Source organism: Asanoa sp. NPDC050611 (genome assembly GCF_040654855.1).
Lineage (GTDB): Bacteria > Actinomycetota > Actinomycetes > Mycobacteriales > Micromonosporaceae > Asanoa.
On sequence record NZ_JBFAIU010000017.1, the window covers coordinates 1 to 48,621 of the forward strand.

Annotated in this window: 49 protein-coding genes and 1 pseudogene; 25 read left to right on the forward strand and 25 right to left on the reverse strand. The window is 71.0% G+C overall.

Going from position 1 to position 48,621, the window contains the following annotated elements; genetic code table 11:
* Nucleotides 1–1,035: PLP-dependent aminotransferase family protein (locus AB0H87_RS04805; protein WP_360139672.1), on the reverse strand; the 1,035-nt coding region annotated here is incomplete at its 3' end.
* Between AB0H87_RS04805 and AB0H87_RS04810 the strand changes: the two genes are divergently transcribed.
* Both AB0H87_RS04810 and AB0H87_RS04815 read left to right on the forward strand, forming a co-directional pair.
* A complete protein-coding gene (locus AB0H87_RS04810) occupies nt 1,034–1,948 on the forward strand; it encodes a DMT family transporter (RefSeq protein WP_360139675.1) in 915 nt (304 codons plus the stop codon). The two genes, AB0H87_RS04805 and AB0H87_RS04810, sit on opposite strands and share 2 nt — an antisense overlap.
* Before the next feature lie 10 nt (nt 1,949–1,958).
* Nucleotides 1,959–2,498 carry a YciI family protein gene (locus AB0H87_RS04815; RefSeq protein ID WP_360139678.1) on the forward strand — a complete coding sequence of 180 codons (540 nt, stop codon included), beginning with the start codon at nt 1,959–1,961 and terminating at the stop codon, nt 2,496–2,498.
* Nucleotides 2,499–2,541: 43 nt separating this feature from the next.
* Here the strand turns inward: AB0H87_RS04815 and AB0H87_RS04820 are convergent, their stop codons facing one another.
* From AB0H87_RS04820 to AB0H87_RS04840, 5 genes are all read right to left on the reverse strand, one after another.
* Nucleotides 2,542–3,480, reverse strand: a complete 939-nt coding sequence (locus AB0H87_RS04820; protein WP_360139681.1) for an iron-siderophore ABC transporter substrate-binding protein — start codon at nt 3,478–3,480, stop codon at nt 2,542–2,544.
* Nucleotides 3,481–3,495: 15 nt separating this feature from the next.
* A complete protein-coding gene (locus AB0H87_RS04825) occupies nt 3,496–4,263 on the reverse strand; it encodes an ABC transporter ATP-binding protein (protein WP_360139684.1) in 768 nt (255 codons plus the stop codon).
* Complete coding sequence (locus tag AB0H87_RS04830; protein WP_360139687.1) at nt 4,260–5,267, reverse strand: iron ABC transporter permease; 1,008 nt, start codon at nt 5,265–5,267, stop codon at nt 4,260–4,262. The genes AB0H87_RS04825 and AB0H87_RS04830 overlap by 4 nt, the downstream gene beginning before the upstream one ends.
* Nucleotides 5,264–6,253 (reverse strand): iron ABC transporter permease, encoded by a 990-nt coding sequence (locus AB0H87_RS04835; RefSeq protein ID WP_360139691.1) that lies wholly within the window; start codon nt 6,251–6,253, stop codon nt 5,264–5,266. The genes AB0H87_RS04830 and AB0H87_RS04835 overlap by 4 nt, the downstream gene beginning before the upstream one ends.
* Nucleotides 6,254–6,342: 89 nt before the next feature.
* Nucleotides 6,343–8,388, reverse strand: coding sequence for a TIM-barrel domain-containing protein (locus AB0H87_RS04840; protein WP_360139694.1), 2,046 nt, complete (start codon nt 8,386–8,388; stop codon nt 6,343–6,345).
* Between AB0H87_RS04840 and AB0H87_RS04845 the strand changes: the two genes are divergently transcribed.
* Together AB0H87_RS04845 and AB0H87_RS04850 are read left to right on the forward strand one after the other, a co-directional pair.
* On the forward strand, nt 8,374–8,886 hold the full coding sequence (locus AB0H87_RS04845) for a winged helix-turn-helix domain-containing protein (RefSeq protein WP_360139697.1): 513 nt from the start codon (nt 8,374–8,376) through the stop codon (nt 8,884–8,886). The genes AB0H87_RS04840 and AB0H87_RS04845 overlap by 15 nt on opposite strands.
* Nucleotides 8,887–9,049: 163 nt before the next feature.
* Complete coding sequence (locus AB0H87_RS04850) at nt 9,050–11,788, forward strand: AAA family ATPase (RefSeq protein ID WP_360139700.1); 2,739 nt, start codon at nt 9,050–9,052, stop codon at nt 11,786–11,788.
* Here the strand turns inward: AB0H87_RS04850 and AB0H87_RS04855 are convergent.
* From AB0H87_RS04855 to AB0H87_RS04865, 3 genes are all read right to left on the reverse strand, one after another.
* Nucleotides 11,778–12,191: a hypothetical protein gene (locus AB0H87_RS04855; protein WP_360139703.1), complete on the reverse strand. Its 414-nt coding sequence runs from the start codon at nt 12,189–12,191 to the stop codon at nt 11,778–11,780. The two genes, AB0H87_RS04850 and AB0H87_RS04855, sit on opposite strands and share 11 nt — an antisense overlap.
* Nucleotides 12,188–12,577, reverse strand: coding sequence for a DoxX family protein (locus tag AB0H87_RS04860; RefSeq protein WP_360139706.1), 390 nt, complete (start codon nt 12,575–12,577; stop codon nt 12,188–12,190). The genes AB0H87_RS04855 and AB0H87_RS04860 overlap by 4 nt, the downstream gene beginning before the upstream one ends.
* 117 nt (nt 12,578–12,694) lie before the next feature.
* On the reverse strand, nt 12,695–13,501 hold the full coding sequence (locus AB0H87_RS04865; RefSeq protein WP_360139709.1) for an SDR family NAD(P)-dependent oxidoreductase: 807 nt from the start codon (nt 13,499–13,501) through the stop codon (nt 12,695–12,697).
* A 65-nt stretch (nt 13,502–13,566) separates the two neighbouring features.
* On the opposite strand from AB0H87_RS04865, the gene AB0H87_RS04870 reads away from it, so the two are divergent.
* Nucleotides 13,567–14,352, forward strand: coding sequence for a helix-turn-helix domain-containing protein (locus tag AB0H87_RS04870; protein WP_360139712.1), 786 nt, complete (start codon nt 13,567–13,569; stop codon nt 14,350–14,352).
* 64 nt (nt 14,353–14,416) lie between these two features.
* Here the strand turns inward: AB0H87_RS04870 and AB0H87_RS04875 are convergent, their stop codons facing one another.
* The gene (locus tag AB0H87_RS04875) at nt 14,417–14,893 is read right to left on the reverse strand and encodes a VOC family protein (RefSeq protein WP_360139715.1); all 477 of its coding nucleotides are present in this window, start codon (nt 14,891–14,893) and stop codon (nt 14,417–14,419) included.
* A 178-nt stretch (nt 14,894–15,071) separates the two neighbouring features.
* On the opposite strand from AB0H87_RS04875, the gene AB0H87_RS04880 reads away from it, so the two are divergent.
* Nucleotides 15,072–15,941: a helix-turn-helix transcriptional regulator gene (locus AB0H87_RS04880; RefSeq protein WP_360139718.1), complete on the forward strand. Its 870-nt coding sequence runs from the start codon at nt 15,072–15,074 to the stop codon at nt 15,939–15,941.
* A 58-nt stretch (nt 15,942–15,999) separates the two neighbouring features.
* On the opposite strand, the gene AB0H87_RS04885 is transcribed toward AB0H87_RS04880, so the two are convergent.
* A complete protein-coding gene (locus tag AB0H87_RS04885) occupies nt 16,000–16,770 on the reverse strand; it encodes an SDR family oxidoreductase (RefSeq protein ID WP_360139805.1) in 771 nt (256 codons plus the stop codon).
* A 41-nt stretch (nt 16,771–16,811) separates the two neighbouring features.
* Here AB0H87_RS04885 and AB0H87_RS04890 point away from each other — a divergent pair, with 41 nt between their 5' ends.
* Nucleotides 16,812–17,705: a helix-turn-helix transcriptional regulator gene (locus AB0H87_RS04890; protein ID WP_360139721.1), complete on the forward strand. Its 894-nt coding sequence runs from the start codon at nt 16,812–16,814 to the stop codon at nt 17,703–17,705.
* Here AB0H87_RS04890 and AB0H87_RS04895 read toward each other — a convergent pair.
* On the reverse strand, nt 17,702–18,571 hold the full coding sequence (locus AB0H87_RS04895) for an MBL fold metallo-hydrolase (protein WP_360139724.1): 870 nt from the start codon (nt 18,569–18,571) through the stop codon (nt 17,702–17,704). The genes AB0H87_RS04890 and AB0H87_RS04895 overlap by 4 nt on opposite strands.
* A gap of 181 nt (nt 18,572–18,752) precedes the next feature.
* Entirely contained in the window at nt 18,753–19,700 is a 948-nt protein-coding gene (locus AB0H87_RS04900) for an NAD(P)H-binding protein (RefSeq protein ID WP_360139727.1), read from the reverse strand.
* Nucleotides 19,701–19,799: 99 nt separating this feature from the next.
* On the opposite strand from AB0H87_RS04900, the gene AB0H87_RS04905 reads away from it, so the two are divergent.
* The 3 genes from AB0H87_RS04905 (at nt 19,800) to AB0H87_RS04915 (ending at nt 21,952) form a co-directional block, all read left to right on the forward strand.
* Complete coding sequence (locus tag AB0H87_RS04905) at nt 19,800–20,651, forward strand: LysR family transcriptional regulator (protein ID WP_360139730.1); 852 nt, start codon at nt 19,800–19,802, stop codon at nt 20,649–20,651.
* Nucleotides 20,652–21,118: 467 nt separating this feature from the next.
* Nucleotides 21,119–21,580, forward strand: a complete 462-nt coding sequence (locus tag AB0H87_RS04910) for a hypothetical protein (RefSeq protein ID WP_360139733.1) — start codon at nt 21,119–21,121, stop codon at nt 21,578–21,580.
* Nucleotides 21,581–21,808: 228 nt separating this feature from the next.
* Complete coding sequence (locus tag AB0H87_RS04915; protein ID WP_360139808.1) at nt 21,809–21,952, forward strand: helix-turn-helix domain-containing protein; 144 nt, start codon at nt 21,809–21,811, stop codon at nt 21,950–21,952.
* A gap of 626 nt (nt 21,953–22,578) precedes the next feature.
* Here AB0H87_RS04915 and AB0H87_RS04920 read toward each other — a convergent pair.
* Nucleotides 22,579–22,968: a VOC family protein gene (locus AB0H87_RS04920; RefSeq protein WP_360139736.1), complete on the reverse strand. Its 390-nt coding sequence runs from the start codon at nt 22,966–22,968 to the stop codon at nt 22,579–22,581.
* A gap of 443 nt (nt 22,969–23,411) precedes the next feature.
* Between AB0H87_RS04920 and AB0H87_RS04925 the strand changes: the two genes are divergently transcribed.
* The gene (locus AB0H87_RS04925; protein WP_360139739.1) at nt 23,412–23,897 is read left to right on the forward strand and encodes a hypothetical protein; all 486 of its coding nucleotides are present in this window, start codon (nt 23,412–23,414) and stop codon (nt 23,895–23,897) included.
* Nucleotides 23,898–24,215: 318 nt separating this feature from the next.
* Here the strand turns inward: AB0H87_RS04925 and AB0H87_RS04930 are convergent, their stop codons facing one another.
* Entirely contained in the window at nt 24,216–24,749 is a 534-nt protein-coding gene (locus AB0H87_RS04930; protein ID WP_360139742.1) for a CGNR zinc finger domain-containing protein, read from the reverse strand.
* 257 nt (nt 24,750–25,006) lie between these two features.
* Between AB0H87_RS04930 and AB0H87_RS04935 the strand changes: the two genes are divergently transcribed.
* Nucleotides 25,007–26,251, forward strand: a complete 1,245-nt coding sequence (locus AB0H87_RS04935; protein WP_360139745.1) for a PQQ-dependent sugar dehydrogenase — start codon at nt 25,007–25,009, stop codon at nt 26,249–26,251.
* Nucleotides 26,252–26,404: 153 nt separating this feature from the next.
* On the opposite strand, the gene AB0H87_RS04940 is transcribed toward AB0H87_RS04935, so the two are convergent.
* On the reverse strand, nt 26,405–27,514 hold the full coding sequence (locus AB0H87_RS04940; RefSeq protein ID WP_360139748.1) for a hypothetical protein: 1,110 nt from the start codon (nt 27,512–27,514) through the stop codon (nt 26,405–26,407).
* Nucleotides 27,515–27,622: 108 nt separating this feature from the next.
* On the opposite strand from AB0H87_RS04940, the gene AB0H87_RS04945 reads away from it, so the two are divergent.
* Together AB0H87_RS04945 and corA are read left to right on the forward strand one after the other, a co-directional pair.
* Nucleotides 27,623–27,760, forward strand: coding sequence for a hypothetical protein (locus AB0H87_RS04945; protein WP_360139751.1), 138 nt, complete (start codon nt 27,623–27,625; stop codon nt 27,758–27,760).
* Nucleotides 27,761–27,779: 19 nt separating this feature from the next.
* A complete protein-coding gene (gene corA / locus AB0H87_RS04950) occupies nt 27,780–28,865 on the forward strand; it encodes a magnesium/cobalt transporter CorA (RefSeq protein ID WP_360139754.1) in 1,086 nt (361 codons plus the stop codon).
* Here the strand turns inward: corA and AB0H87_RS04955 are convergent.
* The gene (locus tag AB0H87_RS04955; RefSeq protein WP_360139757.1) at nt 28,816–29,388 is read right to left on the reverse strand and encodes a TetR/AcrR family transcriptional regulator; all 573 of its coding nucleotides are present in this window, start codon (nt 29,386–29,388) and stop codon (nt 28,816–28,818) included. The genes corA and AB0H87_RS04955 overlap by 50 nt on opposite strands.
* 125 nt (nt 29,389–29,513) lie before the next feature.
* Between AB0H87_RS04955 and AB0H87_RS04960 the strand changes: the two genes are divergently transcribed.
* On the forward strand, nt 29,514–30,920 hold the full coding sequence (locus AB0H87_RS04960; protein WP_360139760.1) for an amidase: 1,407 nt from the start codon (nt 29,514–29,516) through the stop codon (nt 30,918–30,920).
* Nucleotides 30,921–30,948: 28 nt separating this feature from the next.
* Nucleotides 30,949–31,602: a tautomerase family protein gene (locus tag AB0H87_RS04965; protein ID WP_360139763.1), complete on the forward strand. Its 654-nt coding sequence runs from the start codon at nt 30,949–30,951 to the stop codon at nt 31,600–31,602.
* Nucleotides 31,603–31,647: 45 nt separating this feature from the next.
* Here the strand turns inward: AB0H87_RS04965 and AB0H87_RS04970 are convergent, their stop codons facing one another.
* The gene (locus AB0H87_RS04970) at nt 31,648–32,364 is read right to left on the reverse strand and encodes a type 1 glutamine amidotransferase domain-containing protein (protein WP_360139766.1); all 717 of its coding nucleotides are present in this window, start codon (nt 32,362–32,364) and stop codon (nt 31,648–31,650) included.
* A gap of 29 nt (nt 32,365–32,393) precedes the next feature.
* Nucleotides 32,394–32,834 (reverse strand): MarR family transcriptional regulator, encoded by a 441-nt coding sequence (locus AB0H87_RS04975; RefSeq protein ID WP_360139769.1) that lies wholly within the window; start codon nt 32,832–32,834, stop codon nt 32,394–32,396.
* A 167-nt stretch (nt 32,835–33,001) separates the two neighbouring features.
* Here AB0H87_RS04975 and AB0H87_RS04980 point away from each other — a divergent pair, with 167 nt between their 5' ends.
* Both AB0H87_RS04980 and AB0H87_RS04985 read left to right on the forward strand, forming a co-directional pair.
* Nucleotides 33,002–33,640 carry a hypothetical protein gene (locus tag AB0H87_RS04980; RefSeq protein WP_360139772.1) on the forward strand — a complete coding sequence of 213 codons (639 nt, stop codon included), beginning with the start codon at nt 33,002–33,004 and terminating at the stop codon, nt 33,638–33,640.
* A 10-nt stretch (nt 33,641–33,650) separates the two neighbouring features.
* Entirely contained in the window at nt 33,651–34,940 is a 1,290-nt protein-coding gene (locus AB0H87_RS04985; RefSeq protein ID WP_360139775.1) for an inositol-3-phosphate synthase, read from the forward strand.
* Between the two features lie 3 nt (nt 34,941–34,943).
* On the opposite strand, the gene AB0H87_RS04990 is transcribed toward AB0H87_RS04985, so the two are convergent.
* A complete protein-coding gene (locus tag AB0H87_RS04990) occupies nt 34,944–35,723 on the reverse strand; it encodes an ABC transporter permease (protein ID WP_360139778.1) in 780 nt (259 codons plus the stop codon).
* Entirely contained in the window at nt 35,716–36,726 is a 1,011-nt protein-coding gene (locus AB0H87_RS04995; RefSeq protein WP_360139781.1) for an ABC transporter substrate-binding protein, read from the reverse strand. The genes AB0H87_RS04990 and AB0H87_RS04995 overlap by 8 nt, the downstream gene beginning before the upstream one ends.
* A 166-nt stretch (nt 36,727–36,892) precedes the next feature.
* Between AB0H87_RS04995 and AB0H87_RS05000 the strand changes: the two genes are divergently transcribed.
* Together AB0H87_RS05000 and AB0H87_RS05005 are read left to right on the forward strand one after the other, a co-directional pair.
* A complete protein-coding gene (locus tag AB0H87_RS05000) occupies nt 36,893–37,807 on the forward strand; it encodes an LLM class F420-dependent oxidoreductase (RefSeq protein WP_360139784.1) in 915 nt (304 codons plus the stop codon).
* Between the two features lie 64 nt (nt 37,808–37,871).
* On the forward strand, nt 37,872–38,489 hold the full coding sequence (locus tag AB0H87_RS05005) for a hypothetical protein (protein ID WP_360139787.1): 618 nt from the start codon (nt 37,872–37,874) through the stop codon (nt 38,487–38,489).
* A 9-nt stretch (nt 38,490–38,498) separates the two neighbouring features.
* On the opposite strand, the gene AB0H87_RS05010 is transcribed toward AB0H87_RS05005, so the two are convergent.
* The 4 genes from AB0H87_RS05010 to AB0H87_RS05025 form a co-directional block, all read right to left on the reverse strand.
* Nucleotides 38,499–39,305: an arylamine N-acetyltransferase gene (locus tag AB0H87_RS05010; RefSeq protein WP_360139790.1), complete on the reverse strand. Its 807-nt coding sequence runs from the start codon at nt 39,303–39,305 to the stop codon at nt 38,499–38,501.
* A gap of 83 nt (nt 39,306–39,388) precedes the next feature.
* Entirely contained in the window at nt 39,389–40,582 is a 1,194-nt protein-coding gene (locus AB0H87_RS05015) for a ferritin-like domain-containing protein (RefSeq protein ID WP_360139793.1), read from the reverse strand.
* Nucleotides 40,579–41,430, reverse strand: coding sequence for a PhnD/SsuA/transferrin family substrate-binding protein (locus AB0H87_RS05020; RefSeq protein WP_360139796.1), 852 nt, complete (start codon nt 41,428–41,430; stop codon nt 40,579–40,581). Before AB0H87_RS05020 ends, AB0H87_RS05015 begins: the two co-directional genes overlap by 4 nt.
* Nucleotides 41,430–42,260, reverse strand: a complete 831-nt coding sequence (locus AB0H87_RS05025) for an acyl-CoA dehydrogenase (protein WP_360139811.1) — start codon at nt 42,258–42,260, stop codon at nt 41,430–41,432. The genes AB0H87_RS05020 and AB0H87_RS05025 overlap by 1 nt, the downstream gene beginning before the upstream one ends.
* Before the next feature lie 26 nt (nt 42,261–42,286).
* Between AB0H87_RS05025 and AB0H87_RS05030 the strand changes: the two are divergent.
* The 5 genes and pseudogenes from AB0H87_RS05030 to AB0H87_RS05050 form a co-directional block, all read left to right on the forward strand.
* Nucleotides 42,287–44,005 (forward strand): annotated as a pseudogene (locus tag AB0H87_RS05030) (glutamate synthase-related protein); the annotation flags it as partial.
* The gene (locus tag AB0H87_RS05035) at nt 43,941–45,395 is read left to right on the forward strand and encodes a glutamate synthase subunit beta (RefSeq protein WP_360139814.1); all 1,455 of its coding nucleotides are present in this window, start codon (nt 43,941–43,943) and stop codon (nt 45,393–45,395) included. The pseudogene AB0H87_RS05030 and the gene AB0H87_RS05035, both read left to right, overlap by 65 nt.
* Before the next feature lie 163 nt (nt 45,396–45,558).
* Nucleotides 45,559–47,010, forward strand: a complete 1,452-nt coding sequence (gene pyk, locus AB0H87_RS05040; protein WP_360139799.1) for a pyruvate kinase — start codon at nt 45,559–45,561, stop codon at nt 47,008–47,010.
* Between the two features lie 11 nt (nt 47,011–47,021).
* On the forward strand, nt 47,022–47,894 hold the full coding sequence (locus tag AB0H87_RS05045; protein WP_360139817.1) for an acyl-CoA thioesterase II: 873 nt from the start codon (nt 47,022–47,024) through the stop codon (nt 47,892–47,894).
* A gap of 36 nt (nt 47,895–47,930) precedes the next feature.
* Entirely contained in the window at nt 47,931–48,401 is a 471-nt protein-coding gene (locus AB0H87_RS05050) for an Rrf2 family transcriptional regulator (protein WP_360139802.1), read from the forward strand.
* The last annotated feature ends 220 nt before the right edge of the window (nt 48,402–48,621 follow it).

Here is a 48,621-nt window from a genome sequence, read left to right on the forward strand (position 1 = left end):
GGGGAAGCGGACCTTCGTCGACGGCACCGTGAAAACGGCGGACGGCGCAACGCTGACGATCGGGAGCCTGACGCCGATTCGCGCCAACCTCAGCCCGGGCGAGGCCGGCTTGGTCAGCGAGCGGAGGTAGACGACGTGCCCGTCCGGGTCGTCGGCCGCCAGCGGTGGCGGGGGAGAGCCGTCGATCGCGAGGTCACGGGCGAAGTCGTCCTCGATCAGGAACGCTCCCGCGTCGTGCACGGCCGCGGCGACCGCCGTGCGCCGTTCCGCCGCCAGCGTCGCGCCGTGCGGGTTGGCGTAGAGCGGCTGGCAGTAGAACAGCCGCGCGCCGGTGCGGGCGAACGCGGCGGCGAGCTGGTCGGGGCGGACCCCGTCACCGTCGACGGGCACCGGCACGACCCGCAGGCCGGCCGCGTCGGCGGCGGCCAGGGCGCCCAGGTAGGTCGGCGACTCGACGAGCACCGTGTCGCCCGGCGAGCTCAGCGCGCGCAGGGCCGTCGACAGCGCCGCCTGCCCGCCGGGGCAGATCACCAGGTCGTCGGCGCGCAGGCCGGTGCCGGCCTCGCGGGCGAACCAGGCGCGCAGGTCCGGATGGCCCTCGGCCGGCCCGCGCTGCCACGCCGCGGGCTGCCGCGCGGCCCGGGCGAGCGCGCTGCCGAGCGCCGCGACCGGCTGCAGCTCCGGGTCCAGGTAGCCGCCCGAGAGCGGGATCGCGCCCGCCGGCGGTAACGCCAGTAGCGCCTGCATCTCGGCCTCGCCCGGCCGGCGCGGGCCGAGCGCGACGGTCTGCCACGACAGGTCCGGCGCCCGCACCGGTTCGCGCCCGGCCGCGGCCACGAAGGTCCCCTTGCCGGGCCGCGTCTCGATCGCGCCCTGGGCCACGAGCTGCCGGACCGCCTCGGCGACGGTGACGGGGGAGGCCTGGTGCCGGGCGGTCAGCTCGCGCACCGACGGCAGGCGGGTCCCGGGCTCCGCGGCCGCGACCAGGGTCCGGAGATCTTGGATAACGCGGCCGGCTGCGTTACCGTCATTCATGAGTGAACAGAGTAGCGCTACTGCGGTCCGGCCGGTAACGGTCGACGCGGCGGGCTTCGTCCTCGGCGCCCTCGGCGTCCTGGCGTTCAGCATGTCGCTGCCGACCACCCGGGTCGCCGTGCAGGAGCTCGACCCGTGGTTCGTCGCGTTCGGCCGGGCCGTCGGCGCGGCGCTGCTCGCCTGGGTCTACCTGCGGGCCACCCGGGCACCCCGGCCGACCCGCGACCAGTGGCGGCGGCTCGCGGTGGTCGCGCTCGGCGTCGTCGTCGGCTTCCCGCTGTTCAGCTCTCTCGCCCTGACCACGCAGACCTCCGCGCACGGCGCCGTGGTCATCGCCCTGCTGCCCGCGATGACCGCCGTGTTCGCGGTGCTCCGGGCCGGCGAGCGCCCGCCGCGGCTGTTCTGGGTCGCGGCCGGCGGCGGACTGCTCGCGGTGCTCACGTTCCTGGGGGCCAGCGGGGCCGTCCGCGGCGCGCTCTCGTGGGCCGACCTCTACCTGCTGATCGCGGTCGTGCTCTGCGGGCTCGGGTACGCCGAGGGCGGCGTGCTGGCCCGCGAGCTGGGCGGTGCCCGCACGATCTGCTGGGCGCTGCTGGTGGCGCTGCCCGTCACCGTGCCGGTCACGCTGGCCGCGGCGGTCGCGGACCCACCGCGGGCGGACGGCCACGCGTGGGTGTCGTTCGCCTACCTGGCCGTGGTGTCCATGTTCCTGGGGTTCTTCGCCTGGTACGCGGGCCTGGCCCGGGGTGGCATCGCCCGCGTCGGCCAGATCCAGCTCGCCCAGCCGGTGATCACGCTGGTCTGGTCGGCCCTGCTGCTCGGCGAGACCGTCACGCCGTCGGCGATCCTCGCGGCCCTGGTCGTGCTGGCCTGCGTCGTGCTGACCCAGCGCACCCGCGCCGCCGCGAGATAGCGTCACGGCCGTGGAGTTCCTGTGTTACCACCGCGACCGGCCCGGCTCGCTGGCCCTGCGCCAGGCGCTGACCGAGGCACACTGGTCCTACATGGACGGATTCGAGCGGGAGCTGGTCGCCCGCGGGCCGACGTTCGACGGCGACGTGCTCACCGGCAGCGTGCACATCGTCGACCTGCCCGACCCCGCCGCCGCCCGGGCGTTCGCCTTCGACGAGCCCAACTACCAGGCCGGCGCGTACCGCGACGTGCTGATCCGCCGGTGGCGCAACACCCTGGGCCGCACCATGTGGGAGTTCCCCGGCGGGCGCGCGGGCGGCAACCGCTGGCTGGTGCTGGGGCTCGGCGCGGGGGAGCCCGTCGACGTCACCCCGCCGCCCGGCGACGATCTCATCGCGTACGGGCCGCTGCTCTCCGACGACGGTGTCGCCTGGCTCGGCACGGCGGCCCTGGTGCGGGCGCCCGACGCGGCCACGGCCCGCGCCGTCCTCACCGCGGACCGGTACGCCGCCGTCGAGGTGCACGAGTGGGAGTTCGGCGGGCGCCGCTGAACGACGCAGGCGCGCGGGGGTTCACCCGCGCGCCTGCGAACGGTCAGCCGGCCAGGTGGCTCTCCAGGTCGTCCAGGATCTTGTCGGCGGCGGTCACGCCGATGCCGGTCATCCAGGTCTCCGGGTCCACGTCCCAGGCCTTGCCGGCCTTGACCGCGCCCAGGTCCTTCCAGAGCCGGCCGTCGGTGACCTTCTTCTGCTGCGCCTGCGCGGTGGGGCCCTGCGCGGTCACGAACATGACGTCACCGTCGAGGTCGGCGATGCGCTCCGGGCTGATCTTGTCGAACCGCTTGTCGTCCTTGTCCTTCAGCAGCTGCCGCTCGGGGCGGCCCAGGCCGACGTCGCCGAGGACGATGCCGGAGAAGCCGTCCGGGCCGTACACCCGGATCTCGGCCGGCATGAACCGCACGACCGACACCTTGAGCGACGCCGCGTCCGGGATCTTCGCGCCCAGCTCCTTGGCCCGCTTCTCGTAGCCGGCGAGCAGGTCCTTGGCCTTCTGCTCCTGGCCGAGCGCCTTGCCGTCGAGGAGGAAGTTGTCCTTCCAGGTGATGCCGACCCGGTCCGTGAACACGGTCGGCGCGATCGCGGACAGCTCGTCGTAGAACTTCTCCTGGCGGAACTTGCTGCCGAGGATCAGGTCCGGCTGCAGGGCGGCGATCGCCTCCAGGTCGGGCTCGGAGATCTCGCCGACGTCCTTCATGGCGGACAGGTCGCCGAGGTACGCCGGTGGCTTGTCGTACTCCGGCAGCTGCGTCGCGCCGATGGGCGTGATGCCGAGGCTGATCGCGGTGTCGATCTTGTCCGTGTCGAGGACGACGACCTTCTTCGGGTGCAGCGGGACCGTGCTCGTGCCCATCGCGTGGGTGATCTGCTGCGTGCCGGCGTCGTCGGCGGCCGGCGCCACCGGGTCGCTGGAGCAGGCGGTCAGCGCCGCGGCGGCCAGCGCCAGGCCGGCGAGCAGGGTTGCGGTTCTACGCATCAGACTTTCCTTCGATCAGGTGTGCAGGACGAGCGGTGCGTCGCTCACGGGGCAGGGCACGACCACGCAGTCGAGCCCGAAGACGTCGCGGACCAGGTCGGCGGTGACCACCTCGCGGGGTGGCCCGGCCGCGACCACGGTGCCGTCGCGCATCGCGACGAGGTGGTCCGCGTGGCGGGCGGCCTGGTTGAGGTCGTGCAGGACCGCGACGACGGTGCGGCCGCCGTCGCGCATCCGGCCCAGCAGGTTGAGCACCTCGACCTGGTGCGCGAGGTCGAGGAACGTGGTCGGCTCGTCGAGCAGCAGCGTGCCGGTCTGCTGCGCGAGCGCCATGGCGATCCAGACCCGCTGGCGCTGGCCGCCGGAGAGCTGGTCGACGGGCCGGTCGGCCAGCTCCGCGACGCCGGCCTGGGTCATCGCCTCGCGGACGGCGGCCGTGTCCCGCTCCGACCACTGCTGCCACCAGCGCTGGTGCGGCTGGCGGCCGCGGCCGACGAGGTCCTCGACGGTGACGCCCTCGGGCACGAGCGGGCTCTGCGGCAGCACGCCGAGCCGGCGGGCCACCTCGCGGGTGGGCAGGGAGGTGATGTCGGTGCCGTCCAGCAGCACGGTGCCGGCCCGGGCGGGCAGCAGGCGGGCGAGCGTACGCAGCAGTGTGGACTTGCCGCAGGCGTTCGGGCCGACGATCACGGTGAACGCGCCGTCCGGCAGCTCCACGTCGAGCCCGCGCAAGACCGCGCGGTCCTGGTAGCCCGCGGCGAGGTCCTGGGCGGTCAGCTTCACGACTTCCTCCGGACGAGCAGGAACAGCAGGTACGGGCCGCCGATCGCGGCCGTGACCACGCCCGCCGGCAGTTGTGTCGGTGCGAACAGCAGCCGGCCGACCAGGTCGGCGAGCACGACGAGCAGCGCGCCGGTGAGCCCGGCCGCCACCAGCGGCGGGCGCTCGGCGCGGACCAGCCGCCGGGCCACCTGCGGTGCGACCAGCGCGACGAAGTCGACGGCGCCGACCTGGGCCGTCACCATCGCGGCGAGCAGCACGCCGGCGGCGGCCAGGCCGACCCGCCGCGCCACGGGCCGGGTGCCGAGCCCGCGCGCGGTGTCGTCGTCGAACGAGCTGGTGCGCAGCGCCCAGCCCGCCCAGAACAGCACGGGCAGCAGCACGACGAGGGTGCCGGTCAGCCAGGCGGTCTCCGTCCAGCCGCGGCCGGCCAGTGTGCCGACGAGCCAGATGTGCGCGCGCTGGCCGTCGATCGGCTCCGCGGTGAGCATGACGATCTCGGTGAGCGCCCGCAGCGCGATCGCGACCGCGACCCCGGCGAGCACGAACCGTTTCGCGGCCAGGCCGTGGCGGGCGCCGAGGGCGAGCACCGCGGCGGCGGCGAGCAGGCCGCCGGCCAGAGCCGAGGGCGCGATCACCGCGGCCGCCGCACCGCTGGTCAGGGCGATCGTCGCGGCCAGGCCGGCGCCCTGGGTGATGCCGATGATGTCGGGGCTGGCCAGGGAGTTGCGGGCGACGCTCTGGATCAGCGCGCCGGCCACGCCGAACAGCACGCCGACGGCGACCGCGAGCACGGCGCGGGGGAGCCGGAGCCGTTGCACCACGACGTCGTACGGCGTCCCCGCGCCGGACAGCGACCGCAGCACGTCACCTGGCGCGACGTAGGGCCTGCCCAGCGAGACGGCGAGCAGCAGCGCGACGACGAGCAGTGCCAGCAGCACGAGCGAGACGGCGACGGCCCGGCGCTTGACGAGGAACGAGGCGTTCCCGGCGCGGACGACGGTCATGCCGACACCACCTTGGCCCGGTTGACCAGTACGGCGAGCAGGGGTGCGCCGATCAGGGCCGTGACGATGCCCGCGGACACCTCGCCCGGCAGCGCGACGACGCGGCCGATCACGTCGGCGGCCAGCAGCAGGGTCGGGCCCAGCAGCACCGACGTGGCGAGCACCCACCGCTGGTCGGTGCCGACGAGGTAGCGGGCCAGGTGCGGCACGGCCAGCCCGACGAACGCGATCGGCCCGGCCGCCGCGACGCCGGCGCCGGTCAGCAGCACCGCCGCGAGGCCACCGCCGAGCCTGGTCAGCCCGACCCGGGTGCCCAGGCCACGGGCGACGTCGTCACCGAGGGCGAGCGAGTCGAGCCCGCGCGCCACCACCGCGGCGAGCACGAGGCCGGTCAGCAGGAACGGCAGCACCTGCAGGGCCACCGTCGAGTCGCGGCCGGTCAGCCCGCCGACCACCCAGAACCGGAACTCCTCGAAGGTACGGGTGTCGGCGCTGAGCAGGCCCGCGGTGATCGCGCCGAGGCTGGCGTCCAGCGCGGCGCCGACCAGGGCCAGGGTGACCGGGGAGGCGCCGTCGCGGGTGCGCGCGGCGACGCCGAAGACCAGCAGGCCCGCGCCGAGAGCGCCGAGGATGCCGAACCAGACGTAGCCGGCCAGCGAGCCGATGCCGAACAGGGTGATGGCCACGACGACACCGAGCGAGGCGCCGGCGCTGATACCGAGGATCCGTGGCTCGGCGAGCGGGTTGCGGGTCAGTGCCTGCAGCAGCACGCCGGCGGCGGCGAGCGCGGCGCCGACGGTGAGGCCGAGCAGCGTGCGCGGCACCCGCAGCTCCCGGACGATGCTGGCCGCCGTGCCGCCGTCGTTGCTCAGCAGCCCGTGCCAGACCTGCGCCGGGGTCAGCGGGTTGCTGCCCACCGCGAGGCTGGCCAGCACGGCCAGGACGAGCACAGCCGCCCCCGCCAGCAGCACCAAACGTCGACGCACCCGAGTCCTTAGCTAAGCCTGCCCTAACCGCGAAGGGCACTGTAATAGCCGGACTCGCGTCCTGTCTCGACGGGTGATCTAGCGCACGTCTAGAAGACGTCGGCGAGACCGGGCCAGGCCGACGCTCGGCAATAGACCGGGATCAGCTCGATCGGGGTCTCCCGCCGGTGTTCCGCGCCGCCGGTGCACGCCGAACCGGTCCACACGTCGACCCAGTCGCCGGCCGGCAGGTAGGTGGACCAGTCGGTCGCGCCCGGCGAGGTGACCGGGTGGACGAGCAGGTCGGCGCCGAGCAGCCACTGCCGCGGCCGGGTCCACACCAGCGGGTCCGCGGGCGTGTCGAAGAAGAGCGGGCGCATCAGGGGCCGGTCGGTGGCGATCGTCGCGGCCGCCTCCCGCGCCAGGTAGTCGACCAGGCGTTCGCGCAGGTGCGCGTACCGCCGGAAGACCGGCACGACCCGGTCGTCGCCCGAGGTCTCCGCGACGTGCCAGGGCGTGCGGTCCCGCAGCGGAAGCCGGTGGTGGTTGAACTCCGAGTGGTACTGCATGATCGGCATGAACGTGGCCGCCGCGGCGGCACGCAGGTAGAGCTCGGCGTCGGGCACGGGCCCGGAGAAGCCGGCGAGGTCCCAGCCCCAGTAGACGATGCCGCAGGCGGCCGCGGTCAGCCCCGCGGTCACCGAGTTGCGGAACGCCTCCCACGTCGAGTCCTCGTCGCCGGCCCAGAACACGCCGTGCGCCTGCGAGCCGGTGAACCCGCTGCGGGAGAACGTGACCGGCGCCTTGCCGTGCGCGCGGAGCAGGTCGCCGAACGCCCGGGCGTAGTGCACCGGGTACCGGTTGTTGCCCTCGTCGCCGCGGCTGCCGTCGCCGTACCGCAGGTCGTGTCCCCACGCGTGCTCGCCGCCGTCGGTCTTGAAACCGTCGACGTCCCAGTCGCGGACCAGGTACGCGCGCTTCGCGGTCCACCATTCCCGGGTCGCGGGCACCGACAGGTCCGGCAGCAGCGACTTCGGGAACCACCAGCCGCGGTTGAGGTACGGCGAGCCGTCCGCCTCCCGCACCGCGTGCCCGCCGTCGACCATGGCGGCACCCTCGGCGAGCACCTGCGCGTGCAGCCCCGGCTCGGACTCCGCGGTCTTCAGCAACGGGATCTGCCAGAGCAGCACCTTGATGTCGCGGTCGTGCAGCTCCCTCACCATTCCGGCCGGGTCGGGCCACGCGCCGTCGGCCGGGTAGGTGAAGTCGGCGTCCTTGAACGGCGACCCGTCGGCGCGCGGCGCGTACGCGGCGTCCCGCGGGATCATGATGCCTTCCTCGTCGCTCCACGCCTCGATGACGACGGCGCCGACCGGGATGTCGAGATCGCGGTGCCGGTCCATCCGGTCCAGCACGATCCGCTGCGTGTTCCACTCGTTGCCCGACGCCCAGAGCCGGAACACCCACGCGGGCAGCTCCTCGGCCCGGCCCGCCTCGTCGAGGAACGCGCCGAGCACCTGGGTCGGGGTGCCGGCGTAGACGCCGAGGTCGACGCTCTCGGCCGCGGTGCCGCCGAGGGCCACCTCCACGACGAGCCTGTCGGCGCCGACGTCGTACCAGGTGCGCCGGCTCGTCCGCACGTGGAAGCCCCAGGCGTTGCCGTCCGCCCCGACCACATGGGCGAAGGGCATCGGCAGGTACGTGCGGCCGTGCGCGCCCTGCGCCTTGTACTGCTCGAAGACCACCGCGTCGAGCCGCCGTCCGGCCTGGTCGAGGTGGTCGAACCGCTCGCCGAAGCCGACGACGTGGTCGCCGGGGCGCAGGGCGAGCGCGAACCGCGCGCGGTGCACGCCGTCGGCGCTGACCAGCCACTCCACCGAGCCGTCGACGAGGTGGTCGCCGCCGCCGGTCAGCGTGACGTCGAAGCCGGGCGTCGCGGTCCACGCGGCCGGCGCGACCCGGAACCAGCCGGTCGTCTGCGCGCGCCCGTCGCCGGTCGTCGCGGTGAACCGGTAGGCGTAACCCGCGGGGTCGGTCAGCGGCGGGGACTCGACGGCCCAGCCGCCCTCGCCGCCCAGCGCCTTGACGCCGATGTCGCCTACCGCGTCGGCAGGCTGACCCGGGGTGGCATCGCGGACCTCATGCAAGATCTGCACCCGTCGATCGAGCTGAACGAGCACGCGATCCGCATCGCCAGCCGCGCCGAGGGCGAAATCGATGGCGGCGGTCTGACGCTGGTGCCGTGCGTTTTCATCTGGCCGCATCTCTGGATCGAGCTCGGCCTTGCCGGTGATCCGAGCCTGACATACGCCGCCCGCGGCGTCGGGTCGCTCTGGCAGCAGGACGACAGCGCCACCGCCGAGGAGGATGATGACGCGCTCGGCGCGCTCCTCGGCCGCACCCGCGCCGAAATTCTGGTCACTCTCCGTCTGCCCCGGTCAACGACTGATCTTGCCCGCACGATCGGCCTGAGCCCACCCACCGTCAGCTCCCACCTTGCGATCCTGCGTCGAGGCGGACTGGTCACCTGCTGGCGCAGCGGACGGCGGGTCCTCTACCAACGCACCGGGCTGGGCTCCACCGTCGTCGCGGCGTGCGGCCGCGACAAAGCCCGCCGCGCCGGCGTTCGTACCGAATCCGCGGCGAACGGATGACCGCATCGGCCTGATTTTGCGGACTCGGGACTCCCGTCGCAGGTGACCCCCGAGTCATGGTGCGCCGAATCTTCCAAGGCTCGACGGCAGCGAGACTCCGATGACGGGCACGTCCACCATCCACAAACAACGCTGCTGCGATGTCCATTGCTACTGTTCACCTGTGATCCTCGGGCGGGCGGAGGAAATGGCCCGGCTGGAGCGGCTGCTGGCCGACGCCCGCGCCGGATGCGGTGGTGCCCTGGTTGTCCGCGGCGAGGCCGGGATCGGCAAGTCGGCACTCCTGAACCGGGTCGCCGCGACGGCGACGGACATGTCGGTGCTGCGCGGTGTGGGCATCGAGTCGGAGATCGAGGTGCCGTTCGCGGGTCTGCACCTGCTGTTCCACGCCTACCTGGACCGGGTGGACGCGCTTCCCGTGCCACAGGCGGCGGCGCTGCGGAGCGCTATGGGCCTGACCGCGGCCGGCGGCGGGGAGCGGTTCCTGGTCGGCGCGGCCACGCTGTCGCTGCTGTCCGAGCTGGCCGGCGATCGACCGATGCTGTGCATCGTCGACGACGCGCAATGGTTCGACCAGGCCTCCGCGGACGCGTTGCTGTTCGCGGCCCGGCGGCTACGGCGCGAGCCGGTGGCCGTGCTCTTTGCGGTACGCGAGGAGGCGGGGCGCTTCGCGTCCCTGAGCCTCGACGTGCTGGCGTTGCCGCCGCTCGACCGGGCCAGCGCCGGCTCGCTTCTCGACGAGCGGGCAAAGGTTCTGGCCCCGCCGACGCGGGCCCGCATCGTGGCCGAGGCGGGCGGCAACCCACTCGCGATCCTCGAGTTCGCGGCCGCCCTCGTCGACTGGAAGGGCAGCGGGCGTGCGTTGTCGACGCCGGTCGAGCCGCTGCCGGTGACCCGACAGGTGCAGGAGGCATTCCAGTCCCGCATCGGCGATCTGCCAGAGGCGACGCAGCGTTTGCTGGTGGTGGCGGCCGCGGACGACACGGCCGACCTCACCGTGGTGGTGCGGGCGGGCGAACGGCTCGGCCTGTCCGCGACCGACCTGGAGCCGGCGGAGCGCGCCCGGCTGGTCGAGCTGACCGCCGACTCGATGAGCTTCCGGCATCCGCTCGTCCGGTCCGCGGCCTACCGGGGCGCGACCCGCGGCTGGCTCGTCGCCGCGCACAAGGCGTTGGCCGCGACCCTGGACGGCCCCGCGTCCGCCGACCGCCGCGCGTGGCATCTGGCCGCCGCGACGACCGGACCCGACGAGGCGGTGGCCGCCGATCTCGAAGGCGCCGCGCGGCGGGCCGCACAGCGGGGCGGATCGGCGGCCGTGGCGGCCGCGCTGGAGCGGGCGGCCGCCCTCAGCGGCGACCCGGACCGCAAGGCCCGGCGGCTGGTCGGCGCGGCACGGGCGGCGTACGACGCCGGCTATCTCGACCGGGCGGCCAGTTTGTCGGCGGCCGGCGTCGATCTCGCTGTCGACCGGTCGACGCGGGCGCAGGCCGCGTGGATCCAGGCGCAGGTCGCTTACGAGCGCGACTCCCCGGTCGCGGCGGCGGCGCTGATGGTGCGGGGCGCCTCGCCCATCGTCGCATCCCATCCGGCGCAGGCGGTGTCGATCCTCACCGACGCCGTCGGGTGTGCCAAGGACGCCGGCGCGCTCGATCTGATCCGCGAGTCCGCGGACCTGCTGGGTGCCGTGACGCTCGAGCCCGGCTCCGCACTGCGGCCCGTGATCGACGGGATGGTCGGCCTGCGGCTTCTCCTCGACGGTCGCACGAAGGACGCCGTCACCGGCATGCGGGCGCTGGTCGACGCCGCGCGACGCGGTCAGGTCAACGGGTTCGTGGAACGGGTGCTCGCCGGGTACGTCGCGCTGATCGTCGCGGACGACGAGCCCGCCACGGAGGTGCTGGAGGCCCTTGCCGCCGATACGCGCCGGCAGGGCGCGTTGGGCTGGCTGCCGTACGCCCAGGAGCCGCTCGCGATATCGCTGGTGCTGCGCGGCCGGTTCCGAGAGGCTGAGACTGTCGTGGCCGAGGCCCTCGACGTGTCGACCGACCTCGGCCAGGACACGCAGGCCGTCATCCTTTCCGCCATCCCGGCCTGGTTGGCGGCGGTCGCGGGTGACGCGGTCGCGTGCGAGGCCATGGCGGGCCGGATGCGGCACGCCGCGTCCCGGCATCCCACCAACGCCGCCCTCGCCACCTGGGCGCTGGGTCTGCTCGACCTCGGCCGTGGGCGCTTCGCCGCGGCAGCGCAGCATCTCGAGGCGGTCTGCGCCGGTCCGGCCCGACACGACTTCCTGCTGCGAGCGATCCCTGACCAGGTCGAGGCGGCCGTACGCGGCGGGGATCCCGCGCGGGCGACCCGGTTCCTGCCCGCACTGCGCGACTGGGCGGAGCACGCCGATCAGCCGCACGCGGCAGCGCTGGTGCGGCGCTGCGATGCCCTGTGCGCGGCCGGCGGCGAACCTGAAGCCCACTACGACGCCGCCCTCGCGCTGATATCCGAAGCCGGCCGGCCGTACGACCATGCCCGCACCGCTCTGCTCTTCGGCGAGTGGCTGCGCCGGCAGCGCCGGCGGACCGAGGCGCACACCTACCTGGCCCGCGCCCTGTCCGGCTTCGAGTCGCTGGGCGCCGAGGCATGGGCCGCCCGGGCCCGCTCCGAGCTGGCCGCGCTCGGCGACCGGCCGGTGGCCCGGCCGCACGACCGCGATCCGCTGGCCCGGCTGACCCCGCAGGAACGCCAGGTGGTGCTGCTGGCGGCGGCCGGGCTGAGCAACCGCGACATCGCCGCCCGGCTGTTCCTCAGCCCCCGCACCATCGGCTACCATCTATACCGCGCCTATCCCAAGCTCGGCGTCACCAGGCGCACCGACCTGGCGGACCGGTTTTCGCGCGCTACACCTTGACCATCGTCGACGCGTACCCGCCGCCAGGCCAAACCCACCGGCCGATGTTGACGGTGAAGTCGGCGTTGAACACCCCTTCGAACTTGGCCGGCGAGGTGCGGTCACCGAACCAGATCGTGAGGGTGTCACCAGCCACCTCGTACGTGTACTCGAGGATCTCGCCGGACCGGCCGAAGAAGTGCGACCGCAGCGTGCCGGTGTCGGTGTCGAAACCGATGTACTCGACACCTTTACTGGCGGTGTTGCCGTCGTCGGCGAGGTCGACGTCCTGGATCAGGAAGCGGCCGCCCGCCATCCACCGGTAGGTGACGTGCCCCTGCCCACCGCCGTCCGTTCCGGACACCCGCCAGCTGCCGACGAGGACGTCCAAGCTCCGGAGGGCCTGGTCCCGGTCGGTGCTCATCGCCGCCCCCGGATCTCGGACCGGCGTGCGTACGCGACGATGGCCGCCACCAGCAGCAGGACGAGGGGGAGCCACGGTGCGACGCCGATCGCGACGTTGGTGACCGTCGCGCCGACCAGCAGCGCGCTCACGCCGAGCGCGGCGAGCCCGCAGAGTCGGGGGATCAGCAGACCGACGGCGCCGGCCAACTCGACCAGGCCGACCGCGTAGCGGAACCACTGGCCGGAACCGATGTCGGTGAACAGGTCGACCATGGCGGCGTCGCCGATCAGCTTGAGGACCCCACCGACAGCGAGCTGGAGGGCAAGCACGGCTTGCGCCACCCAGAGAGCGACGGCGACCGACCGGCGGTTGGCCGGCAGCACGGCGGTGCGACTGTTGCTCATGACGAATCTCCTCTGTGACGGTTGATCGATCGTCGAGAGGACGCTATGACTGGGGTAATCGGTACCCGCATCGGTCGCGATACCTGATCGCGGCAGCACCAGCGCCGCGCCGGGGCCTTAGGCGGCTTCGGCCAGGTCCCGCCAGCGATGCCAGGTCGCCAGCCGTTCCTGGTAGACGCGTTCGGCGATGGGGTATGGGTAGTCGCCGAGAAACAGCCGCAGCGGGGGTTCGGGAAGGTCGGCCAGGTCGAGGATGACCTTCGCGGTGATGGACGGGTCGCGCGGTGAGCGTGCCGTGGCGCCGGCGCGGCGTGCCTCGCGGATCGGCTCGTATGCCGCGATCGGGATGGTGTGCACGGCCGACTCGCCGGCCCAGTCGGTGCCGTACGGTCCCGGTTCGACGATTGTCACCTTGATGCCGAGCGGGCCGACCTCTTGGGCGAGTGCCTCGCTCATCCCTTCCAGCCCCCATTTCGAGGCGTTGTAGAGGCCGAGCGTCGGGAAGGCGGCGACGCCGCCGATGCTGGAAATCTGTACGAGGTGTCCGTGGCCCTGCGCCCGCATGATTGGCAGGGCGGCCTGGGTAACCCACAGCGGGCCGAGCAGGTTGGTCTCGATCTGGGCGCGGGCCTGCCGCTCGGTGGTCTCTTCGAGCATGCCGAACAAGCCGTAGCCGGCGTTGTTGACGACGACATCGAGACCGCCGAACGTCTCCGCGGCGTGAGTCACCGCGGCGAACACCTGGGTGCGGTTGGTCACGTCGACGGTGAGAGGCAGGAGGCGGCCGGGGTACGTTTCGGCGAGTTCACGGAGCGTGTCGGGGCGGCGTGCGGTCGCGGCGACGCGGTCGCCTCGTTCCAGGGCCGCCGCCGCCCAGATGCGCCCGAACCCGCGCGACGCCCCGGTGATGAACCATCTCTTCATGGCTTCGACCCTGCTCTGGTGGGCGACGCGCAGCCAGCACCCTGACAGGGATACGTTGGACCGATATGAACGGCCACAACCTTCTGGGCGAGTTCCTCCAGGCGCGGCGGGCAAGGGTGCGGCCCGGCGACGTCGGCATCTCAGCGTACGGGCGGCGCCGGGTCGCCGGACTGCGCCGCGATGAGCTGGCCAGGCTGGCGGGTGTCTCTGTGCAGTACCTGACCCGGCTGGAACAGGGCGTCGATCGGCACCCGTCCCGGCAGGTTCTCGACGCGTTGGCGAACGCGCTGGGTCTCGATTCCGATGCTGTCGCGTACCTGCGCGCGCTGGCCGAACCAAGCCCGGTCGGGCCACGCGCGGGTGGCGGGCACGCCGAAGTGCAGCACCTCCTCGATGCCTGGGGCGGCACGCCGGCGTACGTCCGGGACCGCCGGTTCGACGTGCTCATGGCCAACAAAGCGGCCATGATGCTCGCACCGATGTACCACCCCGGCCGCAACCTGGTTCGCGACATGTTCCTCGACCCCGCCGCCCGCGTGTTGTTCCCCGACTGGCCGCAGATCGCGGAGCAGACGGTCGCGGCCCTGCGGGCCACAGCTGATCCCCGCGATCGCAGAACCGCCGCTCTCGTCGCCGAGTTGCGCTCCGACGCGGACTTTCGCGGACTGTTGGCCCGGCACGACGTACGCCCGACCCGTGACGAGATCAAGCGGTTCCACCACCCCGAGGTCGGCCCGCTCACCCTGCGTCGCCAAACCCTCGTCATCGGCGGCGACGCCGATCAAACGATCATCGTCTACCACGCTGAGCCGGGTAGTCGTTCCGCGGACGCACTGACACGGCTTCTCTGACCCGGAGAAGGTACTCCCGTCCAGCCATTCCAGCTTCTGTTGCTGCGGTTGGATCCGTCCTGGGTCAGCCCTGGAGCGTGGCGAGGAGGGTCTCAGCGGGGCCCGTTCGTTCGGCGAGTTCGACGATGAGCCCCTCGGGGCCGCGGACGTAGCAGAGCCGGAAGAACGGACCGTAGTCCGCGACTCCACCGATGGTGGGGATGCCCTTGCCCCGCAGGGTCGCGAGCAGTCCGTCCAGGTCCTCGACTCGGAAGGCGATGTGCCGGATGCCCAAACGATTGGCCGCCGACTCCTCTGGGCCCTGCTCGGCGGCAGGCGCGTGGAACTTGACCAGCTCGAGCGTGCCGGTGCCGTCGACGGTGCGGACGAAGGCGACGTCGGAACGGGCTCCGCGCAGACCGGTAACGTTGTCAACCCATTCGCCCTGGATTGACCTCGCTTCTGCCTCACGCTTGAGGCCGAGGTCGACGAAGAACTGCGCGACCGCTTCGAGGTCGTCCACGATGACCCCGATGTGCTCGATTCCCTTGACGTACGTCATGACTGCTCCTTCTCGTTGACTTTGGCTTGTGGTCCGCTGGGGCGGTCGGCTCTTCAGCCCGGATGGCTCAGCTCGCCCGCCCCAGGTACGACACCAGCCTCGCGCCCGGCACGGGCGGTAACCAGGCAAGAACCTTCTCTGTCACGCAGCGGATTGCCGTGCTCAGTACCATGCGGATGTGTCGACAGAGGTCCACTCGCTCGGCGGGCTGATCCGTGCGTGGCGTGAGCGGCGGCTTCCGTCGGATGTGGGGCTGCCGTCGTACGGGCGTCGCCGCACCAAGGGGCTGCGCCGCGAGGAGGTGGCGCAGATAGCCGGTGTGAGCGCCGACTACGTCATCCGGTTGGAGCAGGGTCGGTGGCTGACGCCGTCGGCGCAGGTCGTCGCCTCCCTGGCCCGCGCGCTCCAGCTCGACCGCACCGAGACGGAGCTGCTCTATCGGGCCGCCGGTCTGGCGCCGCCCGGTCCCGGGACGATCTCGCGACACATCCCGCCTGGTGTGCAGCGGATGCTGAACCGGATGGCGGACTTGCCCCTCGGCGTGTTCGCGGCCGACTGGACGCTGCTGACGTCGACACCCTTGTGGGACTCGCTTTTCGTGCGGCCGCCGGCGACGGAGGTCCCGGGGCAGAACCTCGTGATCGACACGTTCGTGAACATGACCTCGATGATGGTGGCCGACCCGCATGGCGGCGCGGAGGCCTTCGAACGTGCGCTCGTGGCGGACCTGCGCCGCACGACGGCGTACGCAGGGGACGACCCTGGCTTCGCGTCGCTGATCGCCACACTCCGCGAACAGAGTCCGCGATTCGCCGCGCTATGGGACGAGGGCAGGGCCGCTGCGCACCAGAGCCTCGTCCAGACGGTCCACCATCCGGTTGTCGGAGAGGTCACGATCGACTGCGACACCCTGGCCGTCCCCGACTCCGACCTGCGGATCATCGTCTGCACCGCCGCAGCGGGCAGCCGCGCCACGGAGAAGCTCGCGCGCCTGCGTGGCAGCGACCAGATCGGCGGACGGCCTGTGCCATCGCCGGACTGGACGTGACTGGCTGACCTCCTACGCAAACGCGCTTACGCCTTCCTACGGATGTGGTGTGTGCTGCTCAGCGTTGTCGGGTCGGCCGTACGACGATCTCGTTCACGTCGACGTCGGCCGGCTGGGCGAGGGCGTATGAGACGGCTCGAGCGATGACGTCCGGTCCGATGGCGTGGGCACGGTAGGTCCGCATCGCCTCCGCCGCGCCGGACTCGGTGATGGAGTTGGCGAGTTCGGAGACGACCACCCCGGGCGAGATGGTCGTGATCCGTATCGCCGGATCGGACTCCTGACGCAGGCCCTCGGTGATCGCCCAGGCAGCGTACTTGGTGCCCGAGTAGACGGCACCGGTTGGCACGACCTGGTGCGCTCCGATGCTCGCGATGGTGACGAAGTGACCTCTACCTTGGGCGGTGAAGTGTGGCAGGGTTGCCGCGATGCCGTACAGCAGACCGCGGACGTTGACGTCGATCATTTGATCCCACTCGTCGACAAGCAGGGAGTCGAGCCGGGACAGCGGCATGATCCCGGCATTGTTGACGAAGACATCGACCCGTCCGGCCCGCTCGACGGCGCCCTCGACGAAGGCGTTGACGTCCGCTCGGTCGGTCACGTCGAGCCGAACGGGATGGAAAGTGCCGCCGGATCGGCTGGCCGACTCCGCGGTTCGCCCAGCGATGGACTGCAGACGCTCAATTCGTCGCCCACCGGCGACCACATGGTGTCCCTCGCGGGCCAGGCGGCGCGCGACGGCCTCCCCGATCCCGCTGCTGGCACCGGTGATCAGCACCACCTTGCGGTCGGTCTCGTCGCTGATCTCTGGCTGATTCGAATGCATGACCACCACGCTCACCCAGTTGACCCGGCGCAGGGAGGGCCGTGTTCTCCTGGGAGTGCCGCACCCAGGAACGGCGCGGATTGCGCGCCTATGATGCGGGGATGGCTCGGTCCGAACTCGGCGCGTACCTCAGCGTTCGGCGCGCGCAGGTAAGTCCGGGCGAAGCGAACCTGCCCAGCACCGGATATCGCCGCGTTGCCGGCCTACGACGCGAGGAAGTAGCCATGCTGGCCGGGGTCAGCGTGGACTACTACGTCCGTCTCGAACAGGGACGTGAACGTACGCCCTCCGCGCAGGTGGTCGACGCGCTGGCCGTTGCCTTGCGGCTCGGCGAGGACGACCGTCAGCACCTTTTCCGCGTGGCCGGGCTCAGTCCGCGGAGCCGGGCTGCGGCAGTCAGCGACCACGTCGACCCGAACCTGCTTCAACTCATGACCGCATGGCCAGACAACCCGGCGATCGCCTACAACCGGGCCTTCGACGTGCTGGCGTCCAACCCGATCGCGGACGCGCTATTCCACTCCTGGGCACACTCGCGGAACTTGATGCACGTCGTTTTCACCGACCCGGCCGCGCGTACCTTCTACCAGGATTGGCACGACGTCGCGCGTAACTCGGTAGCAGGCTTCCGGCTGGGCTACGGAAAGTCTCCCGACGACCCACGGATCCAACACGTGCTCACCGAACTGCTCGCCGGCAGCCCCGAGTTCGCTCAGCTGTGGACCTGTCATGACGCACGCGGCAAGGCTCTTGGGCGTAAGCGCTTCCACCATCCCGATGTCGGGACGTTGACGTTGACCATGCAGACCTTCGAGGTCAGGTCCAGCCCGGGGCAAGAGCTCGTCATCTATCACGCCGAACCGGCATCGGCGAGCAGCGAAGCCCTTGCCCTGCTCGGCTCGCTGGCCGCCAGTTCCTCGCCTCGACAAAGTTAGTGGCGGTCTGGCGGCCCCGAGAAAGCAGAACGCTTGGCGGCCTCGGCGGAGTGCCAGAGGACGGCCCGGTTGATCCGGTCCGGATACCGCTCGATCATCATGTTGTAGAGCTCGCGGGCGTCGTCGCTGTTGCGGTCGGCTGCCTCCCAGTCCCGCAGATACTGCCGGGTCGCCTCGATGTTGTCCGGTCCGTCGGCCGCGCCGTCGCGCTTGTGGCCGGCGACCACTGCGTCCGGGTGCAGGTCGGCGATCGTGTCCAGGGCGTCGAACCACTCCGCGAGCCCGTCGGCGCCGGCCTCGGAGAGATAGAGGTGCACGTCGTTGTAGACGCTGTCGCCGGCCGCGACCAGCCCGATCGAGGGCGCGTGCAGCGCGGTCGTGTGGTCGGTGTCGGAGTGCCCGAGCGGCACCACGACCAATTCCTCGCCCTCCAGTTCGAGGGTGTCGCCCGACAGCCGGTCGGCCACGACCGGGTCGCCGATCTGGTCGGGGAACGCCGCCCGCCAGAAGGGGTCCAGCCAGTTCGGCCCGACCTGTTGTTTCATCGCGTCGACCACCTCGGGCACGGCCACCAGCCGGGCGTCCGGGAACCGCTGGAGCACCTTGGCGGCCCCGAAGAAGTGGTCGCCGTGCCCGTGCGTGATGTAGATCGTGGTCAGGTGCTTGCCGGACGACTCGACCCAGTCGGCGAGGGCCTGGCCCTCTCGATCGGTCATCAGCGCGTCGACCAGGACTGCGTCGCGTTCGCCGTGAATGAGCGTGACCGCCGTCGGCGACCACATCTCGCGCTTCTCGCCGACCGGCAGGTCCGCGGAACCCACCGGCTTCTCGGGCGCGACATACGTCTCGTACGCAAGTGTTGCCATAACGACTCCCAAGTGTCTTCGGGAACTCTCCTCACGCTCGCACCTATCACCGGGGGTCGTGGCGGAACGGACTGTCTCAGGGAACACGGGAGTCACGGCGGTCATGAAAGGGGTCCGTTGCTGGCGCGCACTGCGTCTCTTACCCACGCGGCTCGCTGCGCGATGGTGAGATCGCGTCGCGTTATCGCCGTTCCCAGGCGAGGTCGGCAGTGCCAACTCGCCGCCTCCGCCCAGTCCTTGCCGTCAGGCGTGGAGGGCCGGCTCGAGTACCTGTATGCACCACTGGCGGAACGTGGTCGGCGTGCTGGATTCCGGTGTACGGGTAACACCCTTTGTCCAAACCGTGGTCCTTGGCCAGTGCCATGTCGAGCATGCTCTGCGCCATCGGCTCGGACATGCCGGCTTTCATGAGGTTCGCCTTGTACGCCTCGCCTGGGACCTGCTGGTAACGCACCGGGCGGCCGAGCACCTCGGAGATGATCGCCGCCATCTGGTCGTAGGTCAGGTCTGCCGGGCCGAGCACCGGCACCTCCGCGAAGCCGGTCCAGGTGTCGTCGCGTAGCAGCCGGGCGGCAACAGCGGCGACGTCGCGGGTGGCGACTGCCGGCGTGGGCAGATCGGGCGAAGACGGGCCGTAGAGGACGCCCTGCGCCATGATCGCGCCGACCTGCCGGCGCGTGTTGTCCATGAACGACGGCATCGTCAGTGCCCGATACGGCACGCCGGTCGCGGCGATCAGGTCGTCCATGGCCAGCGTCGCGGTGACGTGACCGGCGTGGCCGGCTACCGGGGTGCCGCGGCCCAGCGCCGAGACGCCGACCACCCGCCCGACGCCCTGGGCTGTGAACGCCTCGATCGCCGGGCCCGCGAAGCCTGAATAGGCCACGTCGACCGTCTCCGCGCGCGGGTTGGCCGGCACGAGCCAGAACACGGCGTCGGCGCCGGCGAACGCCGCGGCCACCACAGCGGGGTCGGCGTGGGAGCCTCGTACCACCTCGACCCGCTCGTCGACGCCCGGCGCGAGCCGGGCCGGATCCCGGACCACGACCCGAACCGCGGCGCCGGCATCGAGCAGTTCCTGCACTACCCGACCGCCGATGTTGCCGGTGGGAGCGGTAACCACAATCATCTGTTGTCCTCGTCCGATCGTGAAATGACGCGTTCCAGTAGACGCGGGTCCGGCTCCCAACAGAAAGATCGATTCCGTCTGAATTGATACTCTCAGGGTATGAGTGAGCTGGAGACGCGACAGCTGCGCTACTTCGTGGCCGTGGCCGAAGAGCGGCACTTCGGGCGGGCCGCCGCCCGCCTCGCCATGGCGCAGCCGCCGCTGTCCCGCGCGATCCGCGACCTGGAGCGCCAGCTCGGCGTGCGGCTACTGATCCGCACCACGCGCCAGGTCACGCTCACACCGGCCGGGGAGACCCTGCTCGCCGACGCCCGAGTGGCGCTGGACGCCGTCGCCGCAGCCGGACACCGGGCCCGCCGCGCCGGACAACAGGTGCCGACGCTGCGACTGGCACTCAAGGCCGACTACGACGCCGGACTCCTACCGAAGATCCTGGACGCCTACGACACCCTGCCGGTGGAGCTACTCCTCGGCGGTCCCGGCGAGCAGGTACGAGCACTGCACGACGGACGAGCGGACGTCGCGCTGTTGCCGACACCGTTCGACCCGCAAGGAGTCGACACAGAATCGCTGCTGACCGGCCCGGGCATGGTGGCGCTACCAGCGGCCGACCCGCTGGCCGCACGGACAGTCGTGCGGCTACCCGAACTGGCCGGGCGCCGACTCCCGGACGGCACACCGGCCGAACAAGGCCGCACACAGATGCCGTCATCCAGCTCCCGACGCACTTTGGACCTCTCACAGATCTTCAATCTGGTCGAGGTAGGCACCATCGTCTGGTTCCTCCCGCAGTGGGTCGCCCAACGCTTCCCCCGACCGAACATCGCCTACCGACCCGTGGAAGGACTCGAACCGGTGACACTCACGGTGGCCTGGCCCACCGGATCGCGGTCACCCGCCGTAGCAGCCTTCGTCCGAACCGCCACCAAGATCGCCCAGGCCGCGGTATGAAGCGCGGAGAGCCGTTGGCAACCAATGCGTCGCTAGCTTGTCGTTCGTCGTCGGGACCGGCATCCTCGCTGACTGAACGCTCGATACGGCTGTGCAACCCAATGACGACGCGGCCGCGTTTCGATTAGCACCCCACCCGCGTCGCGCCGGTACCGCTGGTCGCTCTTCGATCGCTGTCTTGACCGATGGTTCTCGGTGAAGCGAAATTCGTCCGAGCAGAGGCCATGCTCCATCGGGCCGCGCCAGTGTCAGGTGGTGGTGACGACGGCATCGGGCGTCGTCGGACCCGCTCCAGCAGCTCTGCGGTGGCGGCCCACATTCGCCGCTCCCGGTCGCCGTCGACGGCGACCGGCTGCACGTGGTCAGCTTCGTCTTCACCACGAACGCGCCGTCCCGCAAGTGGGCTCTTTTCTCGCCCACTGCTACCGCCTCCAGCAACGGCCTCGGGCCGCAGCTAGGGTGATCTGGTGGATCGGGACGTGTTCGCCGCACGGTTCATCGCCGCTGCTGAGCGGGCACGGGATTTTGCGAGTGGCATGGTCTCGGAGACGTTGCCCGAGGCGATGACGTTTCGGCTTCTGCTCAACCAGTCCAACGACGATATCCAGCCGTTGCGCCCGGGCGAGGTGGTGTTCCCGCGGGACAGACGCCGCCGTCGGGCCCGTGCGTTGCTCTCCGCTGATGCGCGGACTGTGGTCGACGAACTCTGGCGCGATGGGCGGGTCCCCGAGTGGGTCGACCTCGCCGTGGCCGATGTGCGACCGACTTCCACCGTTCTGGAGACGCTGTGTTGTGGTCGTTTCACCGACGACGAGTCGTTGCTGTACCACCATGCGGAGGGTCGGCCCCCGTTCCATGTGACCAGTCCGGTCCTTCCACCCGGTTATGACGGAGGCCGGTTCAGTCTTCATTGGATGCGCCGCCGCTGAGGAAGCGTCACCCGTCCTGATCAGCCGGACGGCATACTCCGTGCCGCTGTTTGCGAGTCGCGCCGTGACACCACCTCACCGTCAAGTCCCTGCCGCACAGCCTCGCCGGGGATCCGAGCCTGACATTCGCTGCCCGCGGCGTCGGCTCGCTGGCACCAAGACGACAGCGACAGCGCCGACGAGGATGACGATGCGCTCGGCGCATTCCTAGGCCGCACCCGCGCCGAAATTCGCCTCTCAACGACTGATCTGTCCCGGACGATCGGCCTGAGCCCACCCACCGTCAGCTCCCACCTTGGGATCTTGCGTCGAGGCGGACCGGTCACCTGCTGGCGCAGCGGGCGGCGGGTCCTTTACCAACGCACAGGCTAGGCTCCGCCGTCGTCGCGGCGTACGGCTACGACAAATCCGGTCGCGCCGGCGACGTACCGAATCCGCGTCGAACGGATGACCGCATCGGCCTGTTTTCGCGGAGCGGGATTCCGGTGGCACGTGACCCCCCAACACAACGGTGCTGCGATCCGGGCGGGCACTCGCCACCGGAGTCCGTAAGCGTTGCCGTCCGGTGCACTGTGGATGGTCACAGCGGAGCAGGGCGGTGAGGGCGACGAAGACCGCTCCGACGCCCGCACCACACACCCCCCGCCAACCCGTCCACGGACGGCACCGTAGCGGGCACGGTTGGCCATCACCGTGGCCATGGGTGAACCGTGCTTTGCCGCCGGATCGCCGCTGCTTCCGAAGCACGCCGTGGTCCAAGAAAGGGTTGGGTTCAGCGCCGCTCTACAAGACGCCGGTACCTCGGCACACCCCCAGACCATCATCGCCGCTACCCGGTACCCAATGGGGTCACGCGCACCGGAAAGCTCCGCCTCAACCTCAACGCACGTAGACCCCAGCAGCGGCGCTAACTGACCGACTTCTGCCGCGGGAGCCGCCCTCGTGACGGGCCCGCCGACGGGCACGGTTGCCTTCGCTGGGAGTGTTGGTCATCGTTGTCACTCCTGGCTTGCAACGACGACCTTCCACAGGTATCCGTCGGGGTCGGCAAAGTAGCCGAAGTAGCCGCCCCACTGCGCTTGCTGTGCCGGCCGCATGATGGTGCCGCCGGCCTTCTCGGCCCGGCCAAGGACCTCGTCAACTTCCTGCTCTGCGGCGACGAAGTAGTTGAACGTGAACCCGGCGAACCCGCTGCCTTGCGCCTCAACCCCGGCGTCATGGGCCAAGGCCCGGCGCGGGTATAGCGACAGGCCGGATGAACCCTTCCCCAGGCTGAATGCCACGTACTGGGGCTGGTCCTGCACAACCTGGCAGCCAAGGCCGTCGCCGTAAAACCGCTTGGCACGGTTCAGATCCTCGACTGCGAGCGTGATCGCATCTACCTTCATGACTTCCTTCCTCCGTGAGTGAGCGTTGTGCTGCTGTCCGTTTAATCCCTACGCCACCACCGTACACACGTCTTAGACATTAGTGCAAGATGACTGTCTAAGAAGTTTGTGCGATGCGCACGACCGAATGAGCCATGGCCGGCGACGGCGACTCCGCCGCGATCTTGGGACAGTGCCATCGCATGCGCGCGGTTCAACCGTCCGATATGGACGGCCTAGTACGAGCATGTCGGTCAGATCGACCACGCGGATCAGCTCTGCGCACCGACTCCCCAGCGTTGCGCGCGAAGCGAGCTGGCCGGGCTCTTCGACGCTCGCAGGGAACGAGGGCGCCGGTTGCACGGAGCGGCGCCCTGCTGATCGGGCGGGGCTTACCGGGCGCTCGTGGGCGTGGCCGCCCTTGCGGTGACGAGGCGGTTCGACCTAGCGACAGGAAGTGGGCGGTGTTCGAGCCCGCTGCTTGCCTGTCGGCCAAGCGATGGTGGGCGCGAGGCTGCTTCGACGTTCTCGACAGCTGCGTCTGGTATCTCCTCAACCCGCTGCCGCGGCTCGGGTACCTCGCCGCCGCGATGGTGCTCGGCTGGGCCGCCGCGGCGGCACTGGGGCTGACGCGTTCGTGGGCGGTCGGTCTTCTCGGCCCCTTCGCCGCCGGGGCACTGATACTGCCGGCTGTCTACGCGGTGACGACACACTGGCTGCTGCCGACCCTGCTGGCGCTGCCGGCGTACGCGGCGCTCGCGGTGCTGACGCGCACCGAGTCCCACTGGCCACTGCGGACAGTCGCCATCGCCGCGACAGTCGTGGGCCTCGTGGCGCCGCTGGTGGCCGGCAACCAGCGGAGCGAACGCGACGCCCAGCAGGAGCGCGTCGACTCCTTCACCGATCGACGATCCCCTTGCTGGTGCCGACGCTGCCCGGATTCGACCTGACGGGTGCGAGCATGGCCCCGGACGAGTTGACGCTGACGCTGGCCGGCGAAGGGCACGGCACCGAGCCCGCCGCGACCACGATCGAGGCCAATGTGGCCCGGACGGCGGGCTCGATCCGACCCTGCGACACGGCCGGGCGGCCGATCGTGGTCTCGTGGTGCGACGAGCTAGTCCGTTGGGTCGTCGCGAGCGACCAGAACCGCTACCTCGTCATCGTGCACGGCGACGCCGCGCTCATCGTCGGCGCCGACGTGCGCAAGGTGCCGGTGGAACAGCTCAATCAGGCCGGCGTACGTCGACGAGCTCCTCGCCCCTGGGCTAGCCCACCCGCTGCCGGGCGTAGCGCGTGCGATGGCGACGTACCGCGTCGCGGTTGGCGCAGCGCGGTGAGCAGTAGCGCTGTCGGCCCGCCCGCGACACGTCGGCATAGATCGTCTCGCAACCGTCGCCGGCGCACCGGCCCAGCCGGTCCATGCCCCGCTGCGTCAGGTGCAGCGCTGTGCCGACGCTGACGAGGGCACGCAGCACCGCCGACAGCGGCACCCCGTCGTCGCGGTAGTGCAGGTGCCAGTCCTCGTTGCTGTGTCTGCTCAGCCGCGGGTAGGTCGCCGCGGCGGCGAGCATCTGGTTGAGCGCAGAGGCGCGCGCGTCGGATGACGGGGCGTCCACGACCGACCGCCACTCCTCGATGAGGGCGATCACGTCGGCCAGGTCCGACTCCCGGACCGGCATGTCCATCACCAGCCCGGCCGACGCGCAGCGCGTCGTCAGCTCCGCCAGCGAGCGCGGTGGAGCGTTGGCCAGGTCGGCGGCGAGCTGTACCGGGTCGGTGCCGTAAGGGTTGAGATGCACAATGCCATTACAGCAGAGTGGCGTCATGAGCGAAAGCGACGGCCATGTCTGGCAGACCCGGTCCCACCACCGGACGAGCGAAGGAACCCTGTACTACGAGTCGTGCCCGTGCGGCCGGTGGCGGATGCGGTTGGGACCGCGACCGTTGGCACTGCCAGCCGGCCGCGCCACGGTTGGGGGTTGATATCGCTGATGGTCGATGTATTGTGGGAACGCTCCCATACCGCGTCCGCCACTCTGCTTCGAGGAGCCGCCCCATGTCGCGACGGCACCGTCGCCCGGCCACCATGCTGGCCGGCCTGCTCGTTCTCGTCCTGTCCGCGTCCCTGTTGCCCTGGCTGTCGGCGGCCGGCACCGCCGCGGCCGGCAGATCCCACACCCGCGCGGTGCCACTGTCTGAGCTGACCGTGGTATCCGAACAGGTGGCCTTCGGTCTGCAGCGTCCGATCGCGATCACCGGGCTGCCGGACGGCCGGATGCTGATCGCGGAGAAGGCCGGCACCGTCCGCTCCTACCACCCCGACACCGGCCTGGCGGCCGAACCCGTGCTCGACCTGACCGCCCGGATCGACACGTCGGACAACGAGCGCGGCCTGCTCGGCATCACGCCCGCGCCCAACTTCGCGCGGACCGGGATGCTCTACGTGGCCTACACGAGCCTGCCGGCCGGCACGCTGACCCTGGCGCGCGTGCGCCTCGGCGCTCCTGAGCGGCTGCAGGTGCTGCTCACCCAGGAGCACTCCGAGTACGGCAACCACAACGGCGGACAGGTGGCGTTCGGCCGCGACGGCTACCTCTACTGGTCCCTCGGCGACGGCGGCCACGCGAACGACCCGTTCAAGGCCGGTCAGAACCTGGGCACGCTGCTCGGCAAGATCGTGCGGATCGACGTCAACCGCACCTGCGGGGCGAAGCCGTACTGCGTGCCGTTCGACAATCCGTTCGTCCGCACGGCGGGCGCGCGGCCGGAGATCTGGCTCTACGGGCTGCGCAACCCGTGGCGGTTCTCCGTCGACCCGGTCGACGGCTCGCTGTGGATCGGCGACGTCGGCCAGGGCCTGGTCGAGGAGGTCAACCACATCCGCCCGTCACAGCGCGGAGCTAACCTCGGCTGGTCCTGCCGCGAAGGCACCCCGGTCTTCGACCCGCAGCAATGCCGGGCGGGCGGGCGCTACACCGACCCGGTCTTCGAGTACCAACACTTCGGTACGGACGGCTGCGCGGTGACCGGCGGCGTCGTGTATCGAGGATCACGGACCCCCGAGGCGTGGGGCACCTACGTCGCGAGCGACTACTGCTCGACCGTCGTGTACGCCGTGCGTCCCAGGCCCGAGGGCGGCTACGAGTCCGCCACGATCGGCAACTTCCCCACCCAGCCGACCGCGATCGCCACGGACGTGCACGGCGAGCTGTACGTCCTCAGCGACCTCCCGGGCTGGCTGAACCGCGTGCGGTTCGAGCGGGTCCAGCCAACTCCTCCCGGCGGTGCGACGAACCGCTGACCCGGAGCGAATCCCGCAATGGGGACGGCCGCATCCGCGCGGCCGTCCCCGACTCACTCGGGGAAGGTGGGGGCGGGAACGCCGTCGAGGACCACGACGGGAAAAACCCGGCCGGTGTTCTTCCCGTACGCGTTGTCGCCCCCGGCGACCGGGTCAGGCGAGGAAGCGGGAACGCAGGGCCGGCTCGAGTTCGTCCTTGCGGTCGTCGAACGTGGCTTCCGCGTGCGTGAAGGCCTCGACGACCGCCTGCAGCGGGTCGCTCTCCGTCGCGCCGAAGAGGGCGGGCACGGCGAACGAAGGACGGTGGATCGGGTACGGCCGGCGGGAACCCGCCTGCCACGAAGCCATGACGACGGTGCCGGTCAGGACGGACGGGCTGGGGTGGAGGTAGGCGAAGGCCGACTCCATGTCCGTGAACGGCGGCGGCAGCGGAGCGCCGCTCTCCAAGGCGTCGAGGGCCGCGGCGGCGCGGGGGTCGCTCGTCATGCCCGCGACCTCGAAGGCCTGGCGGGCCAGCCAGTTGGCCACCTGCCGCTGGGTCGCGGGTGGCAGGACGGCCAGCTCGTCGAGCAGGTCACGGTGGGCGCGAGCCATGTTCCGGACGTTGCCCGTCAGCTCGCGCAGCCGGGGCGAGGGTGGGCGGCCGCCCCATTGGCGGCGTTCGGACTCCGCCGCCCGTTGGGCCTGCTGTTCCGCGGCCTTGCGTTCCGCGGCGGCGCGGGCCTCGGCTCGCTCCTCGGCAGTGGGCGGCGGTGGGGTCCTGCGGGCTACCTCATGCCAGTATGCGGCCTGCCTGCTCGTCTGTTTCAGGATCCGGTCGGCGGCGGGCGGCGACGGCCAGAACTCCAGCAGGTAGCTGTCCACGACGGGCTCGCCGTCCATCCGGGTGTCCTTGTCGGCCGCCTCGTCCATGCCCCGGGCGCAGAACCGGACACGTAGACTGTGGACGGACGGCAGGCGCACTGGATGCGCGTCTTCGAAGGCGGTCAGCCACAGGTCGGTCGACGGCGGCGCGAAGGAGACCTCCACGATCTCCTCCCACGCGTCGTCGACCGGCGGCTCGGCGTCGTGCCACGTCACCGTGAACGGGACGGTGCCGGTGTGCAGGCCGGTCACCATCGCCAGCGCGCCCGGCTCGGCCGCCCCGCACAGGCCGTTGTGCTGGCCGCCGGACGCACGGGAGACGTCGGGGCCGCCACCCTCCTCGGTCAGGTTGACGAACCGGTAATGGACGTGGATCTCACCGTCGAAGAGAACAGTCACGCGGGCATGATGCCCGATCGCCACGCCGACGGCGACCACGGCGGACGCTTCCGCCGGCGGCTAGGCTCAGCGACTGCGGCCCTGCTGAGAAATGGGAGGCACAGGACGGTGAGTGGTCCCGAGCGAAGACCGCTGCGCCGGTGGATGCCGATCGTGCTGCTCGTGGCGTTCAGCGTCTGGATCGTGTTCCTCGTCGTCCTCATCGCCGTCGATCCCGCCGGTAGCGGGGGCCACCCGTTCAACTGACCAGCGGAAGGCGGCCGCCATGGCCAACTCCGGGAGGCGGCGGCCGAGGTTCGTGGGCCGCCCGCGCGACCGGTCGCGGATCGCGTCCTCGGGTGCCGAGCCGACCCGCGGTCGCGTCGTCGACAGCGCCCTCTACGTGAACGGCGTTCGCCAGCCGGGCGACCGGTCGTACGCCGAGCTCTACGCGGACGCGCGCAGCACCCCGGGTGCCTTCGTCTGGATCGGACTGCACGAGCCGGGCGAAGAGCTCCTCGTCGAGATCGCCGACGTCTTCGGCCTGCACCCGCTCGCCGTCGAGGACGCCCTCAGCGCGCAGCAGCGGCCCAAGCTCGAGCGCTACGAGGACATCACGTTCCTGGTCGTCCGCGCCGCCGGTTACGTCGAGCACAGCGAGATCACCGCCACCAGCGAGATCATCCACACCGGCGAGGTACGGCTGTTCGTCCACGACGACTTCGTCATCTCGGTCCGGCAGGGCACCGTCGGCGAGCTTTCCTCGGTGCGGGCCGAGTTGGAGGACGACCGGGAGTTGCTGGCCGAGGGCCCGTGGTCCGTCGTACACGCCATCTTCGACCGGGTCGTCGACGTCTATCTCGAGATCACCGCGTCGATGCAGGCCGACGTCGACACGATGGAGTCGTTGGTGTTCCAGCGTTCGGGCGAGGCCGGCGTCGAGCACATCTACCAGCTCAAGCGGGAGCTGATGGAGTTCAAGCAGGCGGCGGTGCCGTTGCAGCGGCCCCTGGCGATGATCCTCGACGGCCGCACGGTCAATCTGTCCAAGGAGCTGCGCCGTTACTTCCGTGACGTCGCCGACCACCTGACCCGCGTCGCGGACCAGGTGGGCACCTACGACGACGTGCTCAACACGCTGGTCCAGGCCCGCCTGACCCAGGTCACCGTCGCCCAGAACAACGACATGCGCAAGATCGCGGCGTGGGCGGCGATCGCCGCGGTGCAGACCGCCATCGCCGGCATCTACGGAATGAACTTCACCTTCATGCCGGAACTGCATTGGCGGTACGGCTACCCCGGCGTCCTGACCGTCATGCTCATCACGGCAGTGGTGCTGTACCGGTATCTGCGCAAGGCGGGCTGGCTGTAGTGGTCAAGGAAGCCAACGCCTCGGCCAGGATGCGGTCGCTGAGTTCGGTGCCGGCGGTCGCCCGGGCGAGGATCAGCGCGCCCACGGCCGTGCTCACCGCGGCCGTACTGCCGAGCTTGTCGGCGTAGTACGCGACCCCTGCGGCGTATGTGGCGGTGAGGTCCGGGTCGGTGCCGGGCATGTCGCGCGCGAAGCCGGCGATCGGGCAGCCGTCGCCGGGCGAGTCGCGGTGGTCCGGGGAGAGGTAGTGGTCCAGAAAGCTCTCGCGGGCACGCTCGTCGCCGGGCTCACCTATCTTGGCCAGGCGCTCGCGGACCTCGGCCACGCCCTGCGCCAGCGCCTCCACGGCCAGGGCGTCCTTCGACGTGAACTGTTTGTAGAAGCCACCATGCGTAAGCCCCGCCCCAGCCATCACATCCGCGACGCTCACCTGGGCGATGCCGCGCTCCCGGAACAGCCGGGTGGCGGTCTCGACGACGCGTTGGCGGTTCTCTCGGGCCTGTGCCTGCGACACCCTGCTCATAGCTTCCAGCATAGATGACGGATCTCATGTAACCGCTTGCGGGCCTAAAATGATGCTTGTAATCTAAGCCATATACGGATCTTGAAACGCCGCCGTGTCGCGACGGTCTGCGAGAGGAGTCCATCATGGCCACCGAGCTCAACCACTTCGACGCGACTGAGATCGCCGAGTTGATCCGCACCAGGAAGGCATCCTCCGTCGAGGTGGTGCGGGCGCACCTGGACCGCATCGCGGCCGTCGACGCGAAGACCAACGCGGTCGTCACGCTCGCCGACGACGCGCTGGACGCCGCGAAGAAGGCCGACGAGAAGCTCGCGGCCGGCGCGGAGGTGGGACCGCTGCACGGCGTGCCCTTCACGGCCAAGGACTCGTTCGACACCGCCGGCGTCGCGACCCAGCGCGGTTCGCCGATCTTCGCGGGGCGTGTCCCGGACACGGACGCGACCAGCGTCGCCCGCATGAAGGCCGCCGGCGCGATCCTGCTGGCGAAGACCAACCTGCCGGAGTTCTCGTACTGGATCGAGTCCGACAACCTCCTGACCGGCAGGACCAACAACCCCTGGGACCTCGACCGTTCGCCCGGCGGTTCTAGCGGTGGCGAGTCCGCGGCGATCGCGGCGGGGATGTCGCCGCTCGGGCTCGGCAGCGACCTGTCCATCTCGCTGCGCGGTCCGGCCGCCGACACCGGCATCGTGGCGCTCAAGGCCACGCACGGGCGCGTGCCGATGACGGGGATCTGGCCGCGGGAGCCGCGCCGTGACTGGCATGCCGGTCCGATGGCCCGCTCCATCCGCGATCTCGCGCTGGCGTACACCCTGCTGATCGGTCCCGACGGTGCCGACGGCTTCGCCGACGTGCCGCGCGAGTTCGACGCCGGCCTGCGCGCGTCACCGGAGCGGCCCGTCCGCGTCGGCTGGCTCGTCGACTCGGGCCTCGGTCCTGTCGACGCCGACGTCGCGGCCACAGTGGAGGCTGCCGCCGACGCCCTGCGCGGAGCGGGCGTTGAGGTGGAAGCCGTGCACATCCCGGCCCTGGAACGCGACAACCCGCTCGACATCTTCAGCCGGCAGCACGTCATGGAGATGAAGCCGCCGGTCCAGGAGGTCACCGCCGGTCACGAGGACGAGATGTTCGCCTACTCCAAGACGTTGCTCGGCTCGCCCGACACGCCTGTGGCGGACTACGTCCAGGCCGAGGAGGGCGTCGAGCGGCTGCGGGACGGTTTCACGGAATACTTCCAGCGGTACGACCTGCTGCTGCTCCCCGTGACGACGATTGCCGCGCACGCGCACGGGCTCGCGAAGTTCACCCTCGACGGCCAGACGGTGGACGCCTTCCACGTCAGCTCGACGACCGTCCCGTTCAACCTGACCGGGCTCCCGGCCCTGTCGATGCGGTTCGGCACGAGCCACGACGGCATGCCGATCGGCGTGCAGCTGGTGGCCAACTGGCACGCGGAGTCGACGATCCTGCACATCGCCTCGCTGTTGGAGACGCGCAGCCCGGTGCGCGACCTGCACCCCGCCATCTGAGACCTGCCGAAACCCGGAGGGGGCACCCATGTCCTTTGTCGACACCGCACGCTCCGCTGACTGGATCGTGGTCGCGGTCAACGACAGCGTGGATCGTCCTGAGCGGACGAAGCACACGCTCTACAAGGCAGTGGTACGCGGGCTCGAAGAACGTGCGGGCATCCGCCCGTCCGACGTCTTCGTCATGCTGACCGTGACACCGCCGGCCGATTTCTCGTTCGCCGACGGGGTGGTCGGCACCGAGGTCGAGGCCGCGGAGCCGCTCGACGGGGCGGCGACGGGCACGCGTGACGCGTACACCGAGGCAGAAATGGCGCACGCCGTCAGGCGGTTGTTCCAGAACCAGGACCGCGGCAGCATCCTGCCGATGCTGAGTGACGACGTCGTCCTCAGGCTGCCGGCGACACTCCCCTACGGCGGCGAGTTCACCGGCCGGGCGGTCTTCGACGAGTTCTTCTCCAAGAGCCCGGGCGGCGGTGCCGTCTGGGAGACGTTCGACGTCGTCGTCGACGACGTCATCGCCTCCGACGACCACGTCATCGCCCGGCTCACCAACACGGCCGTGCCCAGGGCGACCGGCAAGGCCGTGGTCTTCCAGAACCTCTGGTTCTTCGGGGTCGCGGGCGGCCGCATCGTCAGTGCCCAGCTCTACGCCGACACCGCGGTCGTGACCAGGGCCTGAGGGGGGACCCGCGCCGGCCCGGGTCGGGGCCGGCGCGGGTCGCTCTCAGCTCACCCGCGCGGCGAGCGCCTCGAGGATGGCGTGCGCGGCGGCGGCGCCCGAGGCCGGGTTCTGGCCGGTGATCAGGTTGTCGTCGACGACGACGTGCGACCCCCAGGCCGGACCTGACTCGTAGCGCGCTCCGGCGGCGCGCAGCCGGTTCTCCAGCAGCCACGGCGCGTTGTCCGCCAGGCCGGCCTGCCGCTCCTCGTCGTCGCTGAAGGCGGTCAGCTTGCGTCCCTTGAACAGCCAACTGCCGTCCGGGTGTCCGGCGGACAGAAAGCTGGCCTGGCCGTGGCAGAGGGAGGCCACGACCTTGGTCGGATCGGGCAGCAGCCGTTCCAGGACGCGGGCGACATCGGGGTTGACGGCAAGGTCCTGCATCGGGCCGTGACCGCCGGGGATCAGCACCGCGTCGAAGTCCGCCGGGTCGACGTCCTCCAGGCGGGAAGGTGCGGCCAGCAGGTCCTTGGTCTTCTCCAGATAGGCGGCGACCTCGGCGGCCTTCTCCGCATCGCCGAAGTTGGCCTCGACGGTCAGGCTGTTGGCGTCGACCACCGGCGTCCGGCCGCCCGGCGTGGCGATGGTGATCTCCAGCCCGGCCTCGCTGAGGATCCGGTGCGGCACCGTGAACTCCTCACCCCAGAACCCGGTCGGATGCTGTGTCCCGTCGAGCTGGGTCCAGACGCGCGCCCCGCTGAGCACGATCAGTACAGATGACAATGGTGTTTCCTTCCGAACGTACGATCCGGTCACGGTGTCGTGAGCCGGTCGTCCTGTGCGATGTCGAGCAACTGCGTGCGGAGCCCGTCGGCCACCGGTGCCCCGAGCGCCGTGGCGACCTGGTGCTGAGCCGATCGCCACAGCGGCGTTGCGCGCTCGTACCGTCGCCGCCCCTCGTCGGTCAGCGTGACGAGCACACTGCGCCGATCCGCGGCGGATTTCTCCAGCCGGATCAGCCCGTCGCGCTCCAGCGGCCGCAGTGAGTGACCGGCCCCTGAGCGGTCCAGCACCAGCGCGCGGGCCAACTCGTTGATCGTCAGCCCCTCGCCGTGGGCAAGCTGGCGGAGGATGGCGTACTGCGTCGACCGCAGGCCCGCCGGTTCCAACGCGTCGTCGTACAGGACGGTCAGGCGCCGCGACGCCTTGCGTAGCGCCGTGGCGTAGCACTCGGGCGTCTCCGATGGCTCCACGCAGGAAGCCAACCGCCACCCGACCGCCGGCATGCCGGCAGTTAGGGGCATGTGCCCCTGATCACGCGAGGTTTGTAGACCATGGTTGACAAACCTCGCTCGCTCCGACACTTTGTAGATGAGGTTCTACGAACCCCGGTGAGAGGGGCAGGGCGATGGTGAGAGAGATGCTCAGCGTGGCCGACATCGCGGCGATGTTCGACGTCGAGGCGAAGACGGTCAGCATGTGGCGGTTGCGGTACCCGGAGTTTCCCGAGCCGGACGTCCTGGTCGGCGGCATGGCGGGCTGGGATCCCGACCGGGCCGAGGAGATCCGTGTCTGGGAGAGCCGGCGACCCGGGCAGGGCCGGCGCGCCCTCCTGGCCGAGCATGTCGAGGAAGTGCTGCGCCGGACGTTCGTCTTCAGGTTCATGCGGCCTGACGACTTCGCCTGGGCGCCGATCGACTTTCCCGGCATCGCGTACGAGGACGGGCGCCTCGCCGACGGCATGCAGGCCAAGGCGGCCGAGCACCTGATCGGCGCCCTCCGCGAACAGGGCTACGAAATCGTGTTCCAGGACCCGGCCACGGACGTGACCCAGGCGGTGCAACGCGTCCTCTGGGACCGCTGGACCCCGGCGGAGGTCGGCGAGCGCGAGTTCATCGGCCAGCTCTTCGACGAATACGGCCGGATCTATCGCGGCTGTACGGCGTTCGACGCAGCCTCCTACACCTTGCGGCGGCTCGCGGCACTCGGCGGCGAGCTTCGCCCCTTGCGCGAGACACCAACCGTTCGGAAGCCGAAGCAGCCCCAGCATCCTCGATGATCGGAGACCCGTGGAGACATCCAAGCAGCACATCGAGCCCCCCGCCGGCAGGTTGGGCGTCCTGACCGTAGGGCTCGGCGCCGTGGCGTCGACCTTCATCGCCGGCGTCGAGCTGATCCGCCGCGGCCTCGCCGAGCCCGTCGGCTCGCTCTCGCAGCTGGGCACCATCAGCCTCGGCGGGGACGGCTCGCGGCCCATCCGCGACACCGTGCCCCTGGCCGGCCTCGACCAGCTGGTCTTCGGCGCCTGGGATCCGATCTCGGACACGGCCTACGACGCCGCACTCAAGTGCGGTGTGCTCGACCGGCACGCCCACATCGAACCGATCGCGACCGCGCTGAAAGAGATCGAGCCCATGCCGGCCATCTTCGCGCAGCAGTACGTGCGGCGGCTCGACGGCACCAACGTCAAGCCCGCGGGGACCAGGCGCGAGCTTGCCGAGGCCATCCGCAAGGACATCCGCGACTTCAAGGCGGCGCACTCCTGCGACCGGCTGGTGGTGATCTGGTGCGCGTCCACCGAGGTCTACATCGAGCCCGGTCCGGCACACGATGACCTGGCGGCGTTCGAAGCCGCGATGGACGCGGACGACGAGACCGTGCCGCCCTCGATGCTCTACGCGTACGCGGCGCTCAAGGAGGGTGTGCCTTTCGTCAACGGTGCGCCCAATCTCACCGTCGACGTGCCGGCGATGACGGAGCTCGCGCACACGACCGGCGTCCCGATCGCGGGCAAGGACTTCAAGACGGGCCAGACGCTCCTGAAGACCGTGCTCGCGCCGATGGTGAAGGCCCGCATGCTCGGGCTCGCGGGCTGGTACTCGACCAACATCCTCGGCAACCGCGACGGTGAGGTGCTGGACGACCCGGACAGCTTCCGCACCAAGGAGAAGTCCAAGCTCGGCGTGCTGGAGCACATCCTGGAGCCGGACCTGTTCCCCGGGCTCTACGGCGACTTCCACCACAAGGTGCGCATCAACTACTACCCGCCGCGCGGTGACCAGAAGGAGGGCTGGGACAACATCGACATCGTCGGGTGGCTGGGCTATCCGATGCAGATCAAGGTCGACTTCCTGTGCCGCGACTCGATCCTGGCCGCGCCTCTGGTGCTCGACCTGGTGCTCTTCACGGACCTGGCCCAGCGGGCGGGGCTTGCGGGCGTGCAGGAGTGGCTGTCGTTCTACTTCAAGGACCCGCAGGACGCCACCGAGCACGACCTGTTCGTCCAGCGAACGATGCTGGAGAACACCCTCCGCCGGCTGACGGGCAAGCAGCAGATCGCCGGCGTGATGCCGGGGTAGGTGTCAGCGCTGCGACGTGGTCGCCCGCACCCACGGCAGCAACAGCCGCTCGATCAGCACGAGCACGTAGTAGAGCACGATGCTGAGCACCGCCAGCAGGCTGATCGCGGCGAAGGCGGTCGCGGTGTCGCCCTGACCGCCGGTCTGGACGATGATCATGCCGAGGCCGCTCTCGCCGTACTGCATCTCGCCGACCACAACGCCGATGACCGCGAGCGGCATCGCGACCTTGAGCCCCACGAAGATCTGCGGCAGTGCGGCCGGCAGGCGCACCCGGGCGAAGGTCTGCAGCCGCGACGCGTCCATCGACCGGGCCAGCTCGGCGAGGTCGGCGGGGGTGGTGGTGAGGCCGGTCGCGGTGGACAGCACGATCGGGAAGAAGCAGACCATGAACGCCATCGCCAGGATCGGCGTGCGCCCGTAGCCGAACCAGATCAGCATCAGCGGTGCGAGCGCCACCTTGGGCACGGCGTTGAACGCGACCAGCAGTGGCGAGAACATCCGCTCGAACGGGCCCCACGCCGCGATGGCCACGCCGATCAGCACGCCGACGACCATCGAGAGCACGAAGCCGACAATCGTGGCCAGGGTCGTGTGCCAGGTCTCGGTGAGCAGGAACTCGCGGTACCGGTTGAAGCCGTCGACCACCTCGGGCGGCGAGGGCAGCACGACCGTGTCGACGGCGAAGATCTCCGTGCCGAACCACCACGCGGCAACCGCTATGGCCAGGCCCAGGACGGGCCAGGCCACGGCGGTGCCGGTGCGGCGGTCCGGGTCAGGCACCCGGCACCAGATCGAAGCTGACCACCTGCTCCGGCGTCAGCCCGGCCTGGATCTGCCCGGATTCTTCGAGGATCGCGATGCTGCGGGCGATCCGCTCCTTGTCGAGCGAGCCCGCGGGCACGCCGGAGCCCTGGACGAACGGCCCCATGAGCGTCAGTTCGGCGGCAGCCGATTTCAGGTCGGTGGTCGGCGCGTTCTGCTTGAGCACGGCGGCGGCCTCGTCGGGGTTGCCGATCGCGGTCTCCAGACCCTTGAGCAGCGCCGCGCTGAACTTCTTGACCTTCTCCGGGTTGTCCTTGGCGTACTGGCTGGAGGTGATCAACGCGTTGCCGTAGAGGTCGGGCAGGAAGTCGCTGTATGGCAGCAACACGGCGGACTTCCCCTTGGCGATGCCCTCGATCGTCGGCTTGCCGACGACGAACTGGCCGATGGCGTCCACCTTGCGCTGTGCGAGCGTGCCGAAGAGCGTCTGCGGCGTGCCGTTGACGAAGTTGACCTTCTTCACGTCCACATTGGCCAGTTTGGCGTACGTCGGGAAGAGGTTGCGCACGACCGATCCCGGCAGATCGGCCACGGTCTTGCCCTCGAGGTCGGCGGGTTTGCCGACGCCGTAGCCCTCCAGCGACATGATGGCGGCCATGGTGCGCTGCTGGATCGCTGCCACCATGGTGAAGCCGGTGACCTTCCCGTCGCCCCCCGCGGCGAGCAGGCCGCCGGTCAGGTCGATCGGGGTGAACTGGGCCTGGCCGGCGACGACCTGCTTGATGTTGTCGCCGCTGCCGGTGCCGGCCTTGATCTCGACGTCGAAGCCGGCCTCGCGGAAGAAACCCTTCTCCTTGGCGACATAGGCGTACGCGTCGCGGCCGAACTGGCCGAAGGACGTCAGGTAGATGACCTTTTCCAGGCTGGGCGACTCGACGGGGGCCTCGTTGCCGCCGCAAGAAGCAAGGCTCGCGGCGAGTGCGACGGCCACGAGCGTACGGGCGAAGGATTTTCTTCTCACCGTCTTTACCTCCCCCCGCGAAGCGTAGAGGATCGTCGATGCGAGGTTGGTCCCGCTGGACAATTCGTGCATTACGGCTTTGTCACTGTGATCGGGGGCGTACGCGGATGATCCGTCTCACTGCACTGTCGAACTCCACGAACTCGTGATGGCACAGGGACGGCCCATGCGTGTCTGCCTGTTCATCGAGCCGCACCGCGGCGCGACCTATGACGACCAGCTGCGCCTGGCCCGGCACGCGGAGGACGCCGGCTTCGAGGGCCTGCTCCGCGCCGACCACTACCAGGCGATGGGCGCGGACCCGGGCCTGCCGGGCCCCACCGACGCCTGGCTCACGGTGGCGGGGCTGGCCCGCGAGACCTCCCGGATCCGGTTGGGCACGCTGGTCAGCCCCGTGACGTTCCGGCTGCCCGGCCCGCTGGCCATCATGGTGGCCCAGGTCGACGCGATGAGCGGCGGCCGGGTCGAGTTGGGCATGGGCGCCGGCTGGCTGGAGCGCGAGCACCTGTCGTACGGCATCCCCTTCCCACCCGTCGGCGAGCGCTTCGACCGGCTGGCCGAGCAGCTGGAAATCATCCGGGGATTGTGGCGCGCGCCGGGGCCGTTCAGCTTCGAGGGCAAGCACTACCGCCTGGTGGACGCGCCCGCCCTGCCCAAGCCGGTGCAGCGGCCCGGGCCACCGATCATCGTCGGCGGCAAGGGTCCGAAGCGGACCCCGGAGCTGGTCGCCCGCTTCGCGGACGAGTTCAACATGCCCTTCAAATCGGTCAGCGAGACCGCGGCGGGCTTCGATCGGGTCCGGTCGGCGAGCCAGCGGTACGGCCGCAGCGTCGCGTTGTCGGCCGGGGTGGTCGCGGCTCTGGGCCGCACCGACGACGAGGCACGCCGCCGGGCGGCCCCACTCCACGTGAAGAGCGCGCTGCCGCCGGAGGACCCGGTGATCGGCCCGCCGGACGCGCTGGTGCAACGCATCGGAGAACTGGCGGCGGTCGGCGCGACCCGGATCCACGTCCGGATCACCGAGATGTCAGACCTGGACCACGTGGACCTCATCGCCTCGCGGGTGCTGCCCCAACTCTGACTACGGGCGTACAGTCAGTTGCGGGACCTCATTCGCAGCACATTGGACTTGCGCAGGTCGAGACATGAATCGATTTCTTGCTCGAGGAAAGTCCCGCCGGACGGCCGCCGTCGACAGCTTCGTGTTTCCGAGCAACGTCCGGCTGCGGTTCGCGGGCCAGCATCAGCACCTCAGCCCCGACCAGGTGCGGACCGTGGAGGCTGCGGCCCGGCAGTGGTTCCGCCTCGCCGCGCGTCATCCACGCGCGAAGTTGTCGATGCCTTCCGTTGTCGTGGACGATCTCTGGCACGAGATGGTCCTGGACACGCGGGAGTACGCGGCGTTCTGCGAGGCCGCGTTCGGGCGGTTCCTGCACCATGTGCCCGAGCAGCGTGCCGAATCAGCCGACCGATCCCGTCACCTGCTGGCCACCTTCCAACTGGCCTGCGAGGACGAGGGCTGCGAGCCCGATCGGCTCCCGTTGCTGTTCTCGATCGACCGGCAGCTTGCCGTCGATGGTGGCCGCTACTACCTCGCGGACTGCGGTGGCCGTGGCCAGTGCCACGGACTGCGCGGAACGACCTGCCTGCGGCACCTCACGGGTGAGGGCAGATCGTCCCGCTTCGGAGCCCCCGGACACCATCGCACCGATCTCCCGCCCAGCGTCGGCGGCGACGGCTGCGGTGGCGGCTGCGGGAACTGAGCCCGCGGGTCAGCGAGCGCCGACGAGGCGGTCGACTGTCGCCAGCAGCCGTGCGGTCTCGTCCGCGGTCAGCCCGACCTCGAGGTCCACGAGTAGTTTGTCCAGCTCCCCCGGGGCGAGCGTGCGGTGTTCGGTGGGTTCACCGGGCCGCCGGACGGTCACCGTCTGGTGGGTGAGCGAGACGTGCCGGTCGGGCTGGTGGCGGGTCAGCATCAGGCCGTGCCGGAAGTGCGACTCCGGGTACGTGCTGGTGAAGTGGTGGCCCACCCGCACGTCGACCTGGTGGACCGGGAGTTCGTCGATCGTGTGCATCACCTCCCAGCCGCTCTCCCGCAGGCGCTGCAACTGCCACGCCTTTCCGGTGTCGGGCGAGTCGTGCCGCGCCAGCCGGAACGACCATCCGCGGTGGTCGTCGTGGGCGCCGTCGGCAAGCGGGATGGGATGCAGCAGGCTGTGCCCGAATCCCGGATCGGCCAGCCACCGCTGTCCCTCCGCTGAGACGATGACGACGCAGTGCGTGCGGGGCGACGTGCGCACGTCGCCGACGCGCCCCAACCGACGCTCGACCTGGAAACCCAGCGCGTCCAGCGCCGCGGCGAAGAGCGTGGCGTGCTCGAAGCAGTACCCGCCTCTCCCCCGCCCGACGAACTTCGCCTCGAGCGCCGGCAGTTCGACGCCCGGATGCTGACCGAGGAGCACGTCGATGTTGTCGAACGTGAACGTACGCACGTGCGCCTCGTGCAAGGCCTGGAGGAAGGACACCGTCGGCGCCGACCGGGGCAGTCCCACTCGTTCGAGATATGCGTCAACGTTCACCGAGCGCCTCCTCCGCGTTCACTGCCAAGAATCTACGGCGGGGTTGGCCGGCGCACCGACCGCGGCTCCGGTCGCGACGAGGTTCACATGAAGTTGCGGGTGTGCAATGCCGACAGTTCAGCCGATTCGTCCGGTGGGAACCCGAGCCGCTCGAGGCGTTGCCGGCGACCGTCGTCCATCGCCGTCTGGAGCCGTTGCACGGCGCGGTAGCCCCGGGCGATCGCGGCCGGGGTCCATTCGCCGGCGGCGAGCACGACCAACCCGTCGAACACGTCCGCGTTGAGGCCGGCCGTGTCGACGAGCGAGTCGTGGCGTCGTTCGACCGCGGCCCGGAGCCGCCCGCGCAGGGTCGGGTCCACGGCGGCCTGATGCTCCAGGTGGGCCACGCCGAAGGCGACGTGCCGGGCCTCGTCGATCCGGGCCAAGCGGGTGACCTGCCGGGTCACCGGGTCGGGTGCGTGTTCGTCGAGGAAGCCGAGCAACGCGAGGAAGCTGCCCTCACCGAGGACGGAGAGCAGGAACGACGCCAGGGAGAAGTCGGCCTCGTGAAGGAGGCTCGTCAGCGAGGCCCGCCCGCCCACCGACGAGGTCCCCATCCGCGTCCCGAACAGCAGGGCACGGCGGGTGAAGACCTCGACATGCCGGGCCTCGTCGGCGGCCTGCACGGCGAGCAGTTGCTGCACCTCGCGGAAGTGGGGATGCACCCGGGCCAGCAGCCGCGCCGGGATCACGAGGGCGGCCTGCTCGTTCTCGACCAGGTACGTCATCACCTGGACGACCGCGGCTTCGATGTCCGCCGGAAGGGCACGGCCGGTGGCGGCGGACCAGTCGACCGCCGTCGCAGGGTCCCATTGCGCCGCCGCGGCGTGCGCGTACAACCGCGGGGCGAGATCCGCCCAGACCACGTCGCGGTCGGCGACGTCGAACCCAGGCGGCACCGCGCCGCCGGCCTCCACCAACGCACCGCGGGCGGCCAGCCCCCAGTGGGCCGGAGGCCGCCGCACGATGCCCTCCGGTTCCGGCCCACCGGCCCGTTGTGCGCCGGCCCAGCGCTGGGTGTCTCCCGAGCCTGGCTCGACCAGGCAGCCGTCGGCCTCGACAGCGAACCGGTGCCCTCGGCTCCTGCACCAGGTCCGCAGGTGCACGGCGAGCGCCGGATCATCGCCGACGACGCGCAGCCCTCCGCCCGGCGGAACCTCGCGCAGCGCGCGTTCCACCAGGATGTGGGCGCCCTGCTCGAAGCCGAGCCGTTCCAGGTCGAGCCGGGCCGTCGTCATGGCGTGTAACCCGCGGCGGTCACCTGACCCTTGGCGTCGTAGAAGCTCTCCTCGTCCACCGCCCGGTCCAACTGGAGGTACCCGCTGGTCCGGCCCGGAAGCCACGCCTTCAGCCCTTCCAGGTCGAGCAGCGGACGGACCGCGTCGTCCGCGTACGACATGGCCAGCAGCAGCTCGACGAACCGGTCGGCGAGCGTGGCCGGCGCCGTGTCGACGAGCGTCATGTTGCAGTGGTCGTAGGGCGCGCTCTGAGCGACGATCCGGGTGCCGCCCGGCGCGAGCGTGCCCTCGCGGGCGAACGCGAGATGGTTGGCGTCGATCATGCATGCCGCGTCGACCTCGCCGGCCGCCAGCGCACGGGCGGCTTCCCGCTCGCCGCCGATGTGGTCGCCGTGCAGTCCGACGCCGACGTCGAAGCGGCGCACGTCGAGATCCGACGCGCCGGCCGCCCGCAGGTGCGCCAGCGGTATCAGCGTGGCCTGGGGCGAGTCGACCGCCCCGACGGCGACCGTACGCTCGCGCAGGTCGCCCGGCGCCGTCACGTCGGAGTCGGACCGGACGACGACGACCGACGTCAGATCCCGGTCGGTGTCGCGCATGACGGCGGCCCGCACCGTGCGGCCCTCGGCGTTGGCCAGCCGCTGGGCGCGCAGCCACGCCAGAGGTGAGTTCCACGCCGCGTGGATCCGGCCGGCGACCAGGTCCTCCACCTGCCGCTCGTAGTTCGAGTAGAGCAGGAAGTCGAACGGCAGCCCCGAGTCGCGCAGCGCGCGGCGGAAGCCCGCCCAGATGGTGACGACCTTCGGGTTGTACGCGACGGCCCCCATCAGCAACGTCTGGTCGTCCATCACGACGCGCCGTCGAACAGCGGCAGGCCGAGCGTGGCACGGCCGACGAAGTCGCGCAGGGCCGGCGTCGTCGGTGCCATCACGCGCGCGGCCAGGGTGTCCCGGAAACGGCGTTCGACGCCGAGCTCCTTGCGGAAGGCGGCGCCGCCGCACAGGCGCATCACGCCGTCGGCCACCTCGGAGGCGGCCTCCGAGGCGACGGCCTTGACCTGGAGCACGCGCAGCGTGGCGTCGGGGCGTCCGCCGGCGAGCGCGGCGAGCGTGTCGGCGAGAAAGGCGCGGGCCTCGTCGCCCCGGGTGCGGAGCCGCGCGTACTCGGTGCGCGTCACCGGTTGCTCGGCCAGCGTCTGGTCCAGGTGTTCCAGGCGGGTGTTCGTCAGATGCGTCGCGGCCTCGTCGAGCAGCGCGGTGGTCAGGCCCACGCAGAACGCGGCGTTCCCGGTCAGGAAGACGGGCAGCGCCGTGCCCAGCGCGATGTCGAGACCGGCACCGTCGTCGCGGAGCATTGCGGCGCCCGGCACCGCGACCCCCTCGGCCGCGACCGGCCTGGAGGCGTTGCCCCGCAGGCCGACACCATCGAAGCGCCCGGAGACCCGCAGCCCGTCCGCATCGGACGGCACGAACCAGAGCGTCATCGGGCCCGGCGCGGCCAAGGGCTTGCTCGACCAGACATAGCTGTCAGCTTCCCCGGCCGAGGTGACCCAGCTCTTGCGGGCGTCGAGGCGGACCATCGCGCCGTCCGGCGTCGCCGTGCTCATCGGCGCCCAGAAGTGGCTGCGCGAGCCGGCCTCCGAGAACGCCAGAGTGCTGACGTGCTCGCCACGGGCGATCGCCGCACGGACCTCGCGCGGCCCGTGGCCAGCTGCCCGGCAACAAGGTGTGGCCGTGGATCGCGAAGACGCGGCACGCCACGCCGGGCGTCGGGCTGATCTCGCCGCCGCCGCACCACGACATCTACTCCATCGAGGACCTGGCGCAGCTCGTACACGACCTCAAGATGGTCAACCCGGCGGCGCGCGTACATGTGAAGCTCGTTTCCGAGGTCGGTGTCGGCACCGTGGCCGCGGGCGTCGCCAAGCTCAAGGCCGACGTCATCCTGATCTCCGGACATGACGGGGGTACGGGCGCCAGCCCGCTCAACTCGCTCAAGCACGCCGGCACCCCGTGGGAGCTGGGGCTGGCCGAGACGCAGCAGACGCTGCTGCTCAACGGGCTGCGGGACCGGGTCACCGTGCAGGTCGACGGCCAGCTCAAGACCGGCCGCGACGTGGTCGTCGCCGCGCTGCTCGGCGCCGAGGAGTTCGGCTTCGCCACCGCGCCGCTGATCGTCTCGGGCTGCGTGATGATGCGGGTCTGTCACCTCGACACCTGTCCGGTCGGCATCGCCACCCAGAACCCGAAGCTGCGCGACAAGTTCACCGGCAAGCCGGAGTTCGTCGTGACGTTCTTCGAGTTCCTCGCCGAGGAGGTCCGCGGCTACCTGGCCGAGCTGGGGTTCCGCTCGATCGACGAGGCGATCGGCCACGCCGAGCTGCTCGACCTGGCACCGGCGATCGACCACTGGAAGGCCAACGGGCTCGACCTGTCGCCGGTGCTGCACGTGCCGGACCTGCCGGAGGGCGCGGCCCGCCGCCGCGTCCGCGAGCAGGACCACGGTCTGGCCCGCGCGCTCGACAACCAGCTCGTGGAGCTGGCCGCACCGGCGCTGGCCGACGGCACACCCGTGCGGGCCACCGTCGCGGTCCGCAACGACCAGCGCAGCGTCGGCGCGATGCTCGGCGGTGCCGTCACCCGGCGGTTCGGCGGCGAAGGGCTGCCCGACGACACCATCGAGCTCGACCTGGTCGGCACCGGTGGCCAGTCGTTCGGCGCGTTCCTGCCCCGCGGTGTGACCATCCGGCTGCACGGCGACGCCAACGACTACGTCGCCAAGGGCCTGTCCGGCGGCCGGGTCGTGGTGCGCCCGCACGTCGACGCGCCGTTCGTGGCCGAGCAGCAGATCATCGCCGGCAACACCATCCTCTATGGAGCGACCGGGGGCGAGCTGTTCCTGCGCGGCCGGGTCGGCGAACGGTTCGCGGTCCGCAACTCCGGCGCCACCACGGTGGTCGAGGGCGTCGGCGACCACGGCTGCGAGTACATGACCGGCGGCACCGTCGTCGTGCTCGGCCCGACCGGCCGCAACTTCGCGGCGGGCATGTCCGGCGGCACGGCGTACCTGTGGCGCGCCGACGCCGCTCGGGTCAACCCCGAGCTGGTCGAGCTGACCCCGCTCTCCGACGACGAGCAGGTCACCGTGCAGGCGCTCGTGCAGCGCCACTTCGCGGAGACCGACTCGGCCGTCGCCGAGGACCTGCTCAAGCGCTGGCCGGAAGCGGCCCGCGAGTTCACCGCCGTCGTGCCGCGCGACTACAAGCGCGTCATGGCGGTCATCCGGGCCGCCGAGGCTGCCGGCCATGACGTCGACACGGCTGTCATGGAGGTAGCACGTGCCTGATCCACAGGGTTTCCTGCACCACGAGCGTCGGCTGCCGCAGCGGCGCCCGGTGCCGGTCCGCATCCAGGACTGGCGCGAGGTCTACCCGTCGGCCGACGACGGGCTGATCCGCGAGCAGGCCAGCCGCTGCATGGACTGTGGCATCCCGTTCTGCCACCAGGGCTGCCCGCTCGGCAACCGGATCCCGGACTGGAACGACCTGGTCCGCACCGGGCAGTGGGCGTCGGCCGCGGAGTCGCTGCACGCCACCAACAACTTTCCGGAGTTCACCGGGCGGCTCTGCCCGGCGCCGTGCGAGGCGTCCTGCGTGCTCAGCATCGCCGGCGGCGCGCCCGTGACGATCAAGCAGGTCGAGGTCGAGATCGCCAACCGGGCGTTCGACCTCGGGCTGGTCACGCCCCAGCCCGCCGGGCACGCGTCCGGCAAGCGGGTCGCGGTGGTCGGGTCGGGTCCCGCGGGCCTCGCGGCCGCGCAGCAGCTCGCCCGGGCCGGGCACGCGGTGACGGTGTTCGAGCGGGACGACCGGGTCGGCGGGCTGATGCGGTTCGGCATCCCGGACTTCAAGCTCGAGAAGTCGCACATCGACCGCCGGGTGGAGCAGCTCCTCGCCGAGGGCGTGGTCTTCGAGACCGGCGTCAACGTCGGCGTGGACGTGACCGCGGACCAGCTCCGGGCCGAGTTCGACGCGGTGCTGCTGGCCTGCGGCGCGCTGCAGAGCCGGGACACGCCGGCGACGCCCGGGCGCGGGCTGCGCGGCGTACACCTGGCCATGGAGCACCTCGTCCCGGCCAACCGGGTGGCGGCCGGCCTGGCGTCCTCGACGCCCATCGACGCGGCGGGCAAGCACGTCGTGATCATCGGTGGCGGCGACACCGCGGCCGACTGCCTCGGCGTGGCCCACCGGCAGGGCGCGGCGGCGGTGTACCAGCTCGACCTCTACCCGGAGCCGCCGGCGGTCCGGGACGAGGCCCGGGACCCGTGGCCGACCTGGCCGTGGATCCTGCGGAACTACCCGGCCCACGAGGAGGGCGGCTCGCGCGACTTCGCGGTCGGCGTGCAGGAGTTCGTGCACGACGGCACCGGCGCGGTGCGGGCGGTCCGGATCGCCGAGGTCTCCGTGACCAAGGTCGACGGCCACCGCCGGATCCACGTGGTGCCGGGCACCGAGCGGGAGCTGCCGGCCGACATCGTGCTGCTGGCCATCGGCTTCGACGGCACCGAGCCGCAGCCGCTGCTCGACCAGCTCGGCGTGGCGCGCAACGCGCGTGGCGCGGTCGACGCGCGGCCGGACTGGCAGACCGGCACCGACGGGGTGTTCGTCGCCGGTGACGTGCACCGGGGTGCCTCGTTGATCGTGTGGGCGATCGCCGAGGGGCGGGCGGCCGCGTCGGCGATCCACTCGTACCTGGGTGGCGAGGGCGAGCTGCCGACTCCGGTCGATCCGGCGGCCGTACCCCTCGCGGCGTGACGTTTTTTTAACGCTCGGTGACCGTCAGTCGGGTGCCATCGGTGCTCGTGCTGGGAGTAGGCTCGCTGACGGTCACCGGCGGTAGATGACGGCGGTGACGGCAACTGTTCGGATTCCCGACAGAAGCCGGTTACGAGGACGATCCGGGAAAGAGACTAGCCTCATGGGCGTGACACGCCGCGCGAAGATTGTCTGCACGATGGGCCCAGCCACCTCCTCGCCGGAGCGGATCCGTGGGCTCGTAGACGCCGGTATGGACGTGGCGCGGCTCAACTTCAGCCACGGTGACCACGCCGACCACGAGGCGATCTACAAGCTGGTGCGCGAGGCCGCCGACGCGGCCGGCCGCGCGGTCGCGGTGCTCGCCGACCTGCAGGGCCCCAAGATCCGGCTCGGCCGGTTCGCCGACGGCCCGCACGAGTGGCGCACCGGCGACTCCGTGGTGATCACCAGCGACGAGATCGTCGGCACCGCCGACCGGGTGTCCTGCACCTACTCGAAGCTTCCCCAGGAGGTCCGGCCCGGTGACCGCCTGCTGATCGACGACGGCAAGGTCGCGGTCGAGGTCACCGAGGTCAACGGCAACGACATCCGGGTGCTCGTGATCGAGGGCGGCCCGGTCTCCAACAACAAGGGCGTCTCGCTGCCCAACGTCGCGGTGAGCGTGCCGGCGCTGTCCGAGAAGGACACCGAGGACCTGCGCTTCGCCCTGCGCCTGGGCGTTGACCTCGTGGCGCTCTCGTTCGTCCGCTCGCCCGACGACGCCAAGCTGGTCCACTCGATCATGGACGAGGTCGGCGTGCGCCGCCCGGTCCTGGCCAAGGTGGAGAAGCCCGAGGCGGTCGAGCGCCTCGAGGAGATCGTCGACGCCTTCGACGGCGTCATGGTCGCCCGCGGCGACCTCGGCGTGGAGCTCCCGCTCGACCAGGTGCCGCTGGTGCAGAAGCGCGCGGTGCAGATGTGTCGCGAGGACGCCAAGCCCGTCATCGTCGCGACCCAGATGCTCGACTCGATGATCGAGAATGCCCGCCCGACCCGCGCCGAGGCCTCCGACGTGGCCAACGCGGTGCTCGACGGCGCCGACGCGCTGATGCTCTCCGGCGAGACCAGCGTCGGTAAGTACCCGGTGCTCACGGTCAGCACGATGGCGAAGATCATCTCGACGACCGAGGCCGGCGGGATGCCGGTGCCGCGCCTGCAGCACGACCCGCGTACGCACGGCGGCGCGCTCACCATCGCCGCGTCCAACGTCGCCCGCGCCGTCGGCGCCAAGGCGATGGTCGCGTTCTCCCAGACCGGCGACACGGTCCGCCGCCTCGCCCGGCTCCACTGCGAGCTGCCGCTGCTGGCCTTCACCCCGGTCTCCGAGGTGCGCGCCCAGCTGGCGCTGAGCTGGGGTGTGGAGACGTTCCACATGCCGTTCGTCCAGCACACCGACGACATGTTCCGCCAGGTCGACCGGGCGCTGCTCGGCCTCGGCCGGGCCGAGCCGGGCGACTACGTGGTGGTCGTGGCCGGCAGCCCGCCCGGCACGCCCGGCTCGACCAACACGCTGCGGGTGCACCTGATCGGCTCGCTGGTCGACCCGGCCACCGTGCAGCGCCAGATTCCGTGACGTCCGGCGCCATGCCCGAGGGCGGGCAGTCGGCGGTCGACTACCTGGTCCGGATGCTCGACCTCGAGCGGCGGTCCGAGGACACGTTCGTCGGCACCACGCCGGTCGTCGGCCTGCAACGGGTGTACGGCGGCCACGTCGCGGCCCAGGCCCTCGTGGCGGCGGGCCGCACGGTCGACCCGTCGCGCACGGTGCACTCGCTGCACGGCTACTTCGTGCGGCCGGGTGAGTCGGGCCAGCCGATCGAGTACCGGGTGGAGAACATCCGCGACGGCCGCTCGTTCTCGGTGCGCCGCTCGGTGGCCGTACAGAACGACAAGACCATCTTCTTCATGTCGGCGTCGTTCCACCGCCACGAGGACGGCCTGGACCACCAGGCGCCGGCACCGTTGGACGTGCCGGGGCCGGAGGAGGTCCCGACGATGCGGGAGCGCCTGGGTGCCTACCCGGAGCGCCTGGGCATCTGGAGCTCGGTGCCGTGGTCGCTGGACGTGCGCTACGTCGGTGAGCCGGGCTGGGTCCCACCGGGCGACCGGCGCGCGGACCCGCACCAGCGGGTGTGGATGCGCATCGACGGCAAGCTGCCTGATGATCCGCTGCTGCACGCCTGCGCGCTCACCTACGCGTCGGACATGACGCTCCTGGACTCGGTCCTCTCGGTGCACGGCGAGGTCTGGGGCCCGGGCGGCGTGATCGGCGCCAGTCTGGACCACGCGCTGTGGTTCCACCGGCCGTTCCGGGCGGACGAGTGGTTCCTCTACGACTGCTGGAGCCCGTCGGCGTCGGGCGGCCGCGGCCTGGCCACGGGCCGCATGTTCACGACGTCAGGAGCCAACATCGCCACCGCGGTCCAGGAGGGCCTCCTCCGCCGCGTGGGCGCATGATCCATTCGGTTATACGTACCCGATAGGATTAGTGCCATGCGACTGTCCGCACGGGTCGACTACGCACTGCGCGCGATGGCTGAATTGGCCGCCGCGGCTGATCAGGACGGCGCCGCGGCCCCGTCGCCGATGACCGCCGAGCAGGTGGCCAAGGCGCAGGACATCCCGCCGAAGTTCCTCGAGAGCATCCTCCTGCAACTGCGGCGGGCGGGCCTGGTGCACGCCCAGCGGGGCCCGGACGGTGGCTACTGGCTGGCCCGGCCGGCGCGGGAGATCGGGCTGGGGCAGGTGATAAGGGCGATCGACGGCCCGCTGGCCAACGTCCGCGGCCAACGCCCGGAGGACCTGGGTTATTCAGGTGCCGCGGCGGCGCTGCAGGAGGTCTGGATCGCCCTGCGAGCGAGCGAACGCGAGATCCTGGACCTGGTCTCGATCCACGACGTGGCGACGGGCAAGCTCCCGGACCGCGTCCGCGACCTGACCGCGGACCCGGCCGCCTGGGCATAGCGCCCATGGCGGTCCGGCAGCGGCTCTGGCCGCTGATCTGGCCGCGTGGGCGTAAGGCCCACGTCGGCCCGGAGATTGCCGTGGCCGCGGATCTGGCCGCCCGGGCCTGAGGCCTGAGACCGTCCGAAGGTGGCCCGGCCACGGATCTGACCGCCCTGGCTGAGGCCGACGATGGTCCTGAGGTCGCCTTGACCGCGGATATGGCCGCGTGGGCGGTGGC

Bases quoted from the DNA above. Each gene is read 5' to 3' on its own strand.
- AB0H87_RS04895 (WP_360139724.1), bottom strand. From the start codon at position 18,571: ATGGCAACACTTGCGTACGAGACGTATGTCGCGCCCGAGAAGCCGGTG.
- AB0H87_RS04860 (WP_360139706.1), bottom strand. From the start codon at position 12,577: ATGAGCAACAGTCGCACCGCCGTGCTGCCGGCCAACCGCCGGTCGGTC.
- AB0H87_RS04810 (WP_360139675.1), top strand. From the start codon at position 1,034: ATGAGTGAACAGAGTAGCGCTACTGCGGTCCGGCCGGTAACGGTCGAC.
- AB0H87_RS04960 (WP_360139760.1), top strand. From the start codon at position 29,514: ATGGCCACCGAGCTCAACCACTTCGACGCGACTGAGATCGCCGAGTTG.
- AB0H87_RS05015 (WP_360139793.1), bottom strand. From the start codon at position 40,582: ATGACGACGGCCCGGCTCGACCTGGAACGGCTCGGCTTCGAGCAGGGC.
- AB0H87_RS05050 (WP_360139802.1), top strand. From the start codon at position 47,931: ATGCGACTGTCCGCACGGGTCGACTACGCACTGCGCGCGATGGCTGAA.
- AB0H87_RS04905 (WP_360139730.1), top strand. From the start codon at position 19,800: ATGAGTGAGCTGGAGACGCGACAGCTGCGCTACTTCGTGGCCGTGGCC.
- AB0H87_RS04885 (WP_360139805.1), bottom strand. From the start codon at position 16,770: ATGCATTCGAATCAGCCAGAGATCAGCGACGAGACCGACCGCAAGGTG.
- AB0H87_RS05000 (WP_360139784.1), top strand. From the start codon at position 36,893: ATGCGTGTCTGCCTGTTCATCGAGCCGCACCGCGGCGCGACCTATGAC.
- AB0H87_RS04935 (WP_360139745.1), top strand. From the start codon at position 25,007: ATGTCGCGACGGCACCGTCGCCCGGCCACCATGCTGGCCGGCCTGCTC.
- AB0H87_RS05045 (WP_360139817.1), top strand. From the start codon at position 47,022: ATGCCCGAGGGCGGGCAGTCGGCGGTCGACTACCTGGTCCGGATGCTC.
- AB0H87_RS05005 (WP_360139787.1), top strand. From the start codon at position 37,872: ATGAATCGATTTCTTGCTCGAGGAAAGTCCCGCCGGACGGCCGCCGTC.
- AB0H87_RS04955 (WP_360139757.1), bottom strand. From the start codon at position 29,388: ATGAGCAGGGTGTCGCAGGCACAGGCCCGAGAGAACCGCCAACGCGTC.
- AB0H87_RS04820 (WP_360139681.1), bottom strand. From the start codon at position 3,480: ATGCGTAGAACCGCAACCCTGCTCGCCGGCCTGGCGCTGGCCGCCGCG.
- AB0H87_RS04870 (WP_360139712.1), top strand. From the start codon at position 13,567: ATGAACGGCCACAACCTTCTGGGCGAGTTCCTCCAGGCGCGGCGGGCA.
- AB0H87_RS04855 (WP_360139703.1), bottom strand. From the start codon at position 12,191: ATGAGCACCGACCGGGACCAGGCCCTCCGGAGCTTGGACGTCCTCGTC.
- AB0H87_RS04830 (WP_360139687.1), bottom strand. From the start codon at position 5,267: ATGACCGTCGTCCGCGCCGGGAACGCCTCGTTCCTCGTCAAGCGCCGG.
- AB0H87_RS04865 (WP_360139709.1), bottom strand. From the start codon at position 13,501: ATGAAGAGATGGTTCATCACCGGGGCGTCGCGCGGGTTCGGGCGCATC.
- AB0H87_RS04900 (WP_360139727.1), bottom strand. From the start codon at position 19,700: ATGATTGTGGTTACCGCTCCCACCGGCAACATCGGCGGTCGGGTAGTG.
- AB0H87_RS04920 (WP_360139736.1), bottom strand. From the start codon at position 22,968: ATGAAGGTAGATGCGATCACGCTCGCAGTCGAGGATCTGAACCGTGCC.
- AB0H87_RS04980 (WP_360139772.1), top strand. From the start codon at position 33,002: ATGCTCAGCGTGGCCGACATCGCGGCGATGTTCGACGTCGAGGCGAAG.
- AB0H87_RS04965 (WP_360139763.1), top strand. From the start codon at position 30,949: ATGTCCTTTGTCGACACCGCACGCTCCGCTGACTGGATCGTGGTCGCG.
- AB0H87_RS04875 (WP_360139715.1), bottom strand. From the start codon at position 14,893: ATGACGTACGTCAAGGGAATCGAGCACATCGGGGTCATCGTGGACGAC.
- AB0H87_RS05020 (WP_360139796.1), bottom strand. From the start codon at position 41,430: ATGGACGACCAGACGTTGCTGATGGGGGCCGTCGCGTACAACCCGAAG.
- corA (WP_360139754.1), top strand. From the start codon at position 27,780: ATGGCCAACTCCGGGAGGCGGCGGCCGAGGTTCGTGGGCCGCCCGCGC.
- AB0H87_RS04845 (WP_360139697.1), top strand. From the start codon at position 8,374: ATGCAAGATCTGCACCCGTCGATCGAGCTGAACGAGCACGCGATCCGC.
- pyk (WP_360139799.1), top strand. From the start codon at position 45,559: ATGGGCGTGACACGCCGCGCGAAGATTGTCTGCACGATGGGCCCAGCC.